This is a genomic window from Xenorhabdus aichiensis (assembly GCF_028598775.1).
GTDB classification, from domain to species: domain Bacteria; phylum Pseudomonadota; class Gammaproteobacteria; order Enterobacterales; family Enterobacteriaceae; genus Xenorhabdus; species Xenorhabdus bovienii.
Map to the genome: position 1 here is coordinate 1 of NZ_JAQRFO010000028.1, position 57671 is coordinate 57671.

Sequence of the window (57671 nt, forward strand, 5' to 3'; positions counted from 1 at the left end):
ATAATAAATAATAAATAATAAATAATAGCTAAATTAGACTAATAAGTACAATTTTTCAGAAGGGCGGTCAGTCTCTATAATAAGCATCTTTCTCGCCAAAGGAATAAGTGACCTTCATACTCATTAGGTGAAATGACCGTTGTATTGATTGGCACATGGTTGGATACCAATGTCATTGCGGATACGTCTTTCCCTTTACGGAAATATTTGGTTGAGTACCTAATTTTTAGTATATTGATACGACAGACCACCCAGATTTCAAACACAAACCACTACACTTATCTGAATCCTCATATTAAACTATAGCTTACCCATTGACTATACAACAAATCATATTACTAAATGACATATAAGGAACCACTTTATGAAAAATGAAAGAAGGAATTTTCTGAAACAGGCGGGGGTTACTGGTGCAGTATTTTCATTATTACCTCTACTTCCAGCAGGAGCTCTCGCCTCTTCACCTAGTCAATTAAAGAAAGAGGATGGTATTGGTATCGGCGTTTGCGAAATGACCCCAGAGGAAATGTCAGGTCCATATTTTATAAATAACAAACTGCTGAGAAGGAATATCACAGAGGATGAACAAGGAATACCTCTTTTATTGACAATGAAAGTCACTGATTCTGTAACCTGTAAACCTTTAGATGATATCCTTATTGATATATGGCATTGTAATGCAATGGGAAAGTATTCAGGTTGGAAATACATAAACCCAGATCTCGAGGCTCCATCTGATAATATAGGGACGATTTCAAGAACGGATGAAAGCACATTTCTTCGTGGGGCACAAAGGACAGACAAAGAAGGCATAGTCAGATTCACCACGATTTTCCCTGGATTTTATGCCGGAAGAGCTATACATATCCATTTATCAGCAAGGAGTGCGAATGTACAAAAAAGACAGGAAGATAAATTCTATTTTGTAGGCCAACTCTATTTCCCTGAGGATATATCTAAAGAAGTCATGATTAATGATATGTATTCTCCAAGGGAGATTAATAGGCTTAAAAATGAAGATGATTCTATCTTTTCTGGAGTTAAAAATAGAGCTGCAATTTTGACAGTAAAAAAAATAGGTGATAATCCATTGGATGGATTACATGGAAAGATAGTTTTATCTATTAATAAAGACCATGTGTCCAAGAAAATAACCCCTAAAGACTTGGCTAAATACACAGTGTAGGTCAATCTAATTTAGAGAAAATCCTCCATAACCGGGATTTTAGATCCAACAGGATAAAAATAGACTATAAGCGGTATCGAAAAAAGATTTTATGCTCTAAAAATAGTAAAAATTCGATACTTAGAACCGCTTTTGAGGCCGAAAAACAGAGTCTCATATATATTATCTCAGACCTGATCTGACAGTTGCCGATTATTTATACAGGTATCTGTCAGATTACAAGCTCTGTCGCATTAAGCCCTGTTTGGATAATATGATATTTTTTTATTGGTTGAACTGATGATGTCCCTGACTCGAGAAGCGCTCAAACGCCTGCATTATCCTGTTGATATCATCGCTCAGTGTGTTCGTTGGTATCTGGCCTACGCGCTGAGCCTGCGTAATCTGGAAGAAATTCTAGCTGAGCGTGGGATTGCCGTTGATCATTCCACGCTCTCTTGTTGGTCATGTATTCAATATGTGTATTGTGAATTTTATTGTGTTGAGCCAATTGCTGCTTATAACACTAAAATCACCTTATGATCTTGATCGTAGATAATGCTAGAATCGCCAAGTTCAACATATTAAATACACAACCAAAAAATGAAATTTTAAAAATGACCTGTCAGTCGAAGTCAGAAATCTCACACTTAATGTTTTTATATTAAGATATAAAATGGTGTGTATTCCCAGTCTTTAGCCTCTATTATTTGACCACTTTGCGGCTTTATAAGTTTAACCTTGAGATCATGGTCGATAAATATATTAACAGCATGAACTCTTTCTTCAAAAATCCCGAATATTACCCCAATTGCATACCCAAATTTTTCATTATTTGAATAGGCTTCTTTGGAGGCCTGTGCTTTGTATACAAAACTAAAATCATCACAATCAAAAGAATTTTTTCTATATTTGAAATTTTCCAGCCCTGATTCTTTGTATATTTTCTTTACTTTTTCGTCTGAAACTAATTTGTAGAATGGATCCAGAATCCTAAACGTAAATAACCTTAATTTGATATCCGGCCAGGTTTTTTTAACTAAGGGCTGTATAAGTTTTTCCTTAATAAAATCAGCATGCAGAGTAAATAAGCTGTATTTTTTATGATTTGCAGTTAGCAAAGACCGCGACTCATCATGGGAATGACTGTACAAAAACATTTCTGTTCCCTGATTATTCCAAACGAGCCTATATTGCTTTAACCCCTTTTCTGTTTTGACATACTCTTTGTTGAATGATATTCGCCTATCATCTATGCTGGGATTACGAGTATGCCAGTATAATTTAGTTGAAGTGAGGTCTATAGAATTGTCATAGGCATACATGACGTACTTCTTATCGTTGTATTCACCTATCATCTTTATTGAGTTTTCCGGAATTTTTTTATCCCGCAGTTGTAGCATGATAAAGTTAGCAGAATAATCTTCCGATCCCATAAAGGCAGGTTTTTCATCAGCCTCAAAATAAAGATCCTCCTTGTCTTTATCATCGATACAGAGTGTACGTCCATGTGTGTCTTTAATGAAATAGGAAGCGTGAGGGGATGTATCGTCTTCGAGAGATTCAGCGTCATCTATCAAGATAACATCAGACCCATTTGGGGAAAGGGTAATGGGGTTTTCACCATGATGAATATTTTCTTCTTCTGAAAGTGTTGATTTATCTGAATCGAATACGCTGTGTGTTTTAATGGCTTTATCTTTCTTTTCCATAATATAGCTGCCTTATTGTTAAATTAAGTACTTGTGTATGGTTTTTAAGTAGTTACGTATAGTTTTCACTGGAAGTTAAAACATAATCAGTCAATAACTGAGGTTATGATGTTGTATATTTATAATTATAGATGAAAACTATAAAATTTCCGGATTAAATGTTTATGTATAGAAAATATTTAATATTGAATAAGCCATCCATTAGAATAGCTTATTTTAAAATTGGAAATAGGGAGGTAAAATTCAATATTCAAAAAATGGATTTTGAGTTTGAAAACTGTCAGTGAATGACGATGTTAATTGTTTTTTCTCAGTAAATTCAATCATAAAACGACTCATAGCAAGACGCCAATTTTGGATTAGCATTATCCATTTTTTAGCGGCGGCATGAATCGCCAGCTAAATCCGGACTGAAGTGATAAAGTTATCATTCAGCCCATATTAAGAAAGTGTGAGGTTGAACACAGGTAAGAATAGCGTTTTGTTGCCAGTGGTTAAATTATCAACGCCGTAAACGCTCCAAACACAGCTACAGGGTATTAACGACGGGCGCTTTTTGGTCGGAAAGCGGCGACTACCGTTTCATCTGTTTCCACATAAGGGCCATCCAACAGTTGGATGCAGTAAGGGACACTAGCAAAAATCCCTGACACCAGCACCTTGCCACTGTCATCTTTCAGGCCTTCCAACGTTTCCGCAATGGCTTTCGGTTGACCGGGTAGGTTGAGGATCAACGCTTGATGACGAATAACGCCTACTTGACGGGATAAAATCGCTGTTGGCACAAATTGAAGGCTGATCTGGCGCATTTGTTCACCAAAGCCGGGCATTTCACGATCTGCAATTGCCAGTGTTGCATCTGGAGTTACATCGCGGCGCGCTGGCCCGGTTCCCCCCGTTGTCAGTACCAAATGGCAGCCCCGCTCATCGACTAATTCACACAGGGTTTGTTCAATCAGGATTTGCTCATCAGGGATCAGACGCGTTTCAACGCTAAAAGGCGTGGTAATCGCTTTTTCCAGCCATGTTTCCAATGCAGGGAGGCCCTTGTCCTGATAGACACCGTTTGAAGCACGATCAGAAACAGACACGAGGCCAATGCGCAGTACATTCATACGAACCTCAATTAACAGAAAAAATGTCGTTCATGGTGAAGTAAAAAAATAAAAGGCGACCTCATTATGTCGCCTTTGTGGAAGAAAAAATAGCGTATCGCTTAAGATTACAGCAGATCAGCGATCATGCTCTCAAGCTTGCCCTGGTCTACGGCAAACTTACGGATACCTTCCGCCAGTTTTTCGGTCGCCATCGCATCCTGATGGTGTTCCCAGTAGAACTCAGCTTCTGTCAATCGAGCTGGACGCGCTTTGATTTCGCCTTCATAACCCAGTTTGCACTCAACTTCACCTGCTGTTTCAGACAGTTCTTTCAGCAGCGCAGGAGAGATAGTCAAACGGTCACAGCCAGCCAGTTCCAGAATTTCGCCGGAATTACGGAAACTTGCGCCCATAACTACCGTGTTATAACCATGTTCTTTGTAGTACTGGTAAATTTCAGCCACAGAGATCACACCCGGATCTTCATGCGGTGTGAATTCTTTCTTATCGCCATTCGCTTTGTACCAGTCAAGGATCCGGCCAACAAACGGAGAAATCAGGTAAACACCCGCTTCCGCACAAGCGCGCGCCTGAGCAAAAGAAAACAGCAGGGTCAGGTTACAGTTGATACCTTCTTTTTCCAGTTGCTCCGCCGCACGGATACCCTGCCATGTAGAAGCCAGTTTGATCAGAATACGGTCATTGCTGATACCCGCTTCGTTGTACAGTTTGATCAAACGTTTTGCTTTCGCTACGCTGGCTTCGGTGTCATAAGAAAGACGCGCATCAACTTCGGTGGAAATGCGGCCAGGGATCAGCTTCAGAATTTCCAGACCAATATTGACTGCCAATTTGTCGCCGGCATCAATAATCTGCTGCTCACGAGAATCACTCTGACCACGCGCCCATTCAATGGCTTCATCAATCAGTTGGCGGTATTCAGGGATTTGAGCTGCGTTCAAAATCAAGGAAGGGTTGGTGGTTGCATCTTGCGGCTGATACAGTTTCATCGCCGCGATATCCCCAGTATCTGCTACGACTGTTGTCAGTTTACGCAGGGAAGTCAGTTTATCGGTCATGTTTAATATCTCATCGTTATACGTAAAATATTGGCACTGTTGCCTCGCCATCCGGTGATAATAACATGGTCAAGCGCTGCTGTAAGGTAGGAAAATCTTATCGCTGTTATTCGCCCTTTTCAGTTTGTTTTTGCTAAAGTTGAGAAAGCCTGCATTATGGGGAAAACGATTCGAAACAAAATCATACCGGAACAAAATCATGCTTATTACTATTTCACCTGCAAAAACACTCGATTATGAAAGTCCACTCGCAACAGAGAAATATAGTCAGCCTGCATTGCTGGAGGAATCCAAGCAATTGATCGATGTCTGCCGAACCTTAACGCCAGCGCAAATCGGTAGTTTGATGGGCATCAGTGATAAGCTGGCCGGCCTGAATGCGGCTCGTTTTGGTGAATGGCAGCCGAATTTCACCCCAGAAAATGCCCGTCAGGCGATCCTCGCCTTTAAAGGTGATGTCTATACCGGTATGCAGGCAGAAACCTTCTCAGACGCCGATTTTGACTTTGCCCAAACGCACTTGCGGATGTTATCCGGCCTGTATGGCGTATTACGCCCTCTCGATCTCATGCAGCCGTATCGGCTGGAAATGGGTATCAGGCTGGAGAACCCGCGTGGCAAGGATTTGTATAAGTTCTGGGGGGATCTCATCACTGAAAATCTGAATGCTGCGCTGGAACAGCAAGGTGATGGTGTGTTGGTCAATCTGGCTTCAGATGAATATTTCAAGTCGGTGAATACTAAAAAGCTAGCGGCTCAAATTATCAAACCAATTTTTCTGGATGAAAAAAATGGCAAGTATAAAGTGATCAGCTTCTATGCCAAGAAAGCGCGTGGGCTGATGAGCCGCTTTATCATTCAGAATCAACTGACTGATCCTGCCCGGCTGGTGGAATTCAATCTGGAAGGGTACGTCTTCGATGAATCGCTCTCCAAAGGCAGTGAGCGGGTATTTAAACGCCCTGAGCAGCATTAATAGCGTATGTCACTCCACCGCCATTCAGGTGGAGTGACAAATACGGCGTTATTTCGGTGCTCTTTCCATTAAGAATTCGCGCAAACTCGCAAAGTCAGCAGGCAGAAAGTGGGATAACAGGGCTAAATCCGCACGCTCTGCCAATTCCTGTGGCAATGGCAGCGGCTGGCCGAGGATCGCTTCAACACTTTCTTTGAATTTGGCCGGGTGAGCCGTTCCCAAGAACAGGCCATATTCTCCTGCCTGTAATTGATCACGCAGTACACGATAGGCAACGGCGGCATGGGGTTCGGAAATATAGCCTTTGGCGGCCAGTTCTTGCATCGTGGCCTGAGTGGTATTGTCATCCACCACACCATTGGCTAATTCACTGAGTGACCAACCTTTGCGCTGGAACAATTCTTCAATGCGCGGCCAGTTATTTGGCTGGCTGACATCCATCGCATTCGAAAGAGTCGCAACGGTCTGATGTGGCTGCCACGCTCCTTCAGCCAGATAACGGGGAACGGTGTCATTGACATTCGTGGCAGCAATAAAACGTTTTACTGGCAGCCCCAACGATTTCGCCAGCAACCCCGCCGTTAAGTTACCGAAGTTGCCACTTGGTACGGAAATTACCAACTGTTCACGCTTTTCTGCCGGGATCTGGGCAACAGCTTCAAAGTAGTAGCAGATTTGCGCCAATAAGCGACTGATATTAATTGAGTTGGCAGAGTTGAGATACAGTGCACGTTTCAGTTCTTCATTATCAAAAGCCTGTTTTACCAACGCCTGACAAGCATCGAAATCGCCCTTGATAGCGACGGTGTGGATATTGCCCCCCAGTGTGCAGAACAGTTTTTCCTGCAATGGGCTGATTTTTCCTTCTGGATAGAGGATCACCACCTGTACGTTGCCTAAACCATAGAAGGCATGAGCAACCGCCGCCCCGGTATCACCGGAAGTCGCAGTCAAAATAGTAACCGGCTGTTCTCCCGCGATTTGTGCGAGGATTTGCGCCATGAAACGACCACCAAAATCTTTGAAAGCCAGTGTCGGTCCATGATACAGCTCCAGCGAAGCGATATCGTCTTCGACGCCCGTCACCGGGGCAGGAAAGGCAAAAGCATTTTTGACACGAGCCACCAATTGTTCTGCGGGAATTTCATCACCAATAAAGGCGGAGAGAATTCGCTGGCTACGGCTGACAAAATCCAGTTTCAATAATTCGTCGATTTCGTCACGACTGAATTCAGGTAAGTCCTGCGGAAAAAACAGCCCCTGCTGTCTGCCCAATCCCTGTTTGACCGCCTGTGAAAAGCTGACCTGCTCGCTACTGTCTTTTAAATTATATAGTTTCATCGTTACCCTACCTGTCGTGCGCCTGCGAGATCCAGACGGCAAATATGCACAAAACCTTCATCATTCTGTACGTAATGTTGTTGCAGCCACTGTGCGACTTCTTTCGCTACAGCCATGTCATTGCAGATCGCAAATAATGTCGGCCCAGAACCCGAAATACTGCACGCCAGAGCACCCCGTTTCTTTACTCCATCACGCGCGTTGGCAAATCCGGGTAAGAGTTGTGTGCGATAAGGTTCAGCAACAACATCTTTCATCAATTTAGCCGCTAGTTCGGATTGCTGGGTATGGCAGGCGTGAATAAATCCCGCAAAATAACGACCGTGATTAATCATATCCCCACGGGTGTAATTTGCCGGCAGAATGGCACGGGCTTCTGATGTCGAAACTTTGATACCGGGGTAAGCCATCACCCACAACCAATCATCAAAAGTAGGAACCGACTGACAAACAGCATTTTCCTGCGCAAGGAGCAGTTGCAATCCCCCTAAGTAGCACGGCGCAACATTATCATAGTGCACACCGCCGGAAACACGCCCCTCTAACTCGCCCATCATGTCCAGCAATTGGATGCTGTCAAATGGACAGCCAGCATACTCATTCAATGCCACCAGAGCAGCAACTACCGAGCAGGCGCTGGAACCCAGCCCTGAACCAATCGGCATGTTTTTTTCCAGTGTCATGGCAACAGGCAGCTCTTTTCCCAGACGCTGGCAAAAAAGCTGCCAGCATTGGTAAACAATGTTGTGTTTGGGATCAGCAGGCAATTTGCCGGCAAACTGCCCTTCATTACTTAAACTGAAACGTTCAGCTTCACAGACAGAGACGCAATCTCCAAGCAACGAGCCATCAACAGGAGAAACCGCTGCGCCGAGCACATCAAACCCAACGCCAACGTTCCCGATAGAGGCGGGTGCATAAATCCTGACCACCATTAAACCCCCAATTTCCATGACAGAGTACGTAATATATCAGCAAAAACCCCGGCGGCTGTGACATCATTCCCAGCACCGTAGCCACGTAGCACCAGCGGAATGGGTTGATAATAACGGGTATAGAAAGCCAGTGCGTTTTCGCCATTTTTGACCTTATAAAGCGGATCGTTGCCATCAACTGCGGCAATTCTCACCCTACAACGGCCTTGTTCAATGATGCCAACATAACGCAGAACTTTCCCCTGTTCTGCGGCATCAGCAACACGATGAGTGAATTCTTGATCCAGTTGTGGCAAACGTTGCAGAAAGCTACCAACATCACCGCTGGCATCAAACGCGGCCGGCAAGACTGGCTCTACGTGAATATCCTCCAATTCCAGTTCATAGCCAGATTCACGAGCAAGAATTAATAGCTTGCGGGCAACATCCATACCGGAGAGATCATCCCGTGGATCAGGTTCGGTAAAGCCTTTTTCTTTTGCTAGCAGAGTCGCTTGTGAAAGCGTCATGCCTTCATCCAACATGCCGAAGATATAGGACAACGAGCCGGACAGAATGCCGTTGAACTGCACCAGTTCATCCCCCGCATTGAGCAGATTTTGCAAGTTTTCGATAACCGGCAATCCTGCGCCTACGTTGGTGTCATACAGAAATTTCCGCTTCGATTTTTCGGCTGCCTGACGAATTTGACGATAGTAGGCCATCGACAGCGTATTAGCCTTTTTATTCGGGGTCACGATATTGAAACCATCGCCTAAAAAGCTGGCATACTGCTCCGCAATTGACTGATTCGAAGTACAGTCCACAATGACCGGATTCAGGAGATGATATTCTTTTTCAAGACGGATAAGGCGACTCAAACTGAAAGGCTCGGTCGCTTCTGATAGCGACTGTTGCCAGTTATCCAGACCGATGCCCTGCATATCCGTCAACATCGCCCGCGAATTGGCAATGCCACACACTCGCAGATCAATGTGTTTTTGTTTGAGCCATGACTGCTGGCGACGGATCTGTTCAATCAATGCGCTACCCACTCCACCCACTCCCACCACGAAGACTTCAACCACTTGAGCGGTGTTGAACAACATTTGGTGGCAGAGCCTAACCGCAGTGGTAGCGGTATCATTGTCAATCACAGCCGAAATGGAACGTTCAGATGATCCCTGTGCAATGGCGATGATGTTAATATTGGCGCGGGTCAGTGCGGAGAAGAACCGGGCAGAGATACCTCGCTGAGTCCGCATTCCATCCCCAACCACAGAGATGATGGCAAGGTTATCGATCACATCAATCGGATCGAGTACACCATCTTTCAGCTCCAGATAAAATTCTTCGGTCAGCGCCTTCTGTGCTTTTGTCAGCTCTTTTTGCGGCACACAGAAACTAATGCTGTACTCCGATGAAGACTGCGTGATCAACACAACAGAAATGCCTTTGCGAGACATAACGGAAAACACCCGCGCCGCCATCCCGACCATACCTTTCATGCCAGGTCCTGAGACGTTGATCATCGCCATACTGTTCAGGTTGGTGATGCCCTTGACAGGCAGATTTTCGTCTTTCTGCCCTTCTCCGATAAAGGTGCCCGGCGCATCGGGATTCGCCGTGTTTTTAATCAGGCAAGGGATCTGAAATTGGGCAATAGGCGCAATTGTCCGCGGATGAAGGACTTTGGCACCGAAATAAGAAAGCTCCATCGCTTCCTGATATGACAAGCTTTTTAGCAGACGCGCATCGGGTACAGCCCTTGGATCGCAAGTATAAACGCCATCTACGTCAGTCCAGATTTCGCAGCAGTCCGCTCGTAGACACGCAGCCAGCACTGCCGCTGAGTAGTCGGAACCATTGCGCCCCAGTACCACCAATTCACCGTTATCGTTACCCGCAGTAAAACCCGCCATCAGAATGATATGCTCAGCCGGGATGTTCAGCGCAGCAATGCGTTTGGACGATTCGTGAATATCAACGGTAGATTCAAGATAATGCCCGTGAGCAAGCAGGTTTTTGACCGGATCAATGACTGTCACTTTATGACCGCGCGCCTGTAAAACCGCCCCCATAATGGCAATGGACAGTTTTTCACCGCAACAAATCAGAGCCGCATTAATGCTGTCTGGACACTGCTTCAATAGCGAAATTCCATGCAAGGTTTGTTTCAGGTAGGCAAGTTCACGTTCCACAACGCCTTTCAGGTATTCATAATCGAAATTCGGCTGATGTTCTTTTAAGCCCGACAGCAAATCAGCAAAGATTTGGGGCACATCGCTCATGTTAGAAACAATATCCTGCCCTGCAACCGTTTTGTCTATCATCGCCACCAAGTGGTTCGTGATTTTTGCGGGTGCAGAAAGAACCAGGGCCACTTGCCCAAGGGATAGTTCACTTTCGGCGATATCAGCAACACTCAGTATACGCTGGTAATTTGCAACTGAGGTGCCCCCAAATTTCAGTACTCGCATTAGCATTTCTCTCCTGATTTATGTCCAAAAAAAAGCCCGTATCTTGTGGGATACGGGCTTTTTATTATTTTATGTGTACGCGTCAGCCCGCCCCGTAACTCATGGTTCCGGTGGTAATCGTCGTAATGGTTTCTGTAGTAACCTTATTTTTCGGGCTGATATGGCGCATGATTTCCTGTCTGTCTTTTAATTCGTTTGACCCCCTATTGGTTAAAGCAAACTGTGGCCGAAGTCAAATATTTTTGTCATGAAAGCATAAAAAAATGCCATTTTCCGTATTGTAATCATTCAGAATATAGCAAAACGATTACGTCATTATCTGGCCGATAATATCGTTTTATAGAATTTAATGTCATGAAAAACATATTTTGTAATTATTTTGTCTTTATGATAAAAACACGCTCATCTTGACATTAGGGCGTTACTGTTAATCTACCTAAACGTTCTGGCAACACCACATGGTTAACAATATTCTCTCAATTTAATAACATATGACCGAGTTTAAAATTAACAATTACAACGAATGTTAACGTGCTACAATTGATTTTGATATGTATCAACAAAAGTTAGCTTTTTTAGAGGGCAAGTGCATTACTAGCTGTTATATTGCTGTTAATAGACTAATATAGTCCCCTGTTTAAACCCGCTTTTTCGGGTATGCACCCTCAAAAAAGCGATGCTGGCTTCTGGCATAAAATATATCAACAACGTCTATTTTGGACATGAGCTGCGTTTTCTGTAATTCAGAACAAGATCAGCATATTTTCTTTTAATAATAACAGCTTGCGTCATACAGATTCTGTTTTTTTTAGCGATTTTAGGTAGCAACCATGCAAACCCCGCACATTTTGATTGTTGAAGACGAAATTGTCACACGCAATACCCTGAAAAGCATTTTTGAAGCTGAAGGGTATGTCGTTTATGAAGCCACTGATGGCTCAGAAATGCACAACATTCTGTCAGATAACGATATCAACTTAGTGATTATGGATATCAATCTGCCAGGTAAAAATGGGTTACTTCTTGCCCGTGAATTACGTGAGCAGGCAAATGTCGCTCTGATGTTTTTAACAGGGCGTGACAATGAGGTGGATAAGATCCTTGGGCTTGAAATTGGCGCTGATGATTACATCACCAAGCCATTTAACCCACGAGAATTAACCATCCGTGCACGGAATCTGCTTTCCCGGACTATGAACCTGAGTCATTCAGGTGAAGAGCGCCGTCAGGTTGAAAGCTATAAGTTCAATGAATGGGAATTAGATATCAACAGCCGCTCTCTGGTAAGCCCAATGGGAGATCAGTACAAACTGCCACGCAGTGAATTCCGTGCGATGCTCCACTTCTGTGAGAATCCGGGGAAAATCCAAACTCGTGCAGAACTGCTGAAAAAAATGACAGGGCGCGAACTGAAACCTCATGATCGCACCGTTGATGTCACTATCCGTCGTATTCGTAAACACTTCGAATCCACACCAGATACTCCAGAAATCATCGCCACCATTCATGGTGAAGGCTATCGTTTCTGTGGCGATTTAGAAGACTAATCGATACCACCTAAACTACCGCATTTGCAAAAAAGCCCTGAATGTCCTTCGACATCAGGGCTTTTGTTTAATGGGTAACTCACTCTTTCCACGGCATAATCGGCACCGCACTGATCGCATTTTTAGGCGACCCGTCGATGACTTTATCAGAATAAGTTAAATAAATCAGAGAACTACGTTTAGGATCGTAGAAACGAACCACCTGAAGTTTTTTAAACACCAAAGATGTCCGTTTTTGGAAGACAACCTGCCCTTTTTTGGGGGATGTCTTGATTTTGTCGCTCAATTCAATCGGCCCGACCTGCTGGCAGGATATAGCGGCATCAGAAGTATCTTCTGCCAACCCCAATCCGCCTTTGATCCCGCCTGTCTTAGCCCTGCTCAGATAGCAGGTGACATTTTTGACATCAGGATCATCAAAAGCTTCTATCACTATTTTGTTATCAGGGCCGAATAGTTTGAACACGGTATCGACAGAACCGATCTCCTCAGCATGCAGGATAACAGGAGAAAAGATCAGGGCAGCCGCTATCACTATTTTCTTGATTGTTACCATATTTAGTCCACTTGAATTAAATAAATGCAGTGAAAATATCCACTATTCACATATAATGTGAATCAATATCTTTCATGAAATCATTTTCACTACTAATGTATTTATGACGAAAAATCGTGACATTATAGCTGAACAGGCATTCTAAACGAGTAAAAAATGGCCTTCAAATCCATTTCTACTGGTTCACCCACTTTTTGAATGGCATTTACAAAGTACGCCTATTTTGAGAAAGTTTTTATCAGCCTGTTTTATGTTCAACATCCACCAAACTATGTATGTTGGCGAGCGGAAATGGTTGTGAAAATGAACATAGTGATGCCTATTGTTAATGAATTTAACAAGATAACTCTTGACAAATTATCGGTTAAGCCATTAATTTATTCCAAGAAAATTCTTGTTTAATTTAATAAGAAAGTTTTTCCGTAAAAGTGGATATCACATGCTCAGTCTTACACAAAACAAAATTAATCATTCATAGCATCTAGAATTAACAACTTTTACCAGTGAGAATAGGAATAATTTCTGCTCTCCAACCATCAAGAGACATCACAGGCTATGTTTTTTACCTTTTGGGAATGGTAGGGGTTAATTATCGACCAAACTACATAACAGTTGCATTCAGAAAAACGTTTTGGTTTTTCAAAATAGTAAGTTGTTGTACATTTGTATGATTTTCTTTTTGTCTTAATGACTTAGGGAGATGTATGGATCAAACCAACATCATTCGAGATTTGCTGCATTGGATGGATAATAACCTAGATCGTCCACTATCCCTCGATAACGTTGCAGCAAAAGCAGGTTACTCCAAGTGGCACTTACAGCGCATGTTCAAGGACGTCACAAGTCAGGCTATTGGTTCTTATATCCGAGCAAGACGGTTATCCAAAGCCGCAGTTGCATTGCGTTTAACCAGTCGCCCTATTCTGGACATTGCATTGCAATATCGTTTTGATTCTCAACAAACGTTTACTCGGGCCTTCAAAAAACAGTTCAACCGAACGCCTGCTTCCTACCGCCGAAGTGAAGAGTGGTGTGCTACGGGTATTTGCCCACCCATTATGTTGGATAACAAACCGTTGCCAGCACACAAATATGTCACGTTGGAAGATCAGCTGCTTATCGGTACTGAGCATACTTGTTCTTATACGCTGGAGCAGTGGTCAAGTGCCTGCACAGAGATGCGTCACGGTTTCTGGGTGAACTATCTGCAACATGCTAAAACACTTCCCCCCAGGCTGTATGGATTGCACCATTCCGATCTCAGCGCAGAGCATGAAGATGAGCAGACTGTTTTCTATACCACAGCAATAGAACCAGAATATGCCACATTTGATACGCAAGACAACAGGCCTGTTGTTCTACCTGGCGGTGACTATATTTCATTCAGTTATTTTGGGGGCAAAGAACAATTAAAAGAGTTCCTCTTTACCGTTTATGGTATCTGCTTGCCTAAATTAAACATCACTCGCAGGAAGGGATACGATGTCGAGCGATACTACCTTACTAATCTTGAATGGAAAAACCTTGAGGATGAGTCTCAAAGCCACGTTGTGGAATTTGAGTACCTCATCCCAATTGAACGTTAGCCCTGTAATTCATCCAATGCGGGCATATCCAGATGTGTGATATCGCCCGCAGTTTCAACAATCCAGCCCGAAGCCAGCCACGGGCTATCTTGATAATCCACTCTTGAGATAGAGCAGTTTCTTAGCCGCAGGCGGCGCTCCGAGTTGGCAGGAAGCCCCAAGATAGAACTGACCAAACAGACTAATGCCATACCGTGACTCACTAACAACGGGCGGCTGCCTGCTGGCAGGTCAAGGCAACTTTCCAGTGCTGCCCGCATACGAGCTGACAATTCATTCATTGATTCACCTTCTGGGATCTTCCCATTTGGTGTACCATCGACAAGACTTTTACGCCAGGATTCTTCTTCAGGAGTCAGGGAATTCAGTTCACGATTTTCCAGAACACCCATGTTTAACTCCCGCAAACGGGGTTCCAGCAGCACTTCACACCCACAGGCTTTCGCGATGATTTCTGCGGTTTGACGTGTTCGACCAAGGTCACTGGTGATAACATGTGTGATGTTTTGTGATTTTACTCTCTGTGCTACCAAGCGTGCCTGACGCAGGCCAATTTCAGTCAAGGGACTGTCAGTTTGCCCCTGAATACGGCGAGCCACGTTCCATTCGGTTTCGCCATGGCGAACAAGATAGACCTGTAACATATTCATTTTCCGTTATACTGCATCTGAAATAATTCAAAGGATAATTTATTTATTATGTACCACGTTATTGCCGCAACAACTAACCCTGCGAAAATAAAAGCGATTAGCCTTGCATTCGATGATGTTTTTGGCCCCGGCACTTACCGCATAGAAGATGTCAACGTAGACAGCAGCGTCCCCCAACAACCCATTGGCAATACTGAAACCCGTACCGGTGCCCGTCACCGCGTGATGGCTGCCCGCCAGGTTCGGCCAGAAGCCGATTTTTGGGTTGGAGTCGAAGCTGGAATTGAAGATGACATGACGTTTGCCTGGATGGTTATCGAATACAAGCAAATTCGGGGTGAATCGCGCTCCGCCAGTCTGATGCTGCCTGAAAAAGTATTGGAAGGCATTCGTGAAGGACGCGAGCTTGGCCATGAAATGGCTTATTTGACCGGCGTCGATAATATCAAGCAGAAAGGTGGCGCAATCGGCTTTTTTACCAACGGTATTCTGACCCGCACCAGCGTTTATCATCAAGCCCTGATATTGGCTCTCGTTCCTATTCATCATGAAATTTACAAAGAGTTGAATAACCAACCTTAACGGCGTGGCCGTCAGGGGTCATAACAAAATGACCCCGCTTTGGTTATTTTAACCGTTATTATCTTTTAATAATTGTGCTTCCAACCACGCCCTGACAGGAGTAGATGCTGCTTTTAAGCTGTTGGAGCCACGAGTAATTGTCGCTATACCCACACTGAGCTCATTTTTCAACTCACGCTGGCTCATCTGACCACGCATCAATTCCTGAATAATCCGAATCCGAGTTGACAGGGCCGTGCGCTCATCGGGAGTCAATAATAGCTGCAAAATAGGATGTTGCAAATTTTGTTCAAATGCTGACTGTAACAATCCCACAAAAGTGAGCCAGTCATCGCTATCTTCCGGGGTGAGTGCCGGATCAATCAAGTGATTTGGTATCATAATAAACGGCCATACTATTTAACTAGTACGGCAGCATACCATAGTTATATCTAAAATTAATAACGCCTTTGCCATTCTTCGTTAGTCAACGCATTTGAATGTTTTCCCATAAAATGATGGTAATACATATCATAAGCCAGTACGTTTTTGACATAATCGCGTGTTTCCCCGAAAGGAATGCTCTCAATAAAAGCTATCGCGTCAATACGATCAGCACTATTCGCCAACCAGCGATCAACATTTCTGGGGCCAGCATTATAAGCCGCACTGGCAAGAACGCGGTTATTGCCAAAACGCTGGTAAACCGAGTCCAGATAAGCTGTACCCACTTTGATGTTCATCACAGGCTCCATTAATTGACTGCTGCTGGAATAGCCCTGAATCTTCTGCTCCTTCACGGTATGCTCTGCGGTTTTTGGCATGATCTGCATCAATCCACTGGCTCCCTTTCCAGAACGAGCCTGGGGATTCCATGCACTTTCCCGTCGGGCAATCGCCATCGCATAACTTTGTGAAATATTTTTATCGGCAGTAAAATTCGCAAATTCATTCTGCCATGCCAGAGGGAAACGCTCCTCAAGATGATCCCACATATTACCCGTAATGGTAGCCTGCACGCTGAGTTCTGGCCAATGCTGTTCAAAAGCGTAACGCGCCAACTGTTGCTGCTTTAACGGACTTTGTGAAGAAACAAAGTTATCCCACTCTGAGTTCGCCAGATTATCCATACGCCAATATATCAACTCATGGATACGCTTTATTTCCTGCATTTTTGCAATCGAATCATCTGGTTTTTCTGCTCTACCAATCATCAATGGATAAGTGATATTCAATTTCTGCGCAGCCACCATTGAATAAAAGCCACGCTTTTCCCTAAGGTTGTGCAATATTGCTTCGCCGTCTGCTTGCTCACCTTCATTAAGCAAGACAATGGCACTCCAGTATTGCCACTCTTCTTTTTTTTGCAGAATACTTTTAGGAAGCAACGACAGCCACTGTGCCAGCCCTTTTTCATCGCCATCTTGCAGTGTCAAACGGACGCGTCGCTCAAGCAGATTGGTAGATTGTGAATCTCGTATAGCGTCATCCCGCCATTTCGCCTGCTCTGGTGTGACATTGCTCATCAAATTCCATGCCACTGCATCTTTTAACAGTTGATGCTCAGAGTCATTCATTTTCTGCGCCCGAACAATGGCCGGAATACTGTGTCTGGCAAGTTCTGCGTCTTTACGGGCAAAGCGAGAAAAAGTCGTCATGACAACGGAGCGGGTAAAATCTGTTGGTGTGAGCGCTTGGGCAAAATGTTCAACGAAGGCAGGATCATTTTGCAATTTCAGTAAATTCTCACTCAAGCTCCGATAGCTCAAAGGCAAACGCTTAATAAGATAATTAACCAATTGAGTGTTATTTGATTTAATCGCCAATTCCATTCGCTGAAAAATTAAATTTGCAGATAAATACCCAGCCTGTTCCGAGACATCAAACAGCTTATCGCAACTGCCGGGCAATGTGTTGCCACTCAACCACAGTTCTTGGGCACCTTTCCATGCTACTTGCTGTTTTCCAGTAGCCCATTTAGCAAAGTAATAATTGCAGCGCGTCATAACAGCTCTTGGTGCATTTGGACTGAATGCCAAAATACCAGACCAGTCTCCATGGCTTGCCAGCGAATTGATATATTTGGATGTCAGAGAACGCGCCGGTGGTAAAGTCGGATAAGTATCAATAAAGTGGCGGATTTGCTGAGGCGTGGCGATATCCAAATCTTGAGTTAACTGGCGATATTCGAGATAAGGATATAGGGGATAATCTTTCAGCGTTGGCATCAATCGTTCAACTTCCGCCATATTTTTCGCCTCCCACGCCAGCTTTACCGCTTGATATCGCTCACGTTGGGCGTCCAAAGAATCCGCATGTGCTGCCCCAGCAACAAAAACCAGACCCACAGCCATCGTAAAATGCCGCCATTTATTCATTGCTACATGCTCCTCCAAAGGACTAAACGGATAACCACCAATACAAAAATGCTATTCAATTATAATCATATTATTGACATGATTGATTACAACAGTGAATTCATAACGATAAGATTTTTATGAAAGTGTCGTTTAGAAGAACACACATAATCTCATTTGTATTCCGTCCCACAGTGAATACAATCGTCAGACAGGAACGGGGATCCCTCTCATAAACACACGTTCCGCACAGATGGTTTTTACCGTTTGCGGTAATTGGATGCTTGAACTCGTGCTAATCAGGTAGCAACACGATACGTAAAATTTAGGGTAAAATGCGCCCTCCAAGCCCCATAAACGCAAACGAATTTCAAAATTCCCTTATTAATAAAAGGTAAATTACATTGGCTCAATATGTTTATAGTATGCACAGGGTTGGTAAAATTGTTCCCCCCAAAAGGCATATTCTGAAAAATATTTCTCTGAGTTTTTTCCCTGGAGCAAAAATTGGTGTTCTCGGCCTCAATGGTGCGGGTAAATCGACCTTACTGCGCATCATGGCGGGTATCGATAACGATATTGAAGGAGAAGCTCGTCCACAACCCGGCATTAAAATTGGTTATCTGCCGCAGGAACCAAAGCTCAACCTTGAACATACCGTTCGCGAAGCTGTGGAAGAAGCAGTCGGCGAAGTCAAAAATGCGCTGACGCGTCTTGATGAAGTCTATGCTGCTTACGCCGATCCTGATGCAGATTTTGACAAGCTGGCAAAAGAGCAAGGTCAACTGGAAGCGATTATCCAATCCCATGACGGGCATAATCTGGATAACCAACTGGAGCGAGCGGCTGATGCCCTGCGCCTGCCTGCATGGGATGCCAAGATTGAACATCTGTCAGGAGGTGAACGTCGCCGAGTCGCGATTTGCCGCTTGCTGCTGGAAAAGCCAGACATGCTGCTGCTCGACGAACCCACCAACCACCTTGATGCCGAATCTGTCGCATGGCTGGAGCGCTTCCTGCACGATTATGAAGGCACCGTCGTTGCTATTACCCATGACCGTTATTTCCTCGATAACGTTGCTGGCTGGATTTTGGAACTGGACCGTGGCGAAGGCATTCCATGGGAAGGCAACTACTCTTCATGGCTGGAACAAAAAGACGCACGTCTGGCACAAGAAGCCTCCTCAGAAGCTGCTCGCCGCAAATCCATTGAAAAAGAACTTGAATGGATACGCCAAAATCCGAAAGGACGTCAGGCAAAAGGTAAAGCGCGTCTGGCTCGCTTTGAAGAACTCAATAACGTTGATTACCAGAAACGTAATGAAACCAGTGAATTATTTATCCCACCAGGCCCACGTCTGGGTGATAAAGTGCTGGAAGTGACCAACCTGACCAAATCTTATGGCGATCGGGTTTTAATCGACAACCTGAACTTCTCTCTGCCAAAAGGGGCGATTGTTGGGATCATCGGCCCGAACGGTGCAGGTAAATCAACCCTGTTCCGTATGCTGTCCGGTCAAGAGCAACCTGATTCTGGTACAGTCTCTCTGGGTGAAACCGTTACGCTAGCTTCCGTTGAACAGTTCCGCGATAGCATGGATGATAAGAAAACCGTTTGGGAAGAGGTTTCCGGTGGTCAGGACATCATGCGGATCGGCAACTTTGAAATTCCAAGCCGTGCCTATGTTGGCCGCTTTAACTTCAAGGGCGTAGATCAAGGCAAACGTGTCGGCGAATTGTCTGGTGGTGAACGTGGCCGTCTGCATTTAGCCAAACTGCTGCAAGTTGGCGGCAACATGCTGCTACTTGACGAACCCACCAATGATCTGGATATCGAAACTCTGCGAGCACTGGAAAACGCCCTGTTGGAATTCCCGGGCTGTGCGATGGTTATTTCCCATGACCGCTGGTTCCTTGACCGTATTGCGACACACATCATTGATTATCAAGATGAAGGTAAAGTCGCTTTCTTTGAAGGAAACTTCAGCGAATACGAAGATTATAAAAAGCGGACAATGGGGGCTGCTGCACTGGAGCCACACCGCATTAAATATAAAAAAATCAGTAAATAAACCTGATAGCGAAAACGGCCTGATATCAGGCCGTTTTTCCGAGTTGACTTATCCCCTTCATCTTTCAAATTGCTGCTTTGTTGGCTGCAACTTGAAGTTTATTGGGATATAACGACTACACCATCACTCTTTTTTCTTGAAAGGATTCATAAGTCTTAACGACCTTCCCCCTTTCTAACGTAATCATGCTATCAGCGTATTGAACCAGACGGTTATCTTGAGAAGCAATCACAACCGTGCCTTTTTGTTCGTGCGCAATAAATTTAAAGATATCGACGAACATCTGAAACTCCTTATGACCCAAGTTACGTGTCGGATCATCGGCAAATAGATATTCAGGTCTTCTGACTATCGCTCTTGCCATCGCAGCCAGCTGTTTTTCGTTCTCAGATAGCTCGCCAGGGTAATAACGGCTCTTATGACCCAATTTGACAATATCCAATGATTTCTGCGCGATTTTTGTCGCTTGCTCACTAGAAAGAGTTAATCCATAAGAAGTTGATAATAACAAGTTATCTAAGAGCGTCAGTTTATTGGATAAATTAAAGTCATGAAAAATAAACCCGCTACTTTCAGAGTGAAACTTTCCTAATTCGATATCATTCATTAGTTTCAACTTGTTATTATTAATTAATACATCTCCTTGATCTGGTTGTAACATACCCGACGCAATCGATAGCAATGTGCTATTGGTCGATGCTTTCGGTCCTGTTATCAAAGTAATTTCACCTGGTATAATAGAAAATGTGATATCTGAAATCATTTCATGATTAACTGAATTGTCAGTCAAACCATATGAAATATTGATAACCTCAATCGATTTAAATTGATTTAAGTTCATATTCTCAACACAATTAGGTTAAAAGATTAAAGCTTTTTCCTTAACATATGCTGCCTAGATTCATTTGTGATACTACTAATGTCTATTAAACATTGTACAAATAAAAATAGTTTATATGTGAAACATCCTGATAAGGATATACTCATATTATGTCAATTATTATTTACAATGAGCATATAATAAATAAGATATTTCCTAATCTTAGAATAAAAATTTAACAATATTAATTAATTATGCATAAGGCAAATACAAGCCAAATAAAAATAGCATAAGTTTTTCTATTTTTATTCCATTTAGATAATAAGGAAAAAAATCATCATGGTTACTTCAGTAGTTTAATATTTTCTTTACATTACCTCCACTTTTGGTAAAACACCTAATATATCTGTGGGTTTGTTAATAACTAATAAATTTTATATAAATAAATCAATAGGTCTGTTCATTAAATGACTTATTTCTCTACAATTCAAGTCAAAACGATAGAATTCAAGCATCAAAAAATATTATTATCACAATTTATTTTATTACCATTGTAAAAATAACCACAAGAAACATTCAATTAAAGTTAGTTAAGAATAAAAAACAATAATGCTAAGAATCACTGTGGAAAATAGATTACCATGAATTAATTATGATAATAATATAAATTAAATCTATTTTTATATATAAAAGTTAGTTACGCCATTAACATGTGTTGAACTAACTCAACACAGCGCAGAAAACGTTGATCATAGTCTGCTGAGTTGACACAAACATAATCGACGTTATTTTTCTTTAGCAAACTCTCAAGTAACTGCTGAAACTCTTTACGTTCCCGTTCACTACCTAAACTTCTTAGCCCATCAGCCACCCACGGTGTGTTGTTTTCTAACAGAATGACCAGATCAAATCGATATTCATCAATCATCGCCTGTACAAAAGGATGCTCTTTTCCTTCATAACGCTTGCAAAATGCCTGTGTCGTCACAAAATCAGTGTCAATAAAAGCAACTTTATTGGCATATTTAACTGAAAAATCAATATATTGTGCATGTCCCAATGCAATTTTATCGTAATCTGAGTATTGCAGGGCCATTTCATCCCCTCCCAAGTGGGAGAACACGTATTCTCGCCCATATTCCCATACGCTGGTGGTGTTAAACATATTGGCTAACTTGTTCACCAGTGTGGATTTACCACTCGACTCACCACCCAGAATTGCGACGGTGCGCACAAAAAATGGCTTCACTTCTGTTGGAATATATTCCCAATAGCGGAAAGGTGCCTGCCGTATCTGGCTGCCGCTGATATTCATGAATGAACGTTGTGGATCAATAAGAATGGTTTCAATATCGAAATATTCTTTATAACGTGCTACATCCTGCGCTTCACTGGAATAGATATATTCAGGATTGATGCTCTTTTCTGCCATGAATGCCTTCACTCCCCGGCTCCATATTTCCCAGCCATTCGGATAAGGCTCCATGCCATGTTCATCAAAAGCGTGAATGTGGATACTTTTTTGATATTTGAACGTTTGTAAAAGCCATCTCAGGCGGTCACTGACTGTGGGTTGCTGAGACATAGAACTGTTGATGAACAATTCACGATCCCGCAATTCGTCATAACAGAGGACGACGTGCAATTCATCAACCTGACTGGATGCTCGCTGGATCAAATAAATATGCCCAGTATGCAACGGATAAAATTTACCAAACACCACACCGACTGTTTTCTTTTCCATGGGATACGCTAATCCTAAATATTGATGAATAGATGCCAGTTTCTGCGCACTCGGACTCTTTATTTTGCCATTAATAAGTTGACTCAAATAGCCTTTTGTCATTCCACAGGCATCAGCCACTTGCTGCAATGTGTAACTCGCTTGTTTAATAGCTTCTTTCAAGTAGTCAAATTGCCCCATAAAACCCCCTATGTTTAGTATACTAAACAAAATAACACGCTTGTTGTGAAAGGTAAAAATAAAATTGGTTGTTTATTGATATTTTGGAATGAAATCTTGTTATCCTAACCATTAATAGCATTTAAAATTAAATAATTTTAGATATTCATAAAATAAAACAAACCAATATTAAATTATTAGTTTAGGTGAAAAGTTAATTAAAGAGCTCATTATTGAGTGCAATAAGTGAAATTTCGCTGAATCACAATGAAATTTATGCCGTTATTTTCTGAATTAAATTCCACTGTAATTCCAAAGGGTATTTATTATAAATAAATAATTTAATTCGATAAGAGTAGGAAAATTTGAGCAGTATAACGTACCACTAGCTGATTTTTCATTTGGATTAAATGAAGAAAAATATCACTCAAAAATTCGCATATTTATTTGAGTCGAATGTAAAAACTGAATTTTCTAAAAATCAAGGTATTAGGAAAAAATGGGACAATTATTGAAAAGGTGTCTGATTGCCTACCACAGTCAACCTGATGATAGCAGGCAATCAGATAGGTTCTTAATCAGTCATCCAACTCATCCAGCACAGATAATGCATCTGCCAATTTTTTGACACCAAACACTTTCATCTCTGGCAATGCTTTTTTCGGCATGTTGGCGTGAGGCACAATAGCACGTTTAAAGCCATGTTTGGCTGCTTCTGAAATGCGTTCCTGGCCACTGGGGACGGGGCGAATTTCCCCTGCCAGACCAACTTCACCAAATACCACCAGATCACGAGGCAAAGGGCGATCGCGGAAACTGGAAACCAAAGAAAGCAATAACGCAAGGTCAGCACTGGTTTCTGTCACTTTCACCCCCCCAACGACGTTAACAAAGACGTCTTGGTCAGCCATTTGCAAACCACCATGCCGATGTAAAACAGCCAGTAGAATCGCCAGTCGATTTTGCTCAAGCCCCACAGCGACTCGACGCGGGTTGGACAGCATGGAGTGATCAACCAGCGCCTGAACCTCCACTAGCAGAGGACGGGTACCTTCCCATACGACCATCACGGAACTTCCCGACGTAACCTCATCTCCTCGGCTCAAGAAAATCGCTGAAGGGTTACTCACTTCCCGCAATCCCTGCTCGGTCATGGCAAACACACCCAGCTCATTTACCGCACCAAAACGGTTTTTATGACTGCGCAGAGTCCGAAAACGGGAATCCGCCTCACCATCCAGCATTACCGAGCAATCTATGCAGTGCTCCAGCACTTTTGGCCCTGCCAGAGAGCCATCTTTTGTCACATGCCCAACCATGATAATGGCTACACCACGCGTTTTCGCAAACCGTGTCAAATAAGCCGCCGTTTCTCTGACCTGCGCGACACTGCCCGGTGAAGATTGAATATCCGCCATGTGCATGACTTGAATAGAGTCGATCACCATCAATTTAGGCTGTTCCTGTTCGGCAATCAGACAAATCTGCTCAATGCTCGTTTCTGACAGCATATTCAATTTATCCGTCGGTAATCCCAACCGATGTGCCCTCATCGCCACCTGCTGCAATGATTCTTCCCCTGTCACATACAGCGTTTTCATCTGTTCAGATAACTGGCACATGGTCTGTAATAGCAGAGTACTTTTCCCCGCACCGGGATTTCCGCCAATCAAAATCGCGCTGCCGGGTACAACGCCACCCCCCAGCACACGGTCAAATTCTTTAAACCCAGTCGAAAATCGCGGCAACTCTTCCAGACTGATTTCAGCGAGTTTCTGTACTTTGCTGATACTGACCTCTCCCGCGTAGCCACTGAAACGCTCACTGCGGGAAGATGAAGCGGCGGCCAAACGCACTTCCGTAATGGTATTCCATGCGTGGCATGCGGTACATTGCCCCTGCCAGCGGGGATAATCCGCGCCACATTCGTTACAGACAAATGCCCTTTTTACTGCTTTTGCCACTCTGTACTCCCTTATATGGCTGCCTTTGGCGGCCAGAAAACCAACATTAACGCTCTTCGTGTTTTAAACCACCGCTCAAAACACACAGAACCCCCATCAAATCAGCATGGCGAATGCCTACTTTGGCCTGCGTATACACTTTAGGTTTTGCATGATAGGCAATTCCCAGCCCCGCCTTGCGGATCATTTTCAAGTCGTTAGCACCATCCCCAATTGCCACGGTTTGACTCAGTGGGATATTCAGCTCTTTTGCCAGCCGTACCAACGTGGTTGCTTTGTATTTTGCATCAACAATCGGCCCTTTGACCTTACCCGTCAATTTGCCATCTTTGACCTCAAGTTGATTGGCAACCGCAGCAAACAGACGTAGCTGCTGACGAAGGTTATCCGCAAAGAAGGTAAAACCTCCCGATGCAATCGCAACATGCCAATCCAGCGACTGTAACTTGCGGACAAGACTCGTCAGCCCTGGCATGAGGGGAAGGGTTTCCATCACCTGCTGTAATATTGATGCATCTGCACCTGCCAGTTGAGCAACCCGTTCACGCAGGCTTTCTGAAAAGTCCAGCTCTCCCTGCATCGCGCGCTCCGTGATGGCAGCCACCTTATCGCCGACGCCCGCCAGACGGGCAATTTCATCAATGCACTCAATCTGAATGGCGGTCGAATCCATATCCATCACTAACAGACCCGGTGAACGCAGGCGTGGGATCTGCCCCAGAGGAACGACATCAAGACTGCACTCATCCGCCAACCGTTTAATACGTGGAGAAGGACTGCCGGCAATGCGGACCACTTGATAATCATCAATACGCCATGAAGAGACCACGACAATGGCAACGCCCAGACGATGCTGAAAATCGCTAATACGCTGTTTATCCAAACCGCGGCCGTACAGTAACCAGCCACTGTCCCCTGCGCGATAGTCCAGCGGCATCACTTCGTCGCCACTGAGAGATAACGGTAATCCCGGCCATTTATGGATCTCATCGGGTAGGTAACGGTAGGCCAGATTATTAGACATGAACATCGACTCCTGTAATTCCGTGTAATTTTGGCAGGCAAAAAATGCTTTTCAAACTATCCTATCAATACAGCATCTGGCAACATGATGTGTTCCAAAGCATGGATGGAATAACGATGATCAAAGCAAAACTGAAATTTCGACTGCATAAGACGGCGATTATTTTAATATGTATAGCACTGCTGGTATTACTGCTGCAGGGTGTCTCCTATTTCAGTCGTTCTCAGCAACAGGCTCAGGTAAATCAGTTTGAAGATCTGGCGAAAACTCTGGCAAAACAGGTAGCATACAGCTTGTCTGATTATATGGAGAATGGTAGCAAAGATCTTAATAATAAAAAGATTGTAGCCAACCTGAACTATCTGACCAGCAAAAGTCGCATTTTGGATGCCAGTGTTTATCTGGAAAATGGCACCCAGATCGCGCGGAGTGGTGAGCCAATTTCTGTTCGTGACCGGTTATCGTTAGATGGCAAAAAATCAGGCAGCTACTTCAATCAGCAGCTCGTTGTCCCCATACCCGGCAAAAATGAACCAAAAGGTTTTCTCCGCCTGACACTGGATAGTCACAGGCTAGAAACAGAAGCCAAGCAGGTGGATAATACGACGAATTTACTCAGGATCATGATCCTGCTGGCATTGGCGATTGGGTTTGTTCTGGCACATAACTTACTCCAACTCACTCCCAGCCGCTGGCAGCAATCACCTTATCTCTTGACCGCCAATACCAAATCCTTTGATGAGGATCGAGAAAATAAAAGCGACGCCTCTCGACGCTAACCTTCTTCCCCACTTCATCATTTCATCTGAATTCAGTGTTTATGCTGCATTCAGATGGTCTTCTTTCCTGTTTTTCCTGCATAAGCCCCTATTTTCACAGATAAATGACTGTGTATTTTTATCATCACATCATTTATTACTGAACCCTAATGTTGCAGTCTGTGAATAATCAGCAAGAATCATATTAGGCATCTTTGATAATCGTAAGGAGTCAAATACTGTGTTAAACATCATGAAAAAACGTAATTACTTAACCCACTCGGAGATTGAAATATTGATCAAAGAGTTGGGAAAACATCCTCATGCCGAACGGAATATATGCATGATATTTATGGGCTTTATTCATGGTTTCCGGGTTTCTGAATTGCTTGGGCTAAAGCTTTCTGATGCGGATTTGGAGGGGAAAAAGCTGCGTGTACAGCGCCTGAAGAATGGTTTTTCCACAATTCATCCGATGGTGATGCGGGAGGTTCAACTGATACGCCAGTGGCTTGCCCAACGTCAGAAGTACAAAAACAGTGAGCAGAATGACTGGTTATTCTTGTCGCGCACAGGCGTACGGATGTCCCGCCAGCAGTTTTATAAAATCATCCGACAAACGAGTTTACAGGCCAATTTAGCGGTTTGCGCGAATCCGCACATGCTACGACATTCCTGCGGCTACGCGCTGGCGGACAATGGCGTGGATACCCGCTTGATTCAGGACTATTTAGGGCATCGGAATATTCGCCATACTGTACGTTATACTGCGAGTAATGCGGGTCGTTTCGGGACTATCTGGCAGGAAAGAGGGAAACGAAAATTGTCTACAATTAGTACCAAACTGTTAACCCGTCAATTATCCTACTTTTTGCAATCCGTTTATTCTCATTTCATCCGAAAGAATCAAAGTAATAGATTGATTACAATGTAGAAAATAACCCCTTCTTTTTATGTGTCATATCCCCTTACTCCATCATCAGAATTTTCCTGTTTTTCTACTTCGGTGAATACTCATTTAAATTGTTTTATATCGAAAGATATATAAATTAAAATTATCAATTATGTTGGAATAATCAACTTAAAAAATAACAAAATTAGGATTAATCTTCTTCAGTTAACAGTTTGGTACTAATTGTTAACCAAATACCGTATTTAGGTCACGTATTATCTGATGGGTATTTCTGGCAAAAAAAGCCATTCCGAACAGGAATGGCTTTGACTTATCGATTTATTCATTCTTTTTCTATCTGATATCAATATAAGTCCAAAATTGTTTCCGCCACAAAGGCATATTGATTCTTAACATGGACTTGGGTTTTATTGAAGCAATCTTCTAAAAACCAATCAGCGGGCGTTTTCAAAGCAATGGAAACATCAACCAAATGTTCCAGACTGATTTTATTGGTTCCTCGTTCATAACGCGACAATTGCTGCTGGCTAACGCTAATTCTGTCCGCCAGCTCTGCTACTGTCATCCCAATTTCTTTCCTTTTCATTTGGATTCGTTTTCCTACCAGCATACTGACTCGCATGATATCTTTACTCTCAATTAGTTATAACTTAATAAAACTACTGCGATACCTTCATATTTACCGGCTTTGGGTGGTGTGATCGTGCGCAATATGGATGTCAGCGTGAAATTTTCTGGTTGATCTCTTCCTTTCGCCTTAAAAGACACACCGTCCATTGCTTCCCGCCCATTAATCTGCAATGTGGAATACATCTGTCGGTTAGAATCCAAATAAATTTTTGCTTCTCTACCGATTGAGAAACCTTCTAATCGGAAGTCTCCCTTAAGAGCACATTTCACCTGCCCCGTGATCGAACGCGTCGCATTATTGACGTCTGATGCTTTTAATGCGCCATAAGCAATTTCAGAAGGCACAGAAATAGAGCAATTCTGATTTTTTGGGGGTAACTTACCGCAAGTGGAATTAGGGAATTTGTCCGCTGAACCATAACCCCTTGATATTTCATAGGAGTAGAACAACCCTACACAATCAGCATCCCCAGTCATGATGGTAAATCTTGTTCTAAAAGGAATACCCAGTTTCCTTTTATAAGCCTGCATGACCTCTTCCGCAGTACGGTATCGATTGGCGTCATTCAAACACGCACCAGCTCCAATGCAGGAACCATACATACCTGGCCTACCACCATTCGTATACCAAACATCAGGCCCGACATAACATCGCCTGCTACCATAACAAGGGTTTGGCGCCCCTTCCTCCTCTGTCCAGGCGATAATTTCCATGGTCGTGACAGCCTGATTACCTGATGGCTGAGTATCAACCGCCATAACATAAGCGCCACCATAAGCATATGAGGCACTTAAGAAAAACAGCAATGCTATGAATTTCATCAGTGATTTCTTAATATGGCGCATAATTTATTCCCCTAAATAGCATCAAACTCTGGCTAAAAATTGTGAGCGAAAAATAAGTCAGCATCATTACTCATAACTGACTTCAAAGGTCGCAATTGCATTAAATGCACCAGCACCAATCCTATTTTGCTGGAGGGCGCGGGGTTCAGCTTGTACATACGCTCGAAACGGAATCACATTACTGCTACTGGTACGAGAGAGCGGAAATTTACTGACTTTGTTAAAAGGAAGTGGCTTGCCATCTATGCTCTCCATACCAATAGCGGCACCGGAAGCCCGGCTGCCAGCACCAAATGCCAGCAATCCGGGCAGTGCACGACTCTCTGGCCCCATAAACTTAATCTTGAGGCTTTGTGCGACACGGGGATCACACTCCTCCAGATGCAGTTCAAAATGCTGGCCTGGAGTGCGGTGATTCTGATAAAGGTCACGGTTAAGAATACGTCCCAAATACACCTCCATCGCTTTATCTTCTGTCTTAATCACACAGGGAGCAGCGAGTACAGTCAGCGTAATTTTGACATCCTGGCGCAGGCTATCTTGTGCATAGGCACTTTTCTGGCCACCAATGCCGAAAATAAACAGGGCTGGCAGTACATATTTGGATAGCTTCATATTTAACGGACTCATTATTCTTTACCCCAACATTTACCCAAAAAAAAAGCCATCACGATCCGGTTAATTAGACTTTAAAGTTCCCATCAGCATGACGACCGATGGGGCGTCATCCACAAGGTTCGATCAGTTTTCTTCCACTGTGGTTTTCGCAACCGTGCAAGTATTGCCATTACAACTAAATGTCAGCTGTGGGCGTCCACCATAATCATTGACATAGGTCAGTACCGGCGCATTGCCCAGTGCACTGAAGTCTCCCCCAAGCTTTTCACTACTTCTGGGTGCCAGCATCAAAGGTTGAAAACCATCGACACTCTTGCCATTAACCTTATTAGAGGCTTCCGAAATGGTGATGTAATAAGATGTCGGGTTACTCACCAGATATTGATTTGCCTGACGGGTCAAAGTGAGTTTTTCCTGCCATGGGTTATCAAGATCGATACGACGTGCAATGACGGCTTCCGGGCGATAGAACAACTTCACTCGGGTCTGCAACGCAATTTGCAGCACATTAGGTTTATTGCTGCGTGGTGGAATTTCACGCAAATTGAAATAGAACAGGCTTTCTCTGTCTTGAGGCAATTCGGCTATTGTCGGTAATGTTTGAATTTTGACTTGGCTCTTCGCTCCGGCTTCAACACGCTGTACAGGAGGAACTACCACGAGCGGGCCATTAATCTTATTTCCCTTGTCATCTTCAATCCACGCCTGTGCCAGATAAGGCAAATCGACATGCTGGTTTTCAATATTCAAACTAACGGATTTTACATCCCCATTAAAAATTACCCGGGTACGATCCAGCGCCATCGCAGCCATTGCCTGATAAGCTGGCATCAGGCTTGTCACCGTCATAGCGGTTACCATTAGAGTTTTTTTCATTTTCATTATTACTTGCCCATTCTCAAAAGAGATTCGTTTTTAGATTGCTCTGCTAACAACAATACTTTCCATGTTAAATCAGCAACATAATACGCCACTTCAATTCAACTTTCTGGCTTGTCTTATTGCAATTTACTTATGTTCACCTTTTAAAAACTGACAAGGTAGTAAAAATGAAGTCAAAGATGCTTCGGATATTTCTTGCGGTACAGTGATTTCACACTGAGCCCCGCCATTCCAATGCACCTGCAATTTCTCACCGGCATTCATTCCACTCAGATAGGCATACCCATCATCACTGACAATCCCAATTTCCCGTTGAGCGGTGTTCATGACAGAAGCACCGAAAGGTGGGAATGAACCATCAGGCAAACGGATAACGGTCATCGCTTTAAATCCTGACATCACCTGGAACTTCCGATAACCAATCGCACCTTCTGTCAGTGTTGCCTGTTGCACAGAACGCAGGGCTTCTACGTTATCCGGCAAGTTGTCTAAATCAATGTTTGCAGAATTGCGGTAATAGTGATTTACATCTGCAAGCACTGCCTTACCAAAGTAGTTTGTATGAACGACAGAACCGTACCCTCTGACCGGCACATCACTCACACCTTCTGTATCCACCATCAGGCGAGTTGCGCCAGGAAGATTGATGCGATGCAATGCTGCGCCATTTGCTGTCACGGTCACTCCACCTTGAAGACCAAGTGCTGCGGAGGTATACCCGCCATCCTGATAACTGGCACTGGCAGTCAGCAACGTTTTGTCACCATAATGAGTGTAATAACCATCTGCCGCTGCCTTACCGCTAATGCTGCTACCTGCTGAGATACGATAGTTATTGCGCTCATCAATGCGGTTGAAATAACCAGCCATATGCGAATTACCCTGACGATTGGCCAAACCGTTATAGCTAAGTGTTCCGCTCTCTCCCCACGGAATAGACAGATTCAGATACACGCCATCATCTTTTTTATTGTCAAAATTGTTGCGATAGGCGGATAAGTTCACATTGATATTTTTATAACTCCCAATATCCAAATATTTGGACAGCGATATGTTATAGCGATCATTGGTTGGCCTGTTCCAGTAGGTTTGATGGCTATAGTTAATATGGGCATTAAGACCAAGATCCTTAAATTGTTTACTGAAAATCAGGGTATAAAGTTCTTTTCCATTATCAGAGTTAACATCGCGGTAACGGCGGTCGATATATTGCGCCATACTCATAAAATTACGCTCGGAGAAACGATACCCCGCAAATGTCACCTGACTATTGTATTGCTCGAAACGTTTCGAATAACTGAGACGATATGAACCACCCGTAAAGGTTTTATTCTCTTTCGGTAGTCTTGCCCTTGATTCCGTGATGTCAAAAGACAACGCACCGAGCATCATCAAGTCACGGCCAATCCCCAGAGACAAGGCGTTGTAATCCCCTGCTCCCAGCAATCCGCCATACAATGACCAGCCGTTATTAATCCCCCAGGAGAATTCGCCCAACCCAAACGCGGGCCCTTCCCGACGATGTTTGTCATTGGTCGATTGCCCACCGACCAATTTATACTGCACGCGTCCGGGGCGAGTCAGATAAGGAACTGTAGCCGTATTAACCTGAAATTCCTGTATGCCACCATCCTGTTCTTCTACTCTGACATCCAGATTTCCCGTTACTGCATCACTGAGATCCTGAATGCGGAACGGGCCGGGCGCAACCTGAGTTTCATACAGCACTCGCCCCTGCTGGCGTACAGTAACCTTGGCATTGGTTCTCGCGACTCCAGAAACTTCGGGGGCGTATCCACGCAAGTTTGGCGGCAGCATATTGTCATCCGTCACCAGACTCATCCCCGTATAACGGAAACTATCGAAGATATTGGAATTCAGGTAATCTTCCCCAAACGTCAATTGAGCCTGAAGGCGAGGTATAGCGCGATACAGGTAGTAACGGCTCCAATCCCAATCACGCTCCCTTTCTCCAGAAGCCCCCTGTTTATTATCCTTGGTTTTCGAACGGTTATAATTAGCCTGCCAATCAGCCCGAAAACGCCATGCGCCCGCATTCATACCTGCTGTTCCGTTAGCACTCACCTGCTGGTTGCTACTGCCATGGGTGGGTTTAGATGTCTGCGCATTGACGTTATAGTCAAACAATACTCCAGGTACACCGTTATCCCAGCGGGAAGGCGGATCCCAATCCGGCAAGTCATATTCCAGATAGATCTGTGGAACAATTAAATACAGGGTATAAGTTGCCAGATCCCCTCTGGCTGACATGCCTGGCAAACTGCCGAGATCAAGACACTTTCCATCATTCTGCCAACCTAATTTTTCTGCCCACTCCTGTTTCAGTGCTATTTGCTTCACCAATTCAGGGGATATGCAGGCTTCGCTACTTTTGGGGTCATCGGGTTGTGGGGTAAAATCAATCGAATACATGTCCGGAAATTCATTTTTATTCATCCGGACACCCATAATATAGTTACCAGGCATGATATAGCCTGCGCGGGAGAATTTATCCAAATCGATATTGGCACGTTCACCGACATCCAGCGCGTCGATATTGAATTCAATTGATGGATTAGAATATGCTGTTTGCATACCCGCCAGTGCAAACAATACCAATGAGGAAAGAGGTTTAATTTTATTTTTAAAGCGGACTGATTTTATTCTATTAGCTATTTTCGCTTTATTATCCGCTGTTTTTTTATCAGCGACGTTCTCTTTATTAATGTTGTTTTTTATATTAATAGCTGAAAAATTATGATTCATGGAATTTGAAAACAAAGCCATAGCACCCTCTGAACGATAAATCGTTAATAATCCAATTTGCATTTAGCCGCTGTCTGATACTGCCAAACGAGCGAGAATACAGGGCTTCTCACCTGATACATGGCATTATTAAATTTCATCGATCTAAATTGAAGATCTCGACCGATACTGGTGTCACAGAGGTTGCCATATGTCCTGCTTATTCGTAATATCTCACGCTTTCTCTTCTTTGTACTTAGAGAATACCGCTGGTTAAATAAATAAAAAAAGGGTATTTCAATTTACTTCTATCATAGATAATTTCGTTAATGGCACACGTTAATGACTTAATTTTCAATACTATTAACTTAAATCAATAAAACAGATCCTACTACATCATATTGTAGTAATGTTCTGCTAACGTGTTATATCCGAGAAATACCCTGAATAAACTATCAATTATCAGGAAACCTATAATAACAATGGCAGTTAGTTTCCTGACATTCAATGACTAAAAATTACCCGTTAACTAATGAATAATATTACAGGTAGTTTAAAGTAAAGTTTGCGATGGCAGTGAATTCACCTGGTTTGATTACACTGTGCTGATTTTTACCATCTGCTCCTTGTGCTGTGGTAATGCCTTTCAGGTGTGCGGCAAAATTCAGATCATTGCTACCTTCGTGCAAAGAAAATTTATCTGATTCTGTACCCAGAGGAATCGGCTTATTACCCGCATTGGTGATAACGATTGCAGCACCGGATGCAGGACCTTCAATGCCTAATAAACCTTTTTCATCAGCTTCTGCACCAGTAAAGGTTGTTTTCACACCATTTTTGGTTTCAGCAGTACAGTTTTTTAATTCAATTTTGAACGCTTTAGGTGTTGAAGTACCACCATCTTTCAGAATATGGCTAGAAACTGCGCCCAGATCAACGTCAATATTGGTGTTTTTGATTGAGCAAGGTGCATCAATAATAGAACCGCTGAATTTAACTGTGCCGCTACCTTGGTTAGCTGCGCTTGCCGCACCAGCCGTCAAAGCTACACCAAAACCCAGAACCATCGCCAATTTATTAAGTTTCATAATTTAACTTGTGCCTTTAATTTAAAGATATAGATACTCATAGCCAACAGGAAGCCGAAGCACAGAAATTAATTTCTGACACTTAGGCGAATGATTATTTAGTTTTTTGACGAAATTAATAACAGGTCAAAATAAACCAAACTGGCAATATCATTCTACAGAATAAGTCTTAAGTCAAATTTCAGGCAATAAAACTAAAGATCTGTTTTAACTTCATATAAAATATGAGTTTTTATAAAAAAGTACGTGGAATGAGTAGTATATTTTACTAATAATTTTTTAAATTTGGATTATTAGCCTGAGTTATATCGAGCAACGATCAGTAATTTAGGATCTTAGTTTGCGTTGCTTTATCATTCAATTTTTTCGACCTGACAGAAAAAAATATTTTATTATATCGACCTAAGCCTAAGCTATGGTTTTTATTATGGATTTTATGGCTTTAGTTAAAATAAAACCAAAATATTTACCTAATTAAGATAATTATCAAGCTAATTACCAATTTAAAATATCACTAAGATTAAATAGTTTTAATTCTGTTAAATTTAATTTTTTCATTCATTTTTTAAGCAAATTAGTCCGAAAGGAGGTGCCTATTAAATGAATAGGTAAAACTTATCTTTAACAAAACCGAACACATCAACACAAAACTTAATAAATAAAAAAGCCCTTTCCAATTATGGAAAGGGCTTTTATTATTAATAAAATAATAAAACTATTTATTAATTTTTAATTATCACCTAATAAAATTGACTCAAGGGCAATTTCAATCATGTCATTGAACGTTGTCTGGCGCTCTTCTGCCGAAGTTTGTTCGCCAGTACGAATATGGTCAGAAACGGTGCAGATTGCCAATGCCTTAGCACCAAATTCTGCCGCTACACCGTAAATTCCCGCCGCTTCCATTTCAACGCCCAGAATGCCATATTTTTCCATCACATCGAACATTTGTGGATCTGGTGTATAGAACAGATCTGCTGAGAAAATATTACCGACACGAGCGTTGATATTCTTCGCCTTCGCTGCATCAACTGCATTGCGAACCAAATCAAAGTCAGCAATCGCCGCGAAATCATGATCTTTAAAACGCAGGCGGTTTACTTTGGAATCAGTACATGCTCCCATACCAATCACAATATCACGGATTTTGACATCGTGGCTGACTGCACCACAGGAACCAATGCGAATAATCTTTTTAACACCAAAATCGGTGATCAACTCTTTAGCATAGATAGAGCAGGATGGGATCCCCATACCGTGACCCATGACAGAGATCTTGCGACCTTTGTAAGTACCGGTGAAACCCAGCATACCGCGAACATCGTTAACCTGACGGACATCTTCTAAAAAAGTTTCCGCAATGTATTTTGCACGCAGTGGATCGCCTGGCATCAAAACAACATCAGCAAAATCGCCCATCTCAGCATTAATATGTGGGGTGGCCATAAATCTATTCCTTGTTTTTATTACGTATCAAAATAGGTGAATATCGGGGCAACCCACTGGCTGCCCTGAGAAAATCAGAACATCACTTTACCGTAATCCATTGGCGTCAGGTCGAAGTATTTCGCCACTGTCTGACCAATGTCAGCAAACGTTTCACGATGCCCTAATGAGCCAGGTTTAACTTTCGGCCCATAAACCAGCACTGGAATGTGCTCACGAGTATGATCCGTACCCGGCCAAGTTGGGTCACAACCGTGGTCAGCCGTCAGGATCAGAATGTCATCTTCTTTAACCTGTTTCAGCATTTCTGGCAAGCGACGGTCAAATAGTTCCAACGCCGCTGCATAGCCTGCTACGTCACGACGGTGGCCGTAAGAGGAGTCAAAATCAACAAAGTTGGTAAATACGATGGTGTTATCCCCAGCCTGTTCCATTTCAGCCAGTGAAGCGTCAAACAGTGCATCAATTCCCGTTGCCTTGACCTTTTTGGTGATACCGACGTTAGCATAAATATCTGCGATCTTGCCAATAGAAACAACTTCACCCTGTTTTTCGTCAACCAGTTTTTTCAGTACGGTTGGTGCTGGGGGTTCAACCGCCAAATCATGACGATTGCCGGTACGCTGGAAATCGCCAGCCTTGTCACCCACAAATGGACGGGCGATGACCCGGCCGATGTTATAATCACCTATATTCAACTCTTCACGAGCAATTTCACAGAGTTCATACAGCCGATCCAAGCCGAATGTTTCTTCATGGCAGGCAATCTGGAACACGGAATCCGCAGAGGTATAGAAAATCGGCTTGCCGGTTTTCATGTGCTCTTCGCCCAAGTTATCCAGAATGACCGTACCGGAAGAGTGACAGTTACCCAGATAGCCCGGCAGATTAGCGCGTTCAACCAGTTTATCCAGCAATTCTTGTGGGAAACTGTTGTCTAATTCCTGGAAATAGCCCCAATCGAACAGAACCGGAACACCCGCAATTTCCCAGTGGCCTGATGGCGTGTCTTTACCAGAAGAAAGTTCACTCGCATAGCCGTAGGCCCCAATAATTTCGGCATCTTGATCCAAACCTATCGGGAAGGTTCCGCTGGATTCCTCTGTTGCTTTACCCAACCCCAAACGGCTCAGGTTTGGCAGCTGTAATGGCCCTTTGCGGCCGATATCAGCCTCACCACGGGCGCACTGCCCTGCAATATGCCCTAAAGTGTTAGATCCTTTGTCACCAAATTTCTCTGCATCTGCACTCGCACCGATGCCAAAGGAATCCAATACCATGATGAACGTACGTTTCATAATTTTCTCCTGCGTCAGTCAATTCACGCTATCAATGCGGAAACTGTCGGCTGTTAAAATCTATTTTCATTATTCATGATGATTTAGCCATCAATATGGCGGTAAACCATCGGTGTGGCGGCTTTTGTTTCGGTACTCACATCAATTCCCAAAACGATGGACTTACGCACGACCTCCGCCGCTTCCTGCCAATCATTTTCGCTATTGGCATAAATCATTGCCAGAGGAGTATCTGCGTTCACTACTGCACCAAGTGCAACAATATCACTCAGCCCCACACTGTAATTAATGGGATCAGTGGCTTTGCGGCGACCCCCTCCCAATGCAACCACGGACATTCCCAATGCCCGCGTATCCATTTCAGTAATTATGCCATTTTGCCCAGCAAACACCGGTTTGCTAAAAGAGGCAATCGGTAGATAACGAGCATAATTTTCGACAAAATCGACCGGGCCTTTTTGTGCCGCGACCATACGCCCAAAGGTTTCAGCCGCCTTGCCATTGTCTAACACCACCTGCAATTTACGGCGTGCTTCGGCACGATCTGCCGCCAGATTACCCGATACCAGCATCTCCGCAGACAATGCCATAGTGACTTCAAATAACCGAGGGTTACGGTATTCTCCAGTCAGAAATTGGACGGCTTCACGCACTTCTAGCGCATTGCCGGCACTGGATGCCAAAACTTGATTCATATCCGTCAACAACGCAGTTGTCTTGCAACCCGCACCATTAGCAACGCTAACGATGGATTCTGCCAGTTGTTCTGACTGTTCATAAGTCGGCATGAATGCTCCAGAGCCCACTTTCACATCCATAACCAGCGCATCCAATCCCTCAGCCAGTTTTTTGCCTAAAATAGAGGCCGTAATCAAAGGGATGGAATCAACGGTGGCAGTAATATCACGAGTCGCATAAAAACGTTTGTCCGCAGGTGCCAGCGAGTTAGTCTGCCCGATAATCGCAACGCCCACATCTCGGATGATGTCACGGAAACGCTGTTCATCAGGGAAAATGTCAAAGCCGGGGATGGATTCCAATTTATCCAGCGTTCCCCCGGTATGCCCCAAACCACGTCCTGATATCATCGGTACGTAGCCCCCACAGGCGGCTACCATCGGACCCAGCATCAGGGAGGTCACATCACCGACACCGCCCGTCGAGTGTTTATCTACGATCGGGCCATGCAAATTCAATTTTTTCCAATCCAGAACCGTACCGGAATCGCGCATTGCCAAAGTCAGTGCCACACGCTCTTCCATCGTCATATCATGGAAATAAATGGTCATCGCCAGTGCTGCGATCTGCCCTTCAGAAACGGTATTATCACGAACCCCGTTAATAAAGAAACGGATCTCTTCTTCACTCAATCGGTGACCGTCACGTTTTTTGCGGATAATTTCCTGTGCCAGAAACAAAGCGACCTCCCAATCATCATTATCTGAAAAGAATGGCAGTAATGCACTCTATCTTAACGTGCATTCAATATGTGGTTATTGATCTCAATAACCACTACTTTGCTTTTGGCCCTGGTGCCCAAGTGCGGTCAATAAATTGCCCAACAGACTGGAAGCACCAAAACGGAAATGACGGGAGTCGGCCCATTTGTCTCCCATGATACGCGCAGACAGTGCCAGATATTGTGCGGCTTCTTCGGCTGTACGCACGCCTCCGGCAGGTTTAAAACCAACAGTTTCACCTACGCCCATGTCGCGGATCACACTGAGCATAATTTCTGCGCTTTCCAGTGTCGCATTGACAGGGACTTTGCCTGTTGAGGTTTTGATAAAATCCGCACCTGCGTTGATTGAAATTTCAGAAGCTTTGCGAATCAGGCTCTCTTCTTTCAACTCACCCGTTTCAATAATCACTTTCAGCCAAACACCAGATGCAGCGCAGGCATCTTTGCAGGCTTTAACTAAATCGAAGCCAATCTGTTCATTACCTGCCATCAGGGCGCGATAGGGGAAAACCACGTCAACTTCATCTGCGCCATAAGCAATGGCTGCACGAGTTTCAGCCAGTGCAATATCGATATCATCGTTGCCGTGTGGGAAATTGGTCACTGTGGCAATGCGAATGTCCGGAGTACCCTGTTCACGCAATACTTTACGTGCGGCAGGAATAAAGCGTGGATAGATACAGATAGCGGCAGTATGACCCACCGGGCTTTTTGCCTGATGACAAAGTATCGCCACTTTCTCATCCGTATCATCATCATTGAGTGTCGTTAAATCCATCAAACTCAGCGCACGCTGAGCAGCTGCGGTTAAATCGGTCATAAAACTCTCCAACGGTATTATTATCGTGACTGAACCCGTTCACATATTCTTTTGAACGATTGTTTTGAACGATTAGTTAGTTCGTTTGTTGGCGAGCGGACTTGGTTCCTTGAAGATGTTGCCATGATTATGCACAACAGCAACAGTAGAGTTCCTTCTCTCCGCACTATACTTTCTTCAGCTTTTACTGCCCCGGCGGGCATCAACTTAATCCATAAAGCCTTGGCACATCATTATTTGAACATGTAAATACCGAATAATTCGTGCCATAAATCACACTAATCGAATGAAAATTGCAATGATAAACATTTTTTTGTGATTTATATCACATCAAAACAGTTTCAGAAAAAACAAAAGCAGGTGAGATTATCTCACCTGCATTCAATTTGATACGCGATTCCTGCGTTTTATAACGCGAGGAAGAACCCAGCAATGGTTGCACTCATCAAGTTAGAGAGTGAACCGGCCAGTACGGCTTTCAGACCAAAACGTGCAATGTCTCCACGACGATTTGGCGCCATACCGCCTAAACCACCCAACAAAATAGCGACAGAAGACAAATTGGCGAAGCCACACAGCGCAAAGGAGATAATCGCTTTGGTATGATCGGAAAGCACTTGCAGACCTGCAGCCTGAACTACCTCGTTCGGTTTCAGATATTCGCCAAAGTTCATGAACGCCACGAACTCATTGACGACCACTTTCTGGCCGATGAAAGAACCTGCAATAGTCGCTTCATTCCACGGTACACCAATCAGGTAAGCGATTGGTGAGAACACCCAGCCCAAAATCAGTTCCATGGACAATTGAGGATAGCTGAACCAGCCACCGATACCACCCAGCATACCATTCAGCAAGGCAATCAAGGCGGTGAATGCCAGCAGCATTGCTCCCACGTTCAGAGCCAGTTGCATACCCGATGCCGCACCTGATGCCGCAGCATCAATGATATTGGCAGGGCGATCTTCAGCCGCAATCAGCGACATGGCATCGTCGGTGTCGCGTGTTTTTTCCGTTTCCGGCACTAACAGTTTCGCAAATAGCAGGCCACCCGGAGCTGCCATGAATGAAGCGGCAATCAGGTATTCCAATGGAACGCCCATCGATGCGTAGCCAGCCAATACTGAACCTGCCACAGAAGCCAAACCACCACACATGACAGCAAACAGTTCCGATTGAGTCATGGTCGAAATATAAGGACGGACAACCAGCGGCGCTTCAGTTTGGCCGACGAAAATATTTGCAGTCGCAGACAGAGATTCGGTTCGTGATGTTCCCAGCAGTTTTTGCATGCCACCACCGAGTATTTTGATCACAATCTGCATAACGCCGATGTAATACAGGACGGCAATAAGTGAGGAGAAGAAAACGATAATAGGCAGGACGCGCAGAGCAAAGATAAAGCCACCGCCGCCGAACAGCTCAAACATTTTGTCGGAAACTAGTCCACCAAAGATGAAATCCGTTCCTTTCTGGCCGTATCCAATGACGTTGGAAACGCCTTTTGACATTCCAATCAGAATGTCTTTACCCGCTGGCACGTAAAGTACAAATGCCCCAATAGCAACCTGAATCAAAAAGGCGCCCAAGACTGTGCGGATCTTAATAGCTCGGTAATTACTGGAGAAAAGTACTGCGATAAAAATCAGCACTACCATCCCTATCAGGCTCATAATGAGTTGCATTGGAAGAATCCCTGTTCACTGAATGAATAATGAAAAAATATGCCAGTTATATTGTGAGTTCCTACCGGCATTGTGCGAGGCCGATTATACCTAGTAGTAAAAAAGAACAAGCAACTAACATCACAAATTAATACCGCAAAAAGTAATATAAAAACACAAAATGAGATCTAGATCACATAAATCCATCTAGTTTCTAAGGGATTAGATAATTTTGCGGTGAAAAAGGCAAAAAAAGGGATAAATGAGTAAAGAAGACCAATTAAGGATTATTAATATTTATTTAATACGGATACTCACTTCCTGTTACCCTAAAAAAACATATCATTTCTGTGGTTATAAGTCAGCTTAACGCAAATAGTGCCATGCTGTTGTGATAAATCTGGCCGGCCATTTCATCTGGAGATTCTCGACGCAATTCACACAACGCAGAAAAAACCTGTGCGACTCTTTCCGGTCGGTTCGGCTGCCCTTGGTATCCAGAGAGTGGCATATCAGGCGCATCCGTTTCCAACACAAGGGACGACAGAGGCAGTTGGGAAATTGTACTGCGTGTTTTTTGTGCTCTCGCGTAAGTCATCGTTCCCCCGACACCAATATAAAATCCCAAACGAATAAAAGCCTGTGCCTGAGACAGGCTACCAGCAAAGCCATGAATTACCCCCGTGCGTGGTAAGTCATGTCTTCGCAGTATGGCGGCCAGTTGATCATGGCTTTTTCGGGAGTGGAGTATCACCGGCAAATCGTGCCTTTTAGCCAACGCTAACTGCGCTTCCAGCACCCTTTTTTGTTTCTCAAACTGTGGCTCCGGCATATAAAGATCAAGCCCTATTTCTCCTACAGCCACACATTTGGGATTTTTTTCCTTCAGCTTCTGCGCCAGCTCATCCAAGTGAGAACCTTGATGCTCATTGATATACAGGGGATGCAGGCCAAACGCGGCATAGATGGAAGGATAATCATATGCCAGCGCAGCAACCCGCTGGAAATTCATTTGACTAACGGTGGGGACGATAATGGTTTCCACCCCCGCTTGCCTGGCTTGTTTCAGACTCGTTTGTTCATTCCCTGCAAAGGGAGGAAAATCAAAATGGCAATGTGTATCAATAAACATCTACTTATCCACGTCATCCAACATAATAGACCCTGTCAGCGGAATCACACCATCCTCCTGCACCTCTGTTACCGGACGATTTATGCTGTCCAACAAGCTATATCGCCTGAAACCATTGTGATTAACCCCATCATTATTTAAACCACTGCGACAAACACCATAACTTTTACGTTTTTCCAGCCCAAATTTCCCACCAACAAAGGTATGCCCAATGGTAGCCAAAAAGTATCGCCCACAGCGCCGCCCCAAATGATAATCCTGATTTAATGCACTGATTCGGCTTCCCAATGCCATCGTAGCCAATGGCGCAGGAGGATAAATTTCGAATACCTGCACATCATCCGGCGGGTTTTCGATAAATTGCTGCGTCCGGCTGTAACTCTTAGCATGGAGATTAATCATCTTGACCATCTTTTGCAGGCTACTGGCTTCCAGCCAGCGCTCCATCCGCTTGAACCACTGCGGGGTATAATAAAGCTGTGAAGGCACTGTCCTGATCACGACAATCGTATCTGCGCCACGGCGATAAGCTTCTTGTACCGGAATCGCGTCGCAAATGCCACCATCCTGATAAACGGTGTCACCAAGGGTAACGCCATTTCGATAAAACCCCGGAATGGCGCTGGAGGCTTTCAAGATCTCCATCCAATTATGTTCATTAGGGTGAAAATAATCAGGTTCAAAGTTATCTGCGCGGCAGGCACACATGTAGAATTCACGGCCAGCATCAAACTGATGCATCGCAACAGTGGTATTCAGCGGTAATTGTTCAGATATGGTATCAATATACCAATCCAGATCGATCAAATGCCCGCCACGGACAAAACGCAGCGGATTAAAAAAAGTGGGTGCGGTTGTGTAACGACTGATCACTCTGCGGGCATAGCCCCGCTGACCACAAATATAGGGAGAGATATTCTGGGCACCCGCGGAAGTTCCAAGGAACAATTCAAACGGGTTAAAGCCAAACCGGAGGAATTCATCCAAAACACCTGCGGTAAAAATCCCCCGCTGCCCACCACCTTCACAAACAAGTGCAATTTTTCCTGGCTTGATCTGTGATTTATAAGCTAAAGGTTCTATGTTACCCAACGTTATTGGAATATGTTTCCCCACACTTCCTCCTAAAAAATCAATGACAGTGTCATAGCGTAATCTGAATAATGACTATCTATCAGTATATTGTTATTCAAACAATACGTTTGTAAAATTTTCGTTAAATAGTAAAAAATAGAGCGTAACACAAATATTGAAGCTATATTATGAAAAAAGGAAAGTAAAATCCCCCTGAGGAATCGTTTCCCATAGGAGTTTTAGAGGATACTGATTATTTACAATCTGGTGAAATGTAAAGTACCGAAGCGTAGCTATATACGAACGGGACTTTACATACCTAAAAGTATTCTACCCGTTATAAAAGTGCTTAACCAAGTAGCAGTAGCATGACTTCCCTGGGAAGTCATTTTATAATGACAATAAAAAGAAAAGAAGAAGGAATTTTCCGAAAATAATTTTTAAGACTATAAATTCTAAAAATATTAGCGTTACATCAATGAATTTATATCTTCGGTGAGAAAAAACATCTGGTATTACTATTGATAAATATAATATTATAGCGTCCTTCAATATCTTTTAATTAAATAGAATCCATATAATATTAAATGCATAATAAATTCAATTTAAAAAATAATATAACCATTAATAATATATAATAAAAAATCATTTATTAATAATTACGGATTTTAATTATTAATTAAATACAAAAAATTAGACTTATTTCTATATTATTTATTGATAAATGGAGCTTTAATTCTGGAGCAGAAAATATATATAAATAAATTCCTAATGGATATAAAATAGTAACAATAGAAAGAGTGGCCTATTAGCAGCCACCCAGTCAATTATTAAGGTTATTTTTTAACCTTTAATGTGCTTTTCACTGACTTGACACCATGCACTTTATGAGCAATTTTGGCTACTTTTTTAGCCTGATATGTGTTTTTGACAAAACCTGAAAGATAAACAACACCTTTTTCCGTCTTCACTGAAATATCATTGCTATCTAATCCTTTAGATTTCAGTAAATCCGCTTTTACTTGCGCAGTAATACTACTATCGCTCACATAAGCGTCTGCGTGTTTCAAAGAGTTGTCAACTTTGCTGCTTACACTTTCCAATGTGCTAGCTGGGGATGTTAATGCAGCCAATGCGCTACTACTTATCAGAACTGAACCTAAAACAATAGCCAGTAGTGAATGTGTAAACTTTATGTGTTTCATCCTATCACCTTCCGTCATGTTATATGGGTAAGAACAGCAACAGAATAATATGTCATCCTATTGCATAAATGAAGTAGGATTTACAATAAATCACGATTTTTTTCACTAAAACAGATTATTGTTCTTTATATAGAAAAAATACAGAAAGAGGTTACAAACTGATAAGGGCCAACTATTTGTTGACCCTATGATATAAAAAGAATTAGTGTTCGCGTGTTTTACGGAAAGAAATTTCGGGATAACGTTCGCTGGTTAGATTTAAATTGACCATTGTTGGTGCAATATAAGTTAAGTTATCACCACCATCGAGTGCCAAGTTCAATTCATTCTTGCGCTTGAACTCTTCCAGTTTCTTCACATCGTTGCACTCTACCCAGCGAGCGGTAGAAACATTGACGGATTCATACAATGCTTCAACGTTGTATTCGCTCTTCAAACGAGCAACAACGACGTCAAACTGAAGCACACCCACCGCCCCAACGATCAGATCGTTATTAGACAGAGGACGAAATACCTGTACTGCCCCCTCTTCCGATAACTGAACCAGACCTTTCAGCAATTGTTTTTGTTTCAGGGGGTCACGCAGCCGGATACGACGGAACAATTCTGGTGCAAAGTTAGGAATACCGGTAAATTTCAATTCTTCGCCCTGGGTAAAGGTATCACCAATCTGGATCGTGCCATGATTATGCAAGCCGATAATATCCCCAGCATAGGCGTGATCGATATGAGAGCGATCTCCTGCCATGAAGGTCAATGCATCTGAAATGACAACGTCTTTCTTGATGCGGACTTGACGCAGTTTCATACCCTTTTCATATTTACCGGAAACAACACGCAGGAATGCCACGCGGTCACGGTGTTTCGGGTCCATGTTGGCCTGAATTTTGAAAACAAAACCCGTGAATTTTTCTTCCTCTGCGGTCACTTCACGCGCATCAGTCAGACGAGGCATTGGCATTGGCGCCCATTTGACAAGGCCATCCAGCATATGGTCAACGCCGAAGTTACCCAGCGCTGTACCGAAAAATACCGGTGTTAGCTCACCCTGTAAAAAGGCTTCCTGATCAAACTCATGTGATGCCCCTTTTACCAGTTCCAGCTCTTCACGTAATTGATTCGCCAACTCTTCCCCAACGGCCGCATCCAACTCAGGGTTATTCAATCCTTTAATGGCACGGACTTCCTGAATGGTATGCCCTTGACCGGATTGATACAGGTAAATTTCATCAAGGTAAAGATGATAAACCCCCTTGAAGGATTTACCACAACCGATTGGCCATGTAATCGGGCTACAGGCAATCTTCAACTCGTTTTCCACTTCATCCATCACTTCCATCGGATCACGGATATCGCGGTCGAGTTTATTCATGAATGTCAGGATTGGAGTGTCACGCAGACGGGTGACTTCCATCAGCTTACGGGTACGATCTTCGACACCTTTTGCGGCATCAATGACCATCAGACAGCAGTCAACCGCCGTCAGAGTACGGTAAGTATCTTCGGAGAAGTCTTCGTGCCCTGGAGTATCCAGTAAGTTAACCAGACAATCATCATAAGGAAACTGCATCACAGAGGTGGTAATAGAAATACCACGCTGTTTTTCCATCTCCATCCAGTCTGATTTAGCGTGCTGGTTAGAGCCGCGGCCTTTTACCGTCCCCGCTTTCTGGATCGCCTGTCCGAACAGCAACACTTTTTCAGTAATAGTGGTTTTACCCGCATCGGGATGGGAAATTATTGCAAAGGTTCGTCGTTTCGCGACTTCCTGCTGGAATGGGAAATTTGACATCAATTAGGATCTTCTAGTCTATACGCGGATTGATACTATTAGGGAAGCGCCCCGAACGACCCTTCGCCTGCAAATCCGTCATGTTAATCGTGATTGGGGCTTATTTTCGCTGAACTTGGATTTATAAACAATCAATGATTATCTGGCTGAGTGCTATCATCTTTTTCACCAAAGTTAAACATCACAAAGAACTGAATCAATCCTATGAATTAATTTGACGTTCAATCTGTTGAATAGATCCCACAATTTCTTCAAAAGTAAGGGGTAAACCATATATCATCTCAGAAGAAAGCATATCCTGATAATCAGCCCGAAGTGCGGTTAATCCTTTATCATGAGGCAGTAGCAACAATCGCTTATCTAAGCATTCTTCGTAGTTGGCATACCTTGCGTTAAAAAATACTGACTTAAGTTTGATAACATCTTCAAGTAACTCTCGGTTACGAATCGCCTTCTTACCTATATCATGCTGAAATAACATCACTAAATCGTACCAATGCCTTGATAGGCGATCTGCACTTTCTCGTACACCGCGATGACATTCAACATGAATCAAAGTTGCCTTCTCCCAGAAGGTACGTTCTGGAGATAACACAACAACTTGTTCTACTGGAAATTCTAGGTCAGTAACGACCTCAGATACGTAGGGCTTAACAACATGGAACTCATTCGGTTCAATGACATTTCTTCCCCCCAGCTCAATTAAAACTTCACTTTTTAAATACTCGTCCGGTTGTTCTGTGGCAGAGGGATAACTCACCCAAATTTTTTCGCCTGATTCATCGATCCGAATTGAGTGCAATGCGGCAGTGGGAAGATTATTTAATTCGGATCTGATATAAGGAATAACCACATCATTTGCATATTGGAAAATATGTCGCTTAAGGCGATCAGTAAATTTCTTTATCTTATTTCTACTTTGAGATGTGGCAAAAGGATCGAAACCATCCGCAAAATACTGATAATCCAGAGTGATATCGATATCCTCAGAAAGTCGACTAATAACATTAAATACTTTGGACAAAGATGTTCCCCCTTTGAAAGCCATAGGAGGGGCATCAGGAAGGCTAAACAGAGTCTTCAGCACCCAGCAAACTCAAATATCCTTTTCCAAAATCGTTTCGGAACGCCCTAATTGCTCTGCGGCATACCCCAAAATTTCCTGCTGCTCATCAGGTGTAATCGTAAAATAAGTATCAATCATGGGCCGATTCACGGTTAGCATATTGAATTGCCAATAATATCCAAGCAGGCAATTTACAATTTTTCAGCAAACTGAATTCTTCCTCACTCATGGCACTGCGAACTCGTGCAACGACTTCAGGAGTGACCGCTTCTTTCCCTAAGTACCATAAAGCAGAAATCGCCATACCGATTTTAGTACCTGCATACTGAAGTTTACGCTGGCTGGATGTATGAACCAGTTTTACCTTACGGTTGCCAATACAAAGTTGCCGTGATGAGCCACTAGTATAGAAAATCGGTGTAGCAGGTATTTGAGTACTCAGTTTAAACCGACGAACCGCTTCAGCTCCATGTATTTGAATGGTTTCACCATTTTGGCGTGTTATCATTTCAAGCACTTTTGCAACTTCTGGCTGTACTTTCCCAATAAAACGATTTGTTTTGGGTCTAACAAAGACTCCACGGGTGACACGCTCAATCTCTTTCTTTTCAACTAAACGCGAGAGTGCCTTATCAACAGCAGCACGGGAACCTAGAGCTAAAAAAGGCTTATTGGTAAATAGCTTCCCTAGTTCGTAGCTGTGAACACGCTGTTTGATAACTTCAGAAATTACCATATCTCCCCCTCGACCAGACAGAAAAAGTCGCATATTTTCTGACAACATAAAGCAAATTATGAACAAGATAAGTTCATAAATCAACCAACAAACAGGGGCAAAGCCATAATAATGGCATCTTCCTTTCCCGTCGCCGTTGGGTAATAATTCTTACGGATAGAAACTTCGTTGAAACCCAGATCTTCATACAAACCAATCGCTGATGTATTTGAACTTCGTACTTCAAGCCATAGCGTATTAATCTGCTGTTCTGGCAATACATTGATCAGGTGGGTCAACAACGCTCTTCCATGCCCCTGCGATTGATACTCAGGGTGGATGGCGATATTAAATAACGTGGCCTCATCCACAACACACTGTATGATTGCAAAGCCGATAATCTGGTCATTCAGCGTAATTTTATAATTCAGATAACGCTCTCCCTGATTGGAGTAAAAGGTTTTTTCACTCCACGGAAATGCATGACTGAACTGTTCTATTTGAAATGCTGCCGAAAGATCAGCGGGAGTTAATAGAGAAATATTCTTCATAATGGTAAATTTGTTGCCAAAGAGCGCGTTTTGCATTCCCGTCAAGGGATAAGTCATTTAATGCTGGGCTTCTCAAAGAAATCCCTTGCATTGATAAGGTAATATCAACCCCTAACAGCCAGCATGGACAATGGATTGATTCTGAAAGCAGCTCAACATCTTTTGTCGTGATGCAATAAACCGATGAGGCATCAATCCCCATGGCTGTAAAAATATCAGCAAACAATGAATGACTTAAATCAATATGATCATGGGTAATGATCAACAGACGAGTTGAGTCAGGGATGAGGACAGACAATTCACCTTGCAAGGCCCTCGGGCTGCGCACAACCCACTGGGTGATCCCCAATTGGGCGAGTAATCTGTCACGCTTCGTCATCGTGTTTTTATTCCATCTGCCATAAAAAAATAACAGGTAATATACTATCAGAGGGCTTATCTCTACGCCAATCAGCATAACATCACAATTTTGCCCTCCGATGTTTATACTTGGATAAAGATTTATAAGGAGCTATACATAGATGTCAGTATTAACCCCGGCCAGCGAAGTTATCCTGCGCCATCATGAGCAATTCCTCAACCATCACCTGCTGCTTGCCGGTGATCTTCAGGACAATCTGGCAACGGAAATCGAAGCCGGAAGTGTGCGAGTACATACTAACCAATATCACCACTGGCAATCCCTGATCCGTAAACTGGGTGACAATGCCTCTTTTGGCCTCGTTGCGGACAGCGCATTTGTCAAAGGGTGTGATACATTGATTTATTACTGGCCAAAAAGTAAACATGAAGCGCGCTTCCAGTTACGCAGCCTGTTTTCCATTCTGCCGCCCGGAACCGGTGTTTTTGTGGTCGGCGAAAATCGCAGTGGTGTACGCAGTGTTGATAAATTAATGGAAGGTATTGTGACTTTCCAGAAAGTAGATACTGCCCGCCGTTGCAGTCTCTTCTATGGTCAACTGGAAAATCAGGTTCAATTTGATCAAAATAATTGGTGGAACAGCTATCAAGTAGGTGATGTCACCGTCAACACGCTGCCTGGCGTATTCAGCCAAGATGATCTGGATGTCGGCAGTCGTTTGTTGCTTTCTACTTTTGATGGCCCTGTTTCTGGTAGTCTGCTGGATATCGCTTGTGGCTCAGGCGTATTGGCAGCGGTTCTGGGTAAGAAAAACCCTGATTTGACACTGACACTAAGTGATGTTAATGCCGCAGCCATAACATCCAGCAAGGCCACACTGAAAGCCAATAAACTGGAAGGCAATGTTGTCACCAGCAATGTGTATTCCGCTATTGAAGAAAAATTCGACTGGATCGTTTCCAATCCACCATTCCACGATGGTTTAAAAACCAATTTGGCAGCGGCTGACGACCTGATCCGCATGGCGCCAAACTATCTGAAGTCTGGCGGTAAATTGCGGATCGTAGCGAACGCTTTCCTACCTTATCCCGCTCTGCTGGATAGTACCTTTGGCAACCATAAACTTATCGCGCAGACAGGTAAATTCAAGGTCTACCAAGCAACCAAAAGGTAACAAGCAAGCCGTTTCTTGCCTGCTCAGTTTTAACGAGCAGGCAATTCTTGTGTTTCTGTCTCACCCATAACACCAGTGTGCCGTTTTTTGCACCATTCATGCGCTTTCTCGATAAATAATGATTGACGTTAGCCGTAAAATCTCTAGAATGCGCCTCCATGCTATCTGTTTGGTTGATAGTGTCTGAATTTGCGAGGGTGGCGGAATTGGTAGACGCGCTAGCTTCAGGTGTTAGTGTTCTTACGGACGTGGGGGTTCAAGTCCCCCCCTTCGCACCACATCAGACAGTCGTCGGTTAAACAAATTAGATAAATGGCAGTACCTGCGAGGGTGGCGGAATTGGTAGACGCGCTAGCTTCAGGTGTTAGTGTCCTTACGGACGTGGGGGTTCAAGTCCCCCCCTTCGCACCACTGTTAATATTTATCTGCTCTCTGTGTTCATTTCGTTATTTCATCTCATTCTCAGTTAATCTTCTTAAGAATTCACGCTATCTCAAAAATGCTCCGCATAGCGCAAACCCGCGAATAAGCTGCACATCACAGCAATACTCGCAGGAATTAAGAGGAAATGGCGTGCATCGCGATGCAACAGCAGCACAAGTGTCAACAGCATAGCAGCCAGAATACTTATCTTAAATTGCTCAATCCCTGCCCCGGTTATTACCAATATTGACGCCATCAGACTAAATAACAAACTCCCCCATAACCCGGTGATACTCTGCCAAAAAGCCAGTTTTAAACCCCGCTTTGCACTGATCATAATAAACCGCCAATCAAATGATAATGATTCCCAATATCATATATGATAGCGGCTTAATCACAAGCTGAAAATAAATCACGAAAATAAGCTGTAATAATGCGTGATTAGTAACGAACCATAACCGATTTCAGTTCGGTGTAATGCTCAATAAATGCACTACCAAACTCCCGGCCAATACCCGACGATTTCACGCCACCAAAAGGCACCGCTGGATCCAGAAACGTATGCATATTAATCCACAAAGTACCCACTTGAATCCGGGAGATCATACGCATCGCCTTGCTGAGATCATTCGTCCATAAACTGGCAGACAGACCAAATGGCGTCGCGTTCATCATGACAATTAACTCTTCTTCATCATCATAGCTGAGGAACGTTCCTATCGGCCCGAAGGTTTCTTCTTGCATTAATGTGTCTTCAGCACTCTTGGCCCGGATAATCGTTGGTGTGACAAAAAAACCCGCGCCTTCCAGCGCATGGCCACCATATACGATTTCACTGCCATCCTGACGCGCTTTCTCAAACAGAGACAGAATTTTTTCGTAATGCTCTTTGTTTGCCAAAGGCCCCATTTCGGTTGATTCATCAAGAGGAGAGCCGATTTTCATCGCTGACAAACGTTCAGAAAGTAATTTTAAGACCGCATCCATGTGAACAGATGGGATATAGAAACGTTCCGCTGCCGCACAGATTTGCCCCTGATTCAAATAACCTGCTTCCATTACACCATCAACAATCTTTTCAACTGACATATCAGACAGGAAAGCAGCCGCATTCTTGCCTCCCAGTTCCAGCGTCGCACGAGTCAAGCCGCACTCTATCGCCGACTTACCGATAATCGTGCCGGTCGGGACTGAGCCAGTAAAAGTGACTTTGGCACATTGGGGATGAGCGAGCAGAGCTGACCCAACTCTAGCGCCAGAACCATTGACGACATTAATCACGCCATCGGGTATCCCGGCTTCTTTCGCCAATTCTGCCACACGAAGCATCGTCAAAGGGGTATGCTCACTGGGCTTCAGCACTAAAGTACAACCACAGGCCAGTGCCGCTCCCAATTTCCAGATGGCAATCATAATGGAAAAATTCCACGGAATAATGCCAACCACCACGCCAATTGGCTCACGCCGGGTAAAGGCCGTGTATTTTTCCCCCTTGAGTGATGGCAATGAAACATTCAATGTCTCACCACTAATTTTGCTCGACCAACCGGCAAAATAACGCAGGTAATCAGCAGAAGCGCCCACGTCTAACATTCGAGAAAGCTGGATCGGTTTACCTGAACATAAACTTTCCAGTTGGGCTAACTCTTCACCGTGTTTTTGCAATAAATCCGCCAGCCGGTTCAGGCACTTACCCCGCTCCATAGGCGATGTCTGCGCCCATGAACCATGAAAAGCCTTCGAAGCTGCTTCCATTGCCAAATTTATCTCAGCTTCCTCTCCTTGATTAACTTTAGCGATCACTTCATCAGAAGCGGGATTAACGACAGAAAAGGGGTTGTTTCCCTGACCAGGAATGGATAACCCGTTGATATAATGACCATGAGGACGTTGCAGAAAATCCGTAACGGGCTTTAGCAAGGTTATTTCACTCATCATGTTTCCTCTCTGGTTAGCCCGATATTTAAGCGCTCACACAAGCCATGTAATGTTTAACAAAGCGTTCAGTGGTGATTTCCCACAAAATTTCAGTGCCTTTCGCCGCAAACCAAGAGTCGCCCTTATGGTATTCAACCGTAGCCCCCGTTTTGACATTGGTCAGTTTCACCGAGCCTTCATGAACCGTCGCCATTTCATCAAAGGGATAGATCATTTTAAATTTACCCTTGGTACAGGCAAAAATACCGCAAGTCAGATTATCCGTCGGCTCTCCGTGGGTCATTGCGACACTTGCCTGGGGATCCCCCTCCAACACAATAGAACCAAGATGAGTGACACTGCCAATTGGCATTAATTCAGGAAGTGCTTGATCTAACAATAATGGCTTTATCATGACTTTTACCTTTCAGTATTTATTATTCAAAAAAGAACAAAAATAAAAAACGTCAAAAAAGTGATCAAACTAGCGACGGCCTTTCCAATAGCCTGAAGCTTGGTGCCACGTTTTGCCGGCAGAAAGGAGCAGGCTCCTTAATTTGTCTTTGCCCACAACATTGAGATGAGGAATCGAACTCATCAGTGAGTAACGTTCAGAGCCTTCACTCATTCCTTCTGCCAAGATTTTGCAGACAATGTGACTCGGCGTTACGCCAAATCCTGAATAACCCTGTACATAAAACACATTGTTATGTTCTGGCAGAGAACCAATTTGCGGGAATAAATTGACGCTACAAGATAGTGGCCCGCCCCATGCCAATTCAATTTTCACATCTTTCAGGTAGGGGAAGACATCCAGCATACGTTTGCGGTTCCATGCTTTTAAATCAGAAGGGATATACTCAAGATATTGTGTAGCACTGCCAAACAGCACTCGGTTCTCTTTGGTGACTCGGTAGTAGTTGATGACCGGACTAATATCACTGTATGCCCCACGAATCGGGCTGATCTTTTCAATCAGATCGTCTGACAGTTCTTCCGTCATTAGCTGGAAAGCGTAAGTATTGATCGTTTTTTTGTAGATAGTCGGTTCAAGACCATTCAGGAAAGCATTGCACGCCCACAGTATCTTGCTTGCCCGTACCGTCCCCATTGCTGTGCGAACGGTGACCCGTGGGCCATATTCCACATTCACCACCTGGCTGTTTTCAAAAATTCTGACACCCTGCTCCGTTGCAGCCTTGGCTTCCCCCAGCAACAGATTGAGTGAATGAACGTGTCCCCCACCCATATGCTTCAGCGCACAGGTATAAAGATCTGAACCAATGACTTTCTTAACATCAGTACCGGTATAAAGTTCAATCTCTTCATCGGGACACGCCGCCTGAAACTCTTTCAGCCAGCCCCGCAAAGTTTTCTCCTGACGGGCGTTATAACCCAGATAACCGTAACCCTTACAAAAATCCGCCTTGATATCGTACTTAGCGATCCGGTCACGAATAATTCCTGCGCCCATATTGCTAATTCTAAAGATAGTTTCTAGACCTTTCTCACCGACATGACGTTTAATCCTATCCAAATCATGACCAATACCCGCCATAACTTGACCGCCATTGCGCCCCGTTCCGCCATATCCCAACGTCCGACCTTCCAGAATAGCAATATTGGTGATGCCTTTTTCAGCCAGCTCCAGTGCCGTATTCACACCGGAAAACCCGCCACCAATGATAACAACATCAACATCCAAGTCTTCTGTCAGTGTGGGAAAGCGAAGATCATATTTTTTGGTTGCAGCATAGTATGTTAATGAATCAAGATTATTATTCATGTTATACCCCGTGAGCATCTGCCTACTCCCTGATGATGTACAGCCAACAATTTTGTTACTCTGTTTCTTCAGGGACACTTTGTCGCATTTATTTAACATTGTTTATTCAGGCGGAATAACAACAAATACATTCACCTTTTAATTTATTAATAAATTAATAATGATAACACCAGCAACTATCTGTTTGTTTTTTATAGAATACATATATGAATCACATGTACTTACAATGCTCAAATCATTTATTATTTATATGTTAATTATGTCACAATTATTAAACATATTATTAATAAGTTCAGATTTTTATCTTGTCGTTTTGTGATTAGTGTTGGGGGAATCTTTATCCAAGGTGAATTATTCTTAACATCTACATTTGTGTTTAGTTATCACTAAAAGGAATGAAGATGCTCCCTAAGAAAATTATCCTTGATTGCGATCCCGGGCATGATGATGCCATTGCGTTACTCCTTGCTCATGGAAATCCTGACATTGAACTACTGGCGGTGACTACGGTTGCTGGCAACCAAACCTTGAATAAAGTCACCCGCAATGCCCTTTCAATTGCCCGCATCGCCAATATTCACAATGTTCCTTTTGCCGCAGGGTGTCATAGACCATTGGTCAGAGATATCCAAACTGCACCGGCAATTCATGGTGAAACCGGTCTGGATGGCGTCGTTTTGCCTGAACCTGCGTTAAGGCTGGATGCCCGTCACGCTGTTGATTTGATTATCGACGTCATTATGGAAAATCCCCCCAAGAGCATTACCTTGGTTCCAACGGCAGGTTTGACAAATATTGCCCTTGCCGCCCGTAAGTCTCCACATATTGTTGAGCGCGTAAAAGAAGTCGTGTTGATGGGAGGTGGTTACCACACTGGTAACTGGAGCGCTGCCGCTGAATTCAATATCATGATCGATCCTGAAGCAGCGCATATTGTTTTTAATGAAAAATGGCCCCTGACGATGGTGGGGCTGGATCTGACGCATCAAGCTCAGGCAACGCCTGATGTCATTGACGCTATCTCCAAAATCAAAACCCGTCCTGCCCAATTCGTTTTAGATGCGTTGCAGTTTTATGGGGAGAAGTATCGGGAATCGCAGGGTTTTGACTATCCTCCGGTGCATGATCCCTGTGCAGTCGCTTATGTGATCGATCCTACCGTTATGACAACACAAAAAGTACCCGTGAATATCGAACTGGCCGGAACCTTAACAACGGGCATGACCGTCGCTGATTTCCGTTTCCCGCCACCAAAAGATTGCCATACACAAGTTGCCGTAAAATTGGATCAAGCCAAATTCTGGCAATTGGTGATTAATGCCCTGAAAAATATTGGCGAAACAGCGTCCTGATATTAACAGCAGCGTCCAATATGTCCTTGGAATACCATTGAAGCTGCTTCTCAGCTTCAATGGTCAAAAGAAGATTTTAGCCGGTCAATCTTATTCCCATCAGTACTGCGCTGCATAAGATCAGGAACAACGTGGCATATTTGAATACCTTGTCAGATAGGTGGCTCATCAAATATTTGGAGAAAGGGATGGCAATCAGAGAGCCGATAAATAGCACCAATGCCAGTTTCCAATCAGTATAACCACCATGAGCACTTAACTTACATTTTTATATAATCAATTCCCATAATCGAGGCTGGGTTATTGATCAATAAATCAGCGATAAAAAAACGGAATGGAAAATTGATAATGGGCCTTAATTCGGAGGGAATCTTGTTTCAAGATTAAACAATTCATTCAGTTCAATCTGTAAACCATTAGCGATAACATAAATAATTTCTAAAGTAGGATTTCTGACTCCGCGCTCAATACCGCTGATATAAGTGCGATCCAACCCGCATTTATCGGCAAAAGCTTCCTGCGACATCCCCGCTTCTTTCCTGAGATATCTAATTCTTTGCCCAAAAAGGGACTTGATGTTGTTCGACATTTTCATCTGATAAGTATCGATTCGTGTTACTTATCAGGCCACGGACTATGAGTCACGTTTTAAGCTGAGTTATGCTATGATATGTGACTTATAGTCTACTGTTTAATTGAAAAGATGACAGGTAATTGGAGACCTAAAGAATGGAAAAGAAAGACTGGCATCCCGCTGATATCATCGCTGAATTGAAAAAGCGCGGGACAACGTTGTCAGAAGTATCACGAGCCGCTGGGCTAGCATCATCAACCCTTGCCAATGCATTGCAGCGTCACTGGCCAAAAGGCGAGCGTCTTATCGCGGAAGCGCTGGAACGCACACCAGAAGAAATATGGCCTTCGCGCTATGTCAAAAAATAATTGAAATTAGACCCAGCATTTGCTGGGTTCATTTACAAACAATCAACTTGCTAATTTCAAACCAATAATACCTGCAACAATCAAACCAAGGCTCAGTATTCTGGCAAAGTTGGCTGACTCCCCAAATACCATGATACCGAAAATTGCCGTTCCTACAGCGCCAATTCCCGTCCACACGGCATAAGCGGTTCCTGCGGGTAAATTTTTCATCGCATAGGCTAATAACCCTATACTGACCATCATCGCACTGATAGTTATCAGGCTAGGCATCAAACGGGAAAACCCCTGAGTGTATTTAAGGCCAACTGCCCACACAACTTCAAGCAAACCCGCAACCAGAAGAATTAACCAAGACATACCATTTCCCTTTATTAAAATGGCAATGGGGTCGTCCCCGATGAGATGATAGTTGCCCGGGTCGTCCCGGAAAACAATAAGAAATGCCGCTGGATTATAGCTATCCTCTCTGATAGCCGCAATGATAGCTCCTGATTACCACCAATAAAAAAAACCGCAGCCTCTCAACGAGAGTACTGCGGTTTTTTCAATAGCAAATGCGATTATTTCACACGAGAAACGTATTCGCCGGAACGGGTATCAACTTTAATGACTTCACCGATCTGCACGAACAAAGGCACTTTCACAACAGCGCCAGTGCTCAGTGTAGCGGGTTTACCACCAGTACCTGCGGTATCCCCTTTCAGACCGGGATCTGTCTCAGTAATTTCCAATTCAACAAAGTTTGGTGGAGTCACAGAAATAGGACGTCCATCCCACAGAGTTAGAATACATTCAGCCTGCTCGATCAGCCATTTTGTGCTGTCACCGACAGATTTTTCATCCGCAGCCAACTGTTCAAAAGTCTCGTTGTTCATGAAGTGCCAGAACTCACCATCGTTATATAGATAGGTCAGGTTCATATCCACGACATCGGCACTTTCAAAGGAATCCGTTGATTTGAAGGTTTTCTCTAACAGTTTGCCGGAGATCAGTTTACGAAGACGCACACGGGCAAATGCCTGCCCTTTACCTGGTTTAACAAATTCGCTTTCTAGAATAGCGCACGGCTCGCCATCTAACATGATTTTAAGACCTGAACGGAATTCGTTGGTACTATAAGTAGCCATGGATATCCTCTAATTTTTAACAAAATGGCTTAGCCAAAAAATGGCACACATTATAACCCATATTCCCCCTGTCAGAGAAG

At 43.6% G+C, this 57671-nt stretch carries 52 protein-coding genes, 2 tRNA genes, 2 pseudogenes and 1 other annotated feature (1 of these 57 running past the window's edge); of the genes and pseudogenes, 15 read left to right on the forward strand and 41 right to left on the reverse strand.

Annotated features, from left to right (window positions below; genetic code table 11):
- Positions 1-107 precede the first annotated feature (107 nt).
- Positions 108-245, reverse strand: a pseudogene (locus PSI22_RS21520) (Tn3 family transposase); the annotation flags it as partial.
- Between the two features lie 119 nt (positions 246-364).
- Between PSI22_RS21520 and PSI22_RS13125 the strand changes: the two are divergent.
- Positions 365-1186, forward strand: a complete 822-nt coding sequence (locus PSI22_RS13125) for an intradiol ring-cleavage dioxygenase (protein ID WP_273580138.1) — start codon at positions 365-367, stop codon at positions 1184-1186.
- Positions 1187-1468: 282 nt separating this feature from the next.
- Positions 1469-1630: pseudogene (locus PSI22_RS13130) on the forward strand (IS6 family transposase); the annotation flags it as partial.
- Between the two features lie 194 nt (positions 1631-1824).
- Here the strand turns inward: PSI22_RS13130 and PSI22_RS13135 are convergent.
- The 3 genes from PSI22_RS13135 to tal all read right to left on the reverse strand — a co-directional run bounded on the left by PSI22_RS13135 (position 1825) and on the right by tal (position 5053).
- Positions 1825-2877: a lectin MOA-related protein gene (locus PSI22_RS13135; RefSeq protein ID WP_273580139.1), complete on the reverse strand. Its 1053-nt coding sequence runs from the start codon at positions 2875-2877 to the stop codon at positions 1825-1827.
- 539 nt (positions 2878-3416) lie between these two features.
- The gene (mog, locus tag PSI22_RS13145) at positions 3417-3992 is read right to left on the reverse strand and encodes a molybdopterin adenylyltransferase (RefSeq protein ID WP_038198011.1); all 576 of its coding nucleotides are present in this window, start codon (positions 3990-3992) and stop codon (positions 3417-3419) included.
- A 107-nt stretch (positions 3993-4099) separates the two neighbouring features.
- A complete protein-coding gene (gene tal / locus PSI22_RS13150) occupies positions 4100-5053 on the reverse strand; it encodes a transaldolase (protein ID WP_273580140.1) in 954 nt (317 codons plus the stop codon).
- 199 nt (positions 5054-5252) lie between these two features.
- On the opposite strand from tal, the gene yaaA reads away from it, so the two are divergent.
- Positions 5253-6029: a peroxide stress protein YaaA gene (yaaA, locus tag PSI22_RS13155; RefSeq protein ID WP_273580141.1), complete on the forward strand. Its 777-nt coding sequence runs from the start codon at positions 5253-5255 to the stop codon at positions 6027-6029.
- A gap of 48 nt (positions 6030-6077) precedes the next feature.
- On the opposite strand, the gene thrC is transcribed toward yaaA, so the two are convergent.
- The 3 genes from thrC to thrA are packed head-to-tail and all read right to left on the reverse strand — an operon-like array spanning position 6078 to position 10764.
- Positions 6078-7370, reverse strand: coding sequence for a threonine synthase (thrC, locus tag PSI22_RS13160; RefSeq protein WP_273580142.1), 1293 nt, complete (start codon positions 7368-7370; stop codon positions 6078-6080).
- Positions 7371-7372: 2 nt separating this feature from the next.
- On the reverse strand, positions 7373-8302 hold the full coding sequence (gene thrB / locus PSI22_RS13165; RefSeq protein WP_503016473.1) for a homoserine kinase: 930 nt from the start codon (positions 8300-8302) through the stop codon (positions 7373-7375).
- Between the two features lie 2 nt (positions 8303-8304).
- Positions 8305-10764 (reverse strand): bifunctional aspartate kinase/homoserine dehydrogenase I, encoded by a 2460-nt coding sequence (gene thrA / locus PSI22_RS13170; protein WP_273580144.1) that lies wholly within the window; start codon positions 10762-10764, stop codon positions 8305-8307.
- 25 nt (positions 10765-10789) lie between these two features.
- Positions 10790-10909: a sequence feature (Thr leader region), on the reverse strand.
- A 685-nt stretch (positions 10910-11594) separates the two neighbouring features.
- On the opposite strand from thrA, the gene arcA reads away from it, so the two are divergent.
- The gene (arcA, locus tag PSI22_RS13175) at positions 11595-12311 is read left to right on the forward strand and encodes a two-component system response regulator ArcA (protein ID WP_038184006.1); all 717 of its coding nucleotides are present in this window, start codon (positions 11595-11597) and stop codon (positions 12309-12311) included.
- Positions 12312-12390: 79 nt separating this feature from the next.
- On the opposite strand, the gene creA is transcribed toward arcA, so the two are convergent.
- A complete protein-coding gene (creA, locus tag PSI22_RS13180) occupies positions 12391-12867 on the reverse strand; it encodes a protein CreA (RefSeq protein ID WP_080717992.1) in 477 nt (158 codons plus the stop codon).
- Between the two features lie 704 nt (positions 12868-13571).
- Between creA and robA the strand changes: the two genes are divergently transcribed.
- Positions 13572-14453 (forward strand): MDR efflux pump AcrAB transcriptional activator RobA, encoded by an 882-nt coding sequence (gene robA / locus PSI22_RS13185; RefSeq protein ID WP_273580145.1) that lies wholly within the window; start codon positions 13572-13574, stop codon positions 14451-14453.
- On the opposite strand, the gene gpmB is transcribed toward robA, so the two are convergent.
- Positions 14450-15097 carry a 2,3-diphosphoglycerate-dependent phosphoglycerate mutase GpmB gene (gene gpmB, locus PSI22_RS13190; protein WP_273580146.1) on the reverse strand — a complete coding sequence of 216 codons (648 nt, stop codon included), beginning with the start codon at positions 15095-15097 and terminating at the stop codon, positions 14450-14452. The two genes, robA and gpmB, sit on opposite strands and share 4 nt — an antisense overlap.
- A gap of 54 nt (positions 15098-15151) precedes the next feature.
- Between gpmB and yjjX the strand changes: the two genes are divergently transcribed.
- Positions 15152-15685 carry an inosine/xanthosine triphosphatase gene (gene yjjX / locus PSI22_RS13195; RefSeq protein WP_038184016.1) on the forward strand — a complete coding sequence of 178 codons (534 nt, stop codon included), beginning with the start codon at positions 15152-15154 and terminating at the stop codon, positions 15683-15685.
- Between the two features lie 48 nt (positions 15686-15733).
- Here the strand turns inward: yjjX and trpR are convergent, their stop codons facing one another.
- Both trpR and sltY read right to left on the reverse strand, forming a co-directional pair.
- Positions 15734-16066, reverse strand: coding sequence for a trp operon repressor (gene trpR / locus PSI22_RS13200; protein ID WP_273580147.1), 333 nt, complete (start codon positions 16064-16066; stop codon positions 15734-15736).
- Positions 16067-16122: 56 nt separating this feature from the next.
- Positions 16123-18042, reverse strand: a complete 1920-nt coding sequence (sltY, locus tag PSI22_RS13205) for a murein transglycosylase (RefSeq protein ID WP_273580148.1) — start codon at positions 18040-18042, stop codon at positions 16123-16125.
- 383 nt (positions 18043-18425) lie between these two features.
- Between sltY and ettA the strand changes: the two genes are divergently transcribed.
- Positions 18426-20093, forward strand: coding sequence for an energy-dependent translational throttle protein EttA (gene ettA / locus PSI22_RS13210; protein ID WP_273580149.1), 1668 nt, complete (start codon positions 18426-18428; stop codon positions 20091-20093).
- A 115-nt stretch (positions 20094-20208) separates the two neighbouring features.
- Here ettA and PSI22_RS13215 read toward each other — a convergent pair whose 3' ends face one another.
- The 4 genes from PSI22_RS13215 to serB form a co-directional block, all read right to left on the reverse strand.
- On the reverse strand, positions 20209-20934 hold the full coding sequence (locus tag PSI22_RS13215) for an ATP-binding cassette domain-containing protein (protein WP_238097820.1): 726 nt from the start codon (positions 20932-20934) through the stop codon (positions 20209-20211).
- A 676-nt stretch (positions 20935-21610) separates the two neighbouring features.
- A complete protein-coding gene (nadR, locus tag PSI22_RS13220; protein WP_273580150.1) occupies positions 21611-22837 on the reverse strand; it encodes a multifunctional transcriptional regulator/nicotinamide-nucleotide adenylyltransferase/ribosylnicotinamide kinase NadR in 1227 nt (408 codons plus the stop codon).
- Positions 22838-23394: 557 nt separating this feature from the next.
- Positions 23395-24780, reverse strand: coding sequence for a DNA repair protein RadA (gene radA, locus PSI22_RS13225; protein ID WP_038197984.1), 1386 nt, complete (start codon positions 24778-24780; stop codon positions 23395-23397).
- Positions 24781-24826: 46 nt separating this feature from the next.
- Positions 24827-25804, reverse strand: a complete 978-nt coding sequence (gene serB, locus PSI22_RS13230; protein ID WP_273580151.1) for a phosphoserine phosphatase — start codon at positions 25802-25804, stop codon at positions 24827-24829.
- Between the two features lie 116 nt (positions 25805-25920).
- Here serB and PSI22_RS13235 point away from each other — a divergent pair, with 116 nt between their 5' ends.
- A complete protein-coding gene (locus PSI22_RS13235) occupies positions 25921-26583 on the forward strand; it encodes a YtjB family periplasmic protein (protein ID WP_273580181.1) in 663 nt (220 codons plus the stop codon).
- Between the two features lie 232 nt (positions 26584-26815).
- The gene (locus PSI22_RS13240; RefSeq protein WP_273580182.1) at positions 26816-27496 is read left to right on the forward strand and encodes a tyrosine-type DNA invertase; all 681 of its coding nucleotides are present in this window, start codon (positions 26816-26818) and stop codon (positions 27494-27496) included.
- 322 nt (positions 27497-27818) lie between these two features.
- On the opposite strand, the gene PSI22_RS13245 is transcribed toward PSI22_RS13240, so the two are convergent.
- The 19 genes from PSI22_RS13245 to PSI22_RS13335 all read right to left on the reverse strand — a co-directional run bounded on the left by PSI22_RS13245 (position 27819) and on the right by PSI22_RS13335 (position 48888).
- Positions 27819-28097 carry a helix-turn-helix domain-containing protein gene (locus tag PSI22_RS13245; protein WP_273580152.1) on the reverse strand — a complete coding sequence of 93 codons (279 nt, stop codon included), beginning with the start codon at positions 28095-28097 and terminating at the stop codon, positions 27819-27821.
- Between the two features lie 17 nt (positions 28098-28114).
- Positions 28115-28951, reverse strand: coding sequence for an MrpH family fimbial adhesin (locus PSI22_RS13250; RefSeq protein ID WP_273580153.1), 837 nt, complete (start codon positions 28949-28951; stop codon positions 28115-28117).
- A 66-nt stretch (positions 28952-29017) separates the two neighbouring features.
- Positions 29018-29581 (reverse strand): fimbrial protein, encoded by a 564-nt coding sequence (locus tag PSI22_RS13255; RefSeq protein ID WP_273580154.1) that lies wholly within the window; start codon positions 29579-29581, stop codon positions 29018-29020.
- A 111-nt stretch (positions 29582-29692) separates the two neighbouring features.
- Positions 29693-30451, reverse strand: coding sequence for a fimbria/pilus periplasmic chaperone (locus tag PSI22_RS13260; RefSeq protein ID WP_273580155.1), 759 nt, complete (start codon positions 30449-30451; stop codon positions 29693-29695).
- A 126-nt stretch (positions 30452-30577) separates the two neighbouring features.
- The gene (locus tag PSI22_RS13265; RefSeq protein ID WP_273580156.1) at positions 30578-33280 is read right to left on the reverse strand and encodes an outer membrane usher protein; all 2703 of its coding nucleotides are present in this window, start codon (positions 33278-33280) and stop codon (positions 30578-30580) included.
- Positions 33281-33738: 458 nt separating this feature from the next.
- Entirely contained in the window at positions 33739-34284 is a 546-nt protein-coding gene (locus PSI22_RS13270) for a fimbrial protein (protein WP_273580157.1), read from the reverse strand.
- 729 nt (positions 34285-35013) lie between these two features.
- The gene (gene deoD / locus PSI22_RS13275) at positions 35014-35730 is read right to left on the reverse strand and encodes a purine-nucleoside phosphorylase (protein ID WP_273580158.1); all 717 of its coding nucleotides are present in this window, start codon (positions 35728-35730) and stop codon (positions 35014-35016) included.
- Between the two features lie 74 nt (positions 35731-35804).
- Entirely contained in the window at positions 35805-37028 is a 1224-nt protein-coding gene (gene deoB, locus PSI22_RS13280; protein WP_273580159.1) for a phosphopentomutase, read from the reverse strand.
- Positions 37029-37111: 83 nt separating this feature from the next.
- Entirely contained in the window at positions 37112-38446 is a 1335-nt protein-coding gene (deoA, locus tag PSI22_RS13285; RefSeq protein ID WP_273580160.1) for a thymidine phosphorylase, read from the reverse strand.
- A gap of 84 nt (positions 38447-38530) precedes the next feature.
- On the reverse strand, positions 38531-39310 hold the full coding sequence (gene deoC / locus PSI22_RS13290) for a deoxyribose-phosphate aldolase (RefSeq protein ID WP_273580161.1): 780 nt from the start codon (positions 39308-39310) through the stop codon (positions 38531-38533).
- Between the two features lie 407 nt (positions 39311-39717).
- On the reverse strand, positions 39718-40983 hold the full coding sequence (locus PSI22_RS13295; RefSeq protein WP_196243612.1) for a NupC/NupG family nucleoside CNT transporter: 1266 nt from the start codon (positions 40981-40983) through the stop codon (positions 39718-39720).
- A 352-nt stretch (positions 40984-41335) separates the two neighbouring features.
- The gene (locus PSI22_RS13300; RefSeq protein WP_273580162.1) at positions 41336-42106 is read right to left on the reverse strand and encodes a TatD family hydrolase; all 771 of its coding nucleotides are present in this window, start codon (positions 42104-42106) and stop codon (positions 41336-41338) included.
- Entirely contained in the window at positions 42107-43222 is a 1116-nt protein-coding gene (locus PSI22_RS13305; protein ID WP_273580163.1) for a patatin-like phospholipase family protein, read from the reverse strand.
- A gap of 794 nt (positions 43223-44016) precedes the next feature.
- Positions 44017-44385 (reverse strand): BON domain-containing protein, encoded by a 369-nt coding sequence (locus PSI22_RS13310; RefSeq protein ID WP_273580164.1) that lies wholly within the window; start codon positions 44383-44385, stop codon positions 44017-44019.
- A gap of 202 nt (positions 44386-44587) precedes the next feature.
- Positions 44588-46177, reverse strand: a complete 1590-nt coding sequence (gene prfC, locus PSI22_RS13315; RefSeq protein WP_273580165.1) for a peptide chain release factor 3 — start codon at positions 46175-46177, stop codon at positions 44588-44590.
- A gap of 202 nt (positions 46178-46379) precedes the next feature.
- Positions 46380-47264 carry a nucleotidyl transferase AbiEii/AbiGii toxin family protein gene (locus PSI22_RS13320; RefSeq protein ID WP_273580166.1) on the reverse strand — a complete coding sequence of 295 codons (885 nt, stop codon included), beginning with the start codon at positions 47262-47264 and terminating at the stop codon, positions 46380-46382.
- Positions 47265-47373: 109 nt separating this feature from the next.
- Entirely contained in the window at positions 47374-47979 is a 606-nt protein-coding gene (locus PSI22_RS13325) for a DUF6088 family protein (protein WP_273580167.1), read from the reverse strand.
- 80 nt (positions 47980-48059) lie between these two features.
- Positions 48060-48509, reverse strand: coding sequence for a ribosomal protein S18-alanine N-acetyltransferase (gene rimI, locus PSI22_RS13330; RefSeq protein ID WP_273580168.1), 450 nt, complete (start codon positions 48507-48509; stop codon positions 48060-48062).
- Positions 48478-48888 carry a DNA polymerase III subunit psi gene (locus tag PSI22_RS13335; RefSeq protein ID WP_273580169.1) on the reverse strand — a complete coding sequence of 137 codons (411 nt, stop codon included), beginning with the start codon at positions 48886-48888 and terminating at the stop codon, positions 48478-48480. Before PSI22_RS13335 ends, rimI begins: the two co-directional genes overlap by 32 nt.
- 142 nt (positions 48889-49030) lie before the next feature.
- Here PSI22_RS13335 and rsmC point away from each other — a divergent pair, with 142 nt between their 5' ends.
- From rsmC to PSI22_RS13350, 3 genes are all read left to right on the forward strand, one after another.
- Positions 49031-50044: a 16S rRNA (guanine(1207)-N(2))-methyltransferase RsmC gene (gene rsmC, locus PSI22_RS13340; RefSeq protein ID WP_273580170.1), complete on the forward strand. Its 1014-nt coding sequence runs from the start codon at positions 49031-49033 to the stop codon at positions 50042-50044.
- A gap of 191 nt (positions 50045-50235) precedes the next feature.
- Positions 50236-50322, forward strand: a tRNA-Leu gene (locus PSI22_RS13345).
- A gap of 46 nt (positions 50323-50368) precedes the next feature.
- Positions 50369-50455: transfer RNA gene (locus PSI22_RS13350), tRNA-Leu, on the forward strand.
- Positions 50456-50537: 82 nt separating this feature from the next.
- On the opposite strand, the gene PSI22_RS13355 is transcribed toward PSI22_RS13350, so the two are convergent.
- The 4 genes from PSI22_RS13355 to PSI22_RS13370 all read right to left on the reverse strand — a co-directional run bounded on the left by PSI22_RS13355 (position 50538) and on the right by PSI22_RS13370 (position 54170).
- Positions 50538-50804 (reverse strand): DUF1435 family protein, encoded by a 267-nt coding sequence (locus PSI22_RS13355; protein ID WP_273580171.1) that lies wholly within the window; start codon positions 50802-50804, stop codon positions 50538-50540.
- A gap of 104 nt (positions 50805-50908) precedes the next feature.
- The gene (locus PSI22_RS13360) at positions 50909-52402 is read right to left on the reverse strand and encodes an aldehyde dehydrogenase family protein (RefSeq protein ID WP_273580172.1); all 1494 of its coding nucleotides are present in this window, start codon (positions 52400-52402) and stop codon (positions 50909-50911) included.
- 28 nt (positions 52403-52430) lie between these two features.
- Positions 52431-52799 (reverse strand): cupin domain-containing protein, encoded by a 369-nt coding sequence (locus PSI22_RS13365; protein ID WP_273580173.1) that lies wholly within the window; start codon positions 52797-52799, stop codon positions 52431-52433.
- 69 nt (positions 52800-52868) lie between these two features.
- Positions 52869-54170, reverse strand: coding sequence for an NAD(P)/FAD-dependent oxidoreductase (locus PSI22_RS13370; protein ID WP_273580174.1), 1302 nt, complete (start codon positions 54168-54170; stop codon positions 52869-52871).
- 401 nt (positions 54171-54571) lie between these two features.
- On the opposite strand from PSI22_RS13370, the gene uriH reads away from it, so the two are divergent.
- Positions 54572-55522 carry a uridine-preferring nucleoside hydrolase UriH gene (gene uriH, locus PSI22_RS13375; protein ID WP_273580175.1) on the forward strand — a complete coding sequence of 317 codons (951 nt, stop codon included), beginning with the start codon at positions 54572-54574 and terminating at the stop codon, positions 55520-55522.
- Positions 55523-55877: 355 nt separating this feature from the next.
- On the opposite strand, the gene PSI22_RS13380 is transcribed toward uriH, so the two are convergent.
- A complete protein-coding gene (locus PSI22_RS13380) occupies positions 55878-56117 on the reverse strand; it encodes a helix-turn-helix domain-containing protein (RefSeq protein ID WP_273580176.1) in 240 nt (79 codons plus the stop codon).
- Positions 56118-56251: 134 nt separating this feature from the next.
- Between PSI22_RS13380 and PSI22_RS13385 the strand changes: the two genes are divergently transcribed.
- The gene (locus PSI22_RS13385) at positions 56252-56464 is read left to right on the forward strand and encodes a helix-turn-helix domain-containing protein (protein WP_012989898.1); all 213 of its coding nucleotides are present in this window, start codon (positions 56252-56254) and stop codon (positions 56462-56464) included.
- Between the two features lie 42 nt (positions 56465-56506).
- Here the strand turns inward: PSI22_RS13385 and sugE are convergent, their stop codons facing one another.
- Both sugE and efp read right to left on the reverse strand, forming a co-directional pair.
- Positions 56507-56821 carry a quaternary ammonium compound efflux SMR transporter SugE gene (gene sugE, locus PSI22_RS13390; RefSeq protein ID WP_038184108.1) on the reverse strand — a complete coding sequence of 105 codons (315 nt, stop codon included), beginning with the start codon at positions 56819-56821 and terminating at the stop codon, positions 56507-56509.
- A 203-nt stretch (positions 56822-57024) separates the two neighbouring features.
- Positions 57025-57591, reverse strand: coding sequence for an elongation factor P (gene efp / locus PSI22_RS13395; RefSeq protein WP_273580177.1), 567 nt, complete (start codon positions 57589-57591; stop codon positions 57025-57027).
- A 40-nt stretch (positions 57592-57631) separates the two neighbouring features.
- Between efp and epmB the strand changes: the two genes are divergently transcribed.
- A protein-coding gene (gene epmB / locus PSI22_RS13400; protein WP_273580178.1) for an EF-P beta-lysylation protein EpmB crosses the window boundary here: on the forward strand, positions 57632-57671 show its 5' portion. Its footprint extends 992 nt past the window's final position; the window shows 40 of its 1032 coding nt (coding positions 1-40); the start codon lies at positions 57632-57634; the stop codon falls past the right edge of the window.

Excerpts from the sequence above, each read along its gene's own strand:
- nadR (WP_273580150.1), bottom strand. The coding sequence starts at position 22,837 with ATGGGGCAATTTGACTACTTGAAAGAAGCTATTAAACAAGCGAGTTAC.
- PSI22_RS13215 (WP_238097820.1), bottom strand. The coding sequence starts at position 20,934 with ATGAACTTAAATCAATTTAAATCGATTGAGGTTATCAATATTTCATAT.
- PSI22_RS13245 (WP_273580152.1), bottom strand. The coding sequence starts at position 28,097 with ATGCGAGTCAGTATGCTGGTAGGAAAACGAATCCAAATGAAAAGGAAA.
- PSI22_RS13300 (WP_273580162.1), bottom strand. The coding sequence starts at position 42,106 with ATGTTTATTGATACACATTGCCATTTTGATTTTCCTCCCTTTGCAGGG.
- deoB (WP_273580159.1), bottom strand. The coding sequence starts at position 37,028 with ATGAAACGTACGTTCATCATGGTATTGGATTCCTTTGGCATCGGTGCG.
- PSI22_RS13335 (WP_273580169.1), bottom strand. The coding sequence starts at position 48,888 with ATGACGAAGCGTGACAGATTACTCGCCCAATTGGGGATCACCCAGTGG.
- mog (WP_038198011.1), bottom strand. The coding sequence starts at position 3,992 with ATGAATGTACTGCGCATTGGCCTCGTGTCTGTTTCTGATCGTGCTTCA.
- robA (WP_273580145.1), top strand. The coding sequence starts at position 13,572 with ATGGATCAAACCAACATCATTCGAGATTTGCTGCATTGGATGGATAAT.
- PSI22_RS13240 (WP_273580182.1), top strand. The coding sequence starts at position 26,816 with ATGAAAAAACGTAATTACTTAACCCACTCGGAGATTGAAATATTGATC.
- PSI22_RS13355 (WP_273580171.1), bottom strand. The coding sequence starts at position 50,804 with ATGATCAGTGCAAAGCGGGGTTTAAAACTGGCTTTTTGGCAGAGTATC.
- PSI22_RS13370 (WP_273580174.1), bottom strand. The coding sequence starts at position 54,170 with ATGAATAATAATCTTGATTCATTAACATACTATGCTGCAACCAAAAAA.
- rimI (WP_273580168.1), bottom strand. The coding sequence starts at position 48,509 with ATGAAGAATATTTCTCTATTAACTCCCGCTGATCTTTCGGCAGCATTT.
- PSI22_RS13325 (WP_273580167.1), bottom strand. The coding sequence starts at position 47,979 with ATGGTAATTTCTGAAGTTATCAAACAGCGTGTTCACAGCTACGAACTA.
- PSI22_RS13250 (WP_273580153.1), bottom strand. The coding sequence starts at position 28,951 with ATGCGCCATATTAAGAAATCACTGATGAAATTCATAGCATTGCTGTTT.
- PSI22_RS13260 (WP_273580155.1), bottom strand. The coding sequence starts at position 30,451 with ATGAAAATGAAAAAAACTCTAATGGTAACCGCTATGACGGTGACAAGC.
- PSI22_RS13310 (WP_273580164.1), bottom strand. The coding sequence starts at position 44,385 with ATGAAACACATAAAGTTTACACATTCACTACTGGCTATTGTTTTAGGT.
- sltY (WP_273580148.1), bottom strand. The coding sequence starts at position 18,042 with ATGAATAAATGGCGGCATTTTACGATGGCTGTGGGTCTGGTTTTTGTT.
- PSI22_RS13295 (WP_196243612.1), bottom strand. The coding sequence starts at position 40,983 with ATGAGCCTGATAGGGATGGTAGTGCTGATTTTTATCGCAGTACTTTTC.
- efp (WP_273580177.1), bottom strand. The coding sequence starts at position 57,591 with ATGGCTACTTATAGTACCAACGAATTCCGTTCAGGTCTTAAAATCATG.
- PSI22_RS13255 (WP_273580154.1), bottom strand. The coding sequence starts at position 29,581 with ATGAGTCCGTTAAATATGAAGCTATCCAAATATGTACTGCCAGCCCTG.
- PSI22_RS13135 (WP_273580139.1), bottom strand. The coding sequence starts at position 2,877 with ATGGAAAAGAAAGATAAAGCCATTAAAACACACAGCGTATTCGATTCA.
- uriH (WP_273580175.1), top strand. The coding sequence starts at position 54,572 with ATGCTCCCTAAGAAAATTATCCTTGATTGCGATCCCGGGCATGATGAT.
- prfC (WP_273580165.1), bottom strand. The coding sequence starts at position 46,177 with ATGTCAAATTTCCCATTCCAGCAGGAAGTCGCGAAACGACGAACCTTT.
- PSI22_RS13235 (WP_273580181.1), top strand. The coding sequence starts at position 25,921 with ATGATCAAAGCAAAACTGAAATTTCGACTGCATAAGACGGCGATTATT.
- gpmB (WP_273580146.1), bottom strand. The coding sequence starts at position 15,097 with ATGTTACAGGTCTATCTTGTTCGCCATGGCGAAACCGAATGGAACGTG.
- PSI22_RS13270 (WP_273580157.1), bottom strand. The coding sequence starts at position 34,284 with ATGAAACTTAATAAATTGGCGATGGTTCTGGGTTTTGGTGTAGCTTTG.
- PSI22_RS13380 (WP_273580176.1), bottom strand. The coding sequence starts at position 56,117 with ATGAAAATGTCGAACAACATCAAGTCCCTTTTTGGGCAAAGAATTAGA.
- tal (WP_273580140.1), bottom strand. The coding sequence starts at position 5,053 with ATGACCGATAAACTGACTTCCCTGCGTAAACTGACAACAGTCGTAGCA.
- PSI22_RS13265 (WP_273580156.1), bottom strand. The coding sequence starts at position 33,280 with ATGCAAATTGGATTATTAACGATTTATCGTTCAGAGGGTGCTATGGCT.
- yaaA (WP_273580141.1), top strand. The coding sequence starts at position 5,253 with ATGCTTATTACTATTTCACCTGCAAAAACACTCGATTATGAAAGTCCA.
- rsmC (WP_273580170.1), top strand. The coding sequence starts at position 49,031 with ATGTCAGTATTAACCCCGGCCAGCGAAGTTATCCTGCGCCATCATGAG.
- sugE (WP_038184108.1), bottom strand. The coding sequence starts at position 56,821 with ATGTCTTGGTTAATTCTTCTGGTTGCGGGTTTGCTTGAAGTTGTGTGG.
- creA (WP_080717992.1), bottom strand. The coding sequence starts at position 12,867 with ATGGTAACAATCAAGAAAATAGTGATAGCGGCTGCCCTGATCTTTTCT.
- trpR (WP_273580147.1), bottom strand. The coding sequence starts at position 16,066 with ATGATACCAAATCACTTGATTGATCCGGCACTCACCCCGGAAGATAGC.
- PSI22_RS13125 (WP_273580138.1), top strand. The coding sequence starts at position 365 with ATGAAAAATGAAAGAAGGAATTTTCTGAAACAGGCGGGGGTTACTGGT.
- yjjX (WP_038184016.1), top strand. The coding sequence starts at position 15,152 with ATGTACCACGTTATTGCCGCAACAACTAACCCTGCGAAAATAAAAGCG.
- deoC (WP_273580161.1), bottom strand. The coding sequence starts at position 39,310 with ATGACCGATTTAACCGCAGCTGCTCAGCGTGCGCTGAGTTTGATGGAT.
- PSI22_RS13365 (WP_273580173.1), bottom strand. The coding sequence starts at position 52,799 with ATGATAAAGCCATTATTGTTAGATCAAGCACTTCCTGAATTAATGCCA.
- serB (WP_273580151.1), bottom strand. The coding sequence starts at position 25,804 with ATGTCTAATAATCTGGCCTACCGTTACCTACCCGATGAGATCCATAAA.
- thrC (WP_273580142.1), bottom strand. The coding sequence starts at position 7,370 with ATGAAACTATATAATTTAAAAGACAGTAGCGAGCAGGTCAGCTTTTCA.
- PSI22_RS13360 (WP_273580172.1), bottom strand. The coding sequence starts at position 52,402 with ATGAGTGAAATAACCTTGCTAAAGCCCGTTACGGATTTTCTGCAACGT.
- arcA (WP_038184006.1), top strand. The coding sequence starts at position 11,595 with ATGCAAACCCCGCACATTTTGATTGTTGAAGACGAAATTGTCACACGC.
- PSI22_RS13385 (WP_012989898.1), top strand. The coding sequence starts at position 56,252 with ATGGAAAAGAAAGACTGGCATCCCGCTGATATCATCGCTGAATTGAAA.
- deoD (WP_273580158.1), bottom strand. The coding sequence starts at position 35,730 with ATGGCCACCCCACATATTAATGCTGAGATGGGCGATTTTGCTGATGTT.
- thrA (WP_273580144.1), bottom strand. The coding sequence starts at position 10,764 with ATGCGAGTACTGAAATTTGGGGGCACCTCAGTTGCAAATTACCAGCGT.